The sequence below is a fragment of the Natrinema longum genome (genome assembly GCF_017352095.1).
GTDB lineage: Archaea > Halobacteriota > Halobacteria > Halobacteriales > Natrialbaceae > Natrinema > Natrinema longum.
In genome coordinates this window covers 3312371-3368940 of record NZ_CP071463.1, presented here as the reverse complement: position 1 = coordinate 3368940, position 56570 = coordinate 3312371, and the positions used below count along the sequence as shown (strand labels likewise).

Annotated in this window: 54 protein-coding genes and 1 pseudogene (2 of these 55 running past the window's edge); 20 read left to right on the top strand and 35 right to left on the bottom strand. The window is 65.1% G+C overall.

Annotated elements, in window-relative coordinates; all coding sequences use genetic code 11:
• The 6 genes in view from J0X27_RS16700 to cbiG are tightly spaced (at most 30 nt apart) and all read right to left on the bottom strand, a layout consistent with a single transcriptional unit that may run on beyond the window.
• A protein-coding gene (locus J0X27_RS16700; protein WP_207270273.1) for a CbiX/SirB N-terminal domain-containing protein crosses the window boundary here: on the bottom strand, nucleotides 1–587 show its beginning. The gene continues 646 nt to the left of window position 1, outside the view; the window shows 587 of its 1233 coding nt (coding positions 1–587); it begins with the start codon at nucleotides 585–587; its stop codon lies off the left edge, out of view.
• A 30-nt stretch (nucleotides 588–617) separates the two neighbouring features.
• The gene (locus J0X27_RS16695) at nucleotides 618–1331 is read right to left on the bottom strand and encodes a cobalamin biosynthesis protein (protein ID WP_207270272.1); all 714 of its coding nucleotides are present in this window, start codon (nucleotides 1329–1331) and stop codon (nucleotides 618–620) included.
• On the bottom strand, nucleotides 1328–1594 hold the full coding sequence (locus J0X27_RS16690; RefSeq protein ID WP_207270271.1) for a ferredoxin: 267 nt from the start codon (nucleotides 1592–1594) through the stop codon (nucleotides 1328–1330). Before J0X27_RS16690 ends, J0X27_RS16695 begins: the two co-directional genes overlap by 4 nt.
• 7 nt (nucleotides 1595–1601) lie before the next feature.
• Nucleotides 1602–2642, bottom strand: coding sequence for a precorrin-3B C(17)-methyltransferase (gene cobJ, locus J0X27_RS16685; RefSeq protein WP_207270270.1), 1041 nt, complete (start codon nucleotides 2640–2642; stop codon nucleotides 1602–1604).
• 18 nt (nucleotides 2643–2660) lie between these two features.
• Nucleotides 2661–3551, bottom strand: coding sequence for a precorrin-3B C(17)-methyltransferase (locus J0X27_RS16680; protein WP_207270269.1), 891 nt, complete (start codon nucleotides 3549–3551; stop codon nucleotides 2661–2663).
• Nucleotides 3548–4513 (bottom strand): cobalt-precorrin 5A hydrolase, encoded by a 966-nt coding sequence (cbiG, locus tag J0X27_RS16675; RefSeq protein WP_224214539.1) that lies wholly within the window; start codon nucleotides 4511–4513, stop codon nucleotides 3548–3550. The genes J0X27_RS16680 and cbiG overlap by 4 nt, the downstream gene beginning before the upstream one ends.
• Before the next feature lie 538 nt (nucleotides 4514–5051).
• Here cbiG and J0X27_RS16670 point away from each other — a divergent pair.
• Nucleotides 5052–6101 carry an outer membrane protein assembly factor BamB family protein gene (locus tag J0X27_RS16670; protein WP_207270267.1) on the top strand — a complete coding sequence of 350 codons (1050 nt, stop codon included), beginning with the start codon at nucleotides 5052–5054 and terminating at the stop codon, nucleotides 6099–6101.
• A gap of 230 nt (nucleotides 6102–6331) precedes the next feature.
• Here J0X27_RS16670 and J0X27_RS16665 read toward each other — a convergent pair whose 3' ends face one another.
• From J0X27_RS16665 to J0X27_RS16625, 9 genes are all read right to left on the bottom strand, one after another.
• Nucleotides 6332–9439, bottom strand: a complete 3108-nt coding sequence (locus tag J0X27_RS16665) for a DUF7286 family protein (RefSeq protein WP_207270266.1) — start codon at nucleotides 9437–9439, stop codon at nucleotides 6332–6334.
• Entirely contained in the window at nucleotides 9439–10497 is a 1059-nt protein-coding gene (locus tag J0X27_RS16660) for a DUF7284 family protein (RefSeq protein WP_207270265.1), read from the bottom strand. Before J0X27_RS16660 ends, J0X27_RS16665 begins: the two co-directional genes overlap by 1 nt.
• Entirely contained in the window at nucleotides 10491–10985 is a 495-nt protein-coding gene (locus tag J0X27_RS16655) for a DUF7285 family protein (protein ID WP_207270264.1), read from the bottom strand. Before J0X27_RS16655 ends, J0X27_RS16660 begins: the two co-directional genes overlap by 7 nt.
• On the bottom strand, nucleotides 10963–12033 hold the full coding sequence (locus J0X27_RS16650; RefSeq protein ID WP_207270263.1) for a DUF7283 family protein: 1071 nt from the start codon (nucleotides 12031–12033) through the stop codon (nucleotides 10963–10965). Before J0X27_RS16650 ends, J0X27_RS16655 begins: the two co-directional genes overlap by 23 nt.
• A gap of 97 nt (nucleotides 12034–12130) precedes the next feature.
• Nucleotides 12131–13867, bottom strand: coding sequence for a secretion system protein (locus J0X27_RS16645; protein ID WP_224214541.1), 1737 nt, complete (start codon nucleotides 13865–13867; stop codon nucleotides 12131–12133).
• 15 nt (nucleotides 13868–13882) lie between these two features.
• The gene (locus J0X27_RS16640) at nucleotides 13883–15799 is read right to left on the bottom strand and encodes a type II/IV secretion system ATPase subunit (protein WP_207270262.1); all 1917 of its coding nucleotides are present in this window, start codon (nucleotides 15797–15799) and stop codon (nucleotides 13883–13885) included.
• Between the two features lie 91 nt (nucleotides 15800–15890).
• The gene (locus tag J0X27_RS16635; protein ID WP_207270261.1) at nucleotides 15891–16367 is read right to left on the bottom strand and encodes a DUF7311 family protein; all 477 of its coding nucleotides are present in this window, start codon (nucleotides 16365–16367) and stop codon (nucleotides 15891–15893) included.
• Nucleotides 16364–17035 (bottom strand): DUF7310 family coiled-coil domain-containing protein, encoded by a 672-nt coding sequence (locus J0X27_RS16630; protein ID WP_207270260.1) that lies wholly within the window; start codon nucleotides 17033–17035, stop codon nucleotides 16364–16366. The genes J0X27_RS16635 and J0X27_RS16630 overlap by 4 nt, the downstream gene beginning before the upstream one ends.
• A gap of 91 nt (nucleotides 17036–17126) precedes the next feature.
• Nucleotides 17127–18182 (bottom strand): ATP-binding protein, encoded by a 1056-nt coding sequence (locus J0X27_RS16625; protein WP_207270259.1) that lies wholly within the window; start codon nucleotides 18180–18182, stop codon nucleotides 17127–17129.
• Between the two features lie 73 nt (nucleotides 18183–18255).
• On the opposite strand from J0X27_RS16625, the gene J0X27_RS16620 reads away from it, so the two are divergent.
• Nucleotides 18256–18756 carry a DUF7382 domain-containing protein gene (locus J0X27_RS16620; RefSeq protein ID WP_207270258.1) on the top strand — a complete coding sequence of 167 codons (501 nt, stop codon included), beginning with the start codon at nucleotides 18256–18258 and terminating at the stop codon, nucleotides 18754–18756.
• A 588-nt stretch (nucleotides 18757–19344) separates the two neighbouring features.
• On the opposite strand, the gene J0X27_RS16615 is transcribed toward J0X27_RS16620, so the two are convergent.
• The 9 genes from J0X27_RS16615 to J0X27_RS16575 form a co-directional block, all read right to left on the bottom strand.
• A complete protein-coding gene (locus tag J0X27_RS16615) occupies nucleotides 19345–20043 on the bottom strand; it encodes a MinD/ParA family ATP-binding protein (protein ID WP_207270257.1) in 699 nt (232 codons plus the stop codon).
• Complete coding sequence (locus J0X27_RS16610) at nucleotides 20040–20405, bottom strand: DUF7857 domain-containing protein (RefSeq protein ID WP_207270256.1); 366 nt, start codon at nucleotides 20403–20405, stop codon at nucleotides 20040–20042. Before J0X27_RS16610 ends, J0X27_RS16615 begins: the two co-directional genes overlap by 4 nt.
• A gap of 7 nt (nucleotides 20406–20412) precedes the next feature.
• A complete protein-coding gene (locus tag J0X27_RS16605) occupies nucleotides 20413–21585 on the bottom strand; it encodes a DUF8167 domain-containing protein (protein ID WP_207270255.1) in 1173 nt (390 codons plus the stop codon).
• Nucleotides 21582–22715 (bottom strand): DUF8167 domain-containing protein, encoded by a 1134-nt coding sequence (locus J0X27_RS16600; protein WP_207270254.1) that lies wholly within the window; start codon nucleotides 22713–22715, stop codon nucleotides 21582–21584. Before J0X27_RS16600 ends, J0X27_RS16605 begins: the two co-directional genes overlap by 4 nt.
• Nucleotides 22716–22727: 12 nt before the next feature.
• On the bottom strand, nucleotides 22728–24056 hold the full coding sequence (locus J0X27_RS16595; RefSeq protein WP_224214542.1) for a DUF7125 family protein: 1329 nt from the start codon (nucleotides 24054–24056) through the stop codon (nucleotides 22728–22730).
• Between the two features lie 79 nt (nucleotides 24057–24135).
• Nucleotides 24136–24996, bottom strand: coding sequence for a cobalt-precorrin-4/precorrin-4 C(11)-methyltransferase (locus tag J0X27_RS16590; protein WP_207270253.1), 861 nt, complete (start codon nucleotides 24994–24996; stop codon nucleotides 24136–24138).
• Nucleotides 24993–25913: a cobalt-factor II C(20)-methyltransferase gene (locus J0X27_RS16585; RefSeq protein ID WP_207270252.1), complete on the bottom strand. Its 921-nt coding sequence runs from the start codon at nucleotides 25911–25913 to the stop codon at nucleotides 24993–24995. Before J0X27_RS16585 ends, J0X27_RS16590 begins: the two co-directional genes overlap by 4 nt.
• A complete protein-coding gene (gene cbiT, locus J0X27_RS16580) occupies nucleotides 25910–26512 on the bottom strand; it encodes a precorrin-6Y C5,15-methyltransferase (decarboxylating) subunit CbiT (protein WP_207272103.1) in 603 nt (200 codons plus the stop codon). Before cbiT ends, J0X27_RS16585 begins: the two co-directional genes overlap by 4 nt.
• A 106-nt stretch (nucleotides 26513–26618) precedes the next feature.
• Nucleotides 26619–27401, bottom strand: a complete 783-nt coding sequence (locus tag J0X27_RS16575) for a 3-oxoacyl-ACP reductase family protein (protein ID WP_207270251.1) — start codon at nucleotides 27399–27401, stop codon at nucleotides 26619–26621.
• Between the two features lie 293 nt (nucleotides 27402–27694).
• Here J0X27_RS16575 and J0X27_RS16570 point away from each other — a divergent pair, with 293 nt between their 5' ends.
• Nucleotides 27695–28114, top strand: coding sequence for a thiol-disulfide oxidoreductase DCC family protein (locus J0X27_RS16570; RefSeq protein ID WP_207270250.1), 420 nt, complete (start codon nucleotides 27695–27697; stop codon nucleotides 28112–28114).
• A 39-nt stretch (nucleotides 28115–28153) separates the two neighbouring features.
• Here the strand turns inward: J0X27_RS16570 and J0X27_RS16565 are convergent, their stop codons facing one another.
• Nucleotides 28154–29461 carry a hypothetical protein gene (locus tag J0X27_RS16565; RefSeq protein WP_207270249.1) on the bottom strand — a complete coding sequence of 436 codons (1308 nt, stop codon included), beginning with the start codon at nucleotides 29459–29461 and terminating at the stop codon, nucleotides 28154–28156.
• An 89-nt stretch (nucleotides 29462–29550) separates the two neighbouring features.
• Nucleotides 29551–30405 carry a 3-hydroxyacyl-CoA dehydrogenase family protein gene (locus tag J0X27_RS16560; RefSeq protein WP_207270248.1) on the bottom strand — a complete coding sequence of 285 codons (855 nt, stop codon included), beginning with the start codon at nucleotides 30403–30405 and terminating at the stop codon, nucleotides 29551–29553.
• Nucleotides 30406–30534: 129 nt separating this feature from the next.
• Here J0X27_RS16560 and J0X27_RS16555 point away from each other — a divergent pair, with 129 nt between their 5' ends.
• Nucleotides 30535–30828, top strand: a complete 294-nt coding sequence (locus tag J0X27_RS16555; RefSeq protein WP_207270247.1) for a hypothetical protein — start codon at nucleotides 30535–30537, stop codon at nucleotides 30826–30828.
• 79 nt (nucleotides 30829–30907) lie between these two features.
• A complete protein-coding gene (locus J0X27_RS16550) occupies nucleotides 30908–31060 on the top strand; it encodes an AbrB/MazE/SpoVT family DNA-binding domain-containing protein (protein ID WP_207270246.1) in 153 nt (50 codons plus the stop codon).
• A gap of 75 nt (nucleotides 31061–31135) precedes the next feature.
• On the opposite strand, the gene J0X27_RS16545 is transcribed toward J0X27_RS16550, so the two are convergent.
• The gene (locus tag J0X27_RS16545) at nucleotides 31136–31735 is read right to left on the bottom strand and encodes a nucleotidyltransferase family protein (RefSeq protein ID WP_207270245.1); all 600 of its coding nucleotides are present in this window, start codon (nucleotides 31733–31735) and stop codon (nucleotides 31136–31138) included.
• Nucleotides 31732–32961, bottom strand: coding sequence for a molybdopterin molybdotransferase MoeA (locus tag J0X27_RS16540; protein ID WP_207270244.1), 1230 nt, complete (start codon nucleotides 32959–32961; stop codon nucleotides 31732–31734). Before J0X27_RS16540 ends, J0X27_RS16545 begins: the two co-directional genes overlap by 4 nt.
• Before the next feature lie 165 nt (nucleotides 32962–33126).
• On the opposite strand from J0X27_RS16540, the gene J0X27_RS16535 reads away from it, so the two are divergent.
• The 12 genes from J0X27_RS16535 to J0X27_RS16480 all read left to right on the top strand — a co-directional run bounded on the left by J0X27_RS16535 (nucleotide 33127) and on the right by J0X27_RS16480 (nucleotide 46571).
• Nucleotides 33127–33720, top strand: a complete 594-nt coding sequence (locus tag J0X27_RS16535) for an SRPBCC family protein (RefSeq protein ID WP_207270243.1) — start codon at nucleotides 33127–33129, stop codon at nucleotides 33718–33720.
• Complete coding sequence (locus tag J0X27_RS16530) at nucleotides 33717–34604, top strand: FAD binding domain-containing protein (RefSeq protein ID WP_207270242.1); 888 nt, start codon at nucleotides 33717–33719, stop codon at nucleotides 34602–34604. Before J0X27_RS16535 ends, J0X27_RS16530 begins: the two co-directional genes overlap by 4 nt.
• The gene (locus J0X27_RS16525) at nucleotides 34601–35260 is read left to right on the top strand and encodes a (2Fe-2S)-binding protein (RefSeq protein WP_207270241.1); all 660 of its coding nucleotides are present in this window, start codon (nucleotides 34601–34603) and stop codon (nucleotides 35258–35260) included. The genes J0X27_RS16530 and J0X27_RS16525 overlap by 4 nt, the downstream gene beginning before the upstream one ends.
• Nucleotides 35257–37740 carry an aerobic carbon-monoxide dehydrogenase large subunit gene (locus J0X27_RS16520; protein ID WP_207270240.1) on the top strand — a complete coding sequence of 828 codons (2484 nt, stop codon included), beginning with the start codon at nucleotides 35257–35259 and terminating at the stop codon, nucleotides 37738–37740. The genes J0X27_RS16525 and J0X27_RS16520 overlap by 4 nt, the downstream gene beginning before the upstream one ends.
• A gap of 183 nt (nucleotides 37741–37923) precedes the next feature.
• On the top strand, nucleotides 37924–39060 hold the full coding sequence (locus tag J0X27_RS16515) for an XdhC family protein (RefSeq protein ID WP_207270239.1): 1137 nt from the start codon (nucleotides 37924–37926) through the stop codon (nucleotides 39058–39060).
• Nucleotides 39057–40079 (top strand): AAA family ATPase, encoded by a 1023-nt coding sequence (locus J0X27_RS16510; RefSeq protein WP_207270238.1) that lies wholly within the window; start codon nucleotides 39057–39059, stop codon nucleotides 40077–40079. Before J0X27_RS16515 ends, J0X27_RS16510 begins: the two co-directional genes overlap by 4 nt.
• Nucleotides 40076–41530 carry a VWA domain-containing protein gene (locus tag J0X27_RS16505; protein ID WP_207270237.1) on the top strand — a complete coding sequence of 485 codons (1455 nt, stop codon included), beginning with the start codon at nucleotides 40076–40078 and terminating at the stop codon, nucleotides 41528–41530. Before J0X27_RS16510 ends, J0X27_RS16505 begins: the two co-directional genes overlap by 4 nt.
• Nucleotides 41527–42483, top strand: a complete 957-nt coding sequence (locus J0X27_RS16500) for a Rossmann-like domain-containing protein (RefSeq protein WP_207270236.1) — start codon at nucleotides 41527–41529, stop codon at nucleotides 42481–42483. The genes J0X27_RS16505 and J0X27_RS16500 overlap by 4 nt, the downstream gene beginning before the upstream one ends.
• An 18-nt stretch (nucleotides 42484–42501) precedes the next feature.
• Nucleotides 42502–43668: an XdhC family protein gene (locus J0X27_RS16495; protein WP_207270235.1), complete on the top strand. Its 1167-nt coding sequence runs from the start codon at nucleotides 42502–42504 to the stop codon at nucleotides 43666–43668.
• A gap of 312 nt (nucleotides 43669–43980) precedes the next feature.
• Nucleotides 43981–44730: a DUF7409 domain-containing protein gene (locus tag J0X27_RS16490; protein WP_207270234.1), complete on the top strand. Its 750-nt coding sequence runs from the start codon at nucleotides 43981–43983 to the stop codon at nucleotides 44728–44730.
• 175 nt (nucleotides 44731–44905) lie between these two features.
• Nucleotides 44906–45700 carry a class I fructose-bisphosphate aldolase gene (locus tag J0X27_RS16485; protein ID WP_207270233.1) on the top strand — a complete coding sequence of 265 codons (795 nt, stop codon included), beginning with the start codon at nucleotides 44906–44908 and terminating at the stop codon, nucleotides 45698–45700.
• 1 nt (nucleotide 45701) lies between these two features.
• Nucleotides 45702–46571 (top strand): class 1 fructose-bisphosphatase, encoded by an 870-nt coding sequence (locus tag J0X27_RS16480; protein ID WP_207270232.1) that lies wholly within the window; start codon nucleotides 45702–45704, stop codon nucleotides 46569–46571.
• 33 nt (nucleotides 46572–46604) lie between these two features.
• Here the strand turns inward: J0X27_RS16480 and J0X27_RS16475 are convergent, their stop codons facing one another.
• Together J0X27_RS16475 and J0X27_RS16470 are read right to left on the bottom strand one after the other, a co-directional pair.
• Nucleotides 46605–46844 carry a DUF8119 family protein gene (locus J0X27_RS16475; RefSeq protein WP_207270231.1) on the bottom strand — a complete coding sequence of 80 codons (240 nt, stop codon included), beginning with the start codon at nucleotides 46842–46844 and terminating at the stop codon, nucleotides 46605–46607.
• Nucleotides 46845–46901: 57 nt separating this feature from the next.
• Complete coding sequence (locus J0X27_RS16470; RefSeq protein ID WP_207270230.1) at nucleotides 46902–48074, bottom strand: hypothetical protein; 1173 nt, start codon at nucleotides 48072–48074, stop codon at nucleotides 46902–46904.
• 361 nt (nucleotides 48075–48435) lie between these two features.
• Here J0X27_RS16470 and J0X27_RS16465 point away from each other — a divergent pair, with 361 nt between their 5' ends.
• Complete coding sequence (locus J0X27_RS16465) at nucleotides 48436–50229, top strand: acyl-CoA carboxylase subunit beta (protein ID WP_207270229.1); 1794 nt, start codon at nucleotides 48436–48438, stop codon at nucleotides 50227–50229.
• Between the two features lie 369 nt (nucleotides 50230–50598).
• Nucleotides 50599–50949, top strand: a complete 351-nt coding sequence (locus tag J0X27_RS16460) for a DUF5658 family protein (RefSeq protein ID WP_097379621.1) — start codon at nucleotides 50599–50601, stop codon at nucleotides 50947–50949.
• 10 nt (nucleotides 50950–50959) lie between these two features.
• On the opposite strand, the gene J0X27_RS16455 is transcribed toward J0X27_RS16460, so the two are convergent.
• The 5 genes and pseudogenes from J0X27_RS16455 to J0X27_RS16435 form a co-directional block, all read right to left on the bottom strand.
• Nucleotides 50960–51541, bottom strand: a complete 582-nt coding sequence (locus tag J0X27_RS16455) for a PH domain-containing protein (RefSeq protein ID WP_207270228.1) — start codon at nucleotides 51539–51541, stop codon at nucleotides 50960–50962.
• Complete coding sequence (locus J0X27_RS16450; protein ID WP_207270227.1) at nucleotides 51519–52151, bottom strand: PH domain-containing protein; 633 nt, start codon at nucleotides 52149–52151, stop codon at nucleotides 51519–51521. The genes J0X27_RS16455 and J0X27_RS16450 overlap by 23 nt, the downstream gene beginning before the upstream one ends.
• Nucleotides 52148–52660: pseudogene (locus J0X27_RS16445) on the bottom strand (MaoC family dehydratase); the annotation flags it as partial. The pseudogene J0X27_RS16445 and the gene J0X27_RS16450, both read right to left, overlap by 4 nt.
• Before the next feature lie 103 nt (nucleotides 52661–52763).
• Nucleotides 52764–54164 carry an NAD-dependent succinate-semialdehyde dehydrogenase gene (locus tag J0X27_RS16440; protein ID WP_207270225.1) on the bottom strand — a complete coding sequence of 467 codons (1401 nt, stop codon included), beginning with the start codon at nucleotides 54162–54164 and terminating at the stop codon, nucleotides 52764–52766.
• A 134-nt stretch (nucleotides 54165–54298) separates the two neighbouring features.
• Nucleotides 54299–55234 (bottom strand): hypothetical protein, encoded by a 936-nt coding sequence (locus J0X27_RS16435; RefSeq protein WP_207270224.1) that lies wholly within the window; start codon nucleotides 55232–55234, stop codon nucleotides 54299–54301.
• A 435-nt stretch (nucleotides 55235–55669) separates the two neighbouring features.
• On the opposite strand from J0X27_RS16435, the gene J0X27_RS16430 reads away from it, so the two are divergent.
• Nucleotides 55670–56570, top strand: the 5' portion of a protein-coding gene (locus tag J0X27_RS16430; RefSeq protein WP_207270223.1) for a M48 family metalloprotease. It continues 200 nt past the right edge of the window; the window shows 901 of its 1101 coding nt (coding positions 1–901); it begins with the start codon at nucleotides 55670–55672; its stop codon lies beyond the right edge, outside the window.

Sequence of the window (56570 nt, the reverse complement as noted above, 5' to 3'; positions counted from 1 at the left end):
TGTAAGGTGTCTTCGAGCGTCGGCTCCGTGACGCCGATAAAGGAGGCCTCCACGCGGTCGAACTCGCGACCCTCGAACAGCAGGCGGGCCAGCTTGTGCACGTCGCCGTTGGCGTCCGGATCGCTCGAGCCGCGGCCACAGACCACGACCGCGACCTCGCTCTCCTCGCGGTCGACGCCCAGTTTGCCCTCGACGGCTGCGGCGCGATCGTCGAGCAGATCGAGGATCGCGGGGTGGACGCCGAGGTGTGCGCCGTTGTTGATCTCGAGGTCGTGTTCGGCGCGGGCCTGCTCGATCGCCAGGGGCACGTCGTTCTTGACGTGGCTCGCGGCGAACAGCGCACAGTGGACGACCGTCACCTGCGAGGTGACGGGTGCGAGCTGGGCGAAGGCCTCGTCGAGCGCCGGCTCCGCGAGCTCGAGGAACGCGGCGTCGACGGGGATTCCCAGCCGCGACTCGAGGTCGGCGGCCAGTTCGCGGACCTGTTCGTTGGACTTCTCGCGCCGGGAACCGTGGCCGATCAGGAGGACGGCCTCGTCGTCGAACCCGGCTGTGGATGCGTGTGTGGTCTGGTCGGGTGTACTCATCTGTATCGGATGTCTCGATCGTTCGGTTGGCTACTCGTCGTATGCCTCGGCCTGCTCGAGGCTCCGCTCGAGCTTGCGGCGGCGACTCGGCGCGAACAGGCCCGTCTCCTCGCAGTTCTCGTAGAGCCACGTGCCGAAGGCGGGCGCGGCGGCGTCGTCGACGCCGAACCAGTAGCCACCCGAGGACGTCTCCGAGAGCTCACCCATCGGAGCATCGACGGGGCACTCCGCGATCAGGTCCTGCGCGAGGTCGAGCAGGTCCGCGTCGTCGTGGACGAAGGAGATGCCGACCGTGCCACTCGAGGATTTGAAACAGATGGTGCCACAGCCCTCGAGCAGCCCCCGGAGCAGTTCCCGATCGTAGTTCGAGAACGCGCCGAAGCGGTAGTTGCCGCGGCCGTCGACGGGGAGCCCGAGCGCGCCGCTGCGACCGAGCAGACCGCCATCCTCGTTCTCGCCGCTTTCGCCTCCGTCAGTGCCGATCGAGAGCGTGTACTCGTCCTCGGTTCGCGTAATGGACGTGTCGTGGGCGTACTCGCGGCTGGTCGTGTCGTGCTCGAGGTCGCCGCCCGCGATCGCGGCGAGCACCTGTGCTGACGCCTCGTCGTTGGTGACGACCTCGATGCTATCATCTGAAACGTCCCCGCTACCGGCGACGTGGCCCCAGAAGTACGCCGTCGCGGCGTGGCCGGCGAGCGGATCCGACGGAACCTCGATCTCGGTCGCGGATTCCGCGTCGCTCATTCGCCCACCTCCTCGACGACGATCGCGTCCGTCGGGCACGCCGCAGCGGCCTGCTGGGCTTCGTCGATGCGGTCGTCGTCGAACGTCGCGACGACCCGGTCTTCGGTGTCGGTGACTTCGCCCTCGCAGTCGTAGACCGGATCCGCGCCGGGATCGATCGTCGCGAGGCCGTCCTCGCCCTCGACGAATCGCGGGTCGCGGGTCAGGCAGGCGAAGATGCCGTCGCAGGCGTCCTTCTCGATGGTGACTTCGTATCGTGACATGCTAGTCTCAGTAGTCGTACTTCGTCTCGTAGCCCCGAGGCGTGACCATCCGGTCGTCCCAGACGTAGGTGTCCTCGTTGCCGACGACGATCGTCGTCGTCATGTCGATGATCTCGCTCTCGCCGAGCTCCTCGAGTTCGCCGAGTTCGGTGATCATCACCTGTTCGTCCTCGCGGCCGGCACCGTGGACGATGCCGACGGGCGTGTCCTCGTCGCGATGTGCGAGGAGGATCTCGCAGGCCTTCTCGAAGTTCTCCCGGCGCTTGCGGCTCCACGGGTTGTAGATCGTGATCGTGAAGGACTCCTTGGCCGCAGAGTGGAGCCGTGACTCGATTTCCGGCATCGGGACGAGGTGGTCCGACAGCGAGATCGAGACGGTGTCGTTCACGAGGGGGGCACCCAGCCGAGCCGCACAGGACTGGGCCGCCGGGACGCCCGGCACGGCCTCGAAGTCGACCATCGACGCCGTCGCGCCCTTGGACTCGAGGATCTCGAGTGCGAGCCCGCCCAGCGCGTAGACGTTGGGGTCGCCGCTGCCGACGATAGCGACGTCGTTACCCGCCAGCGCGCGGTCGATGGCCTCCTCCGTTCGCGACACTTCGCCACACATCGGCGTGTCGTACAGCTCGTCGGCCGCTTCGGTGATCTCGTCCGGAATGAGGTCGATGTAGGTCGTGTAGCCGACGATGTGCTCGGCCTCGAGCAGCGCCGTCTTCGCGCGGTCGGTCATCCCTTCCGGGTGGCCGGGACCGAGGCCGACGGCGCTCAGTTTGCCGGGCTCGGCGTCGAAGTCGTCGACCGTCGAGCCGACCTCCTTCTCGTTCGAACCGCCGTCGTCGGAACTCGAGGCCCCGCAGCTACTCGAGGACGAGGAGGAACTCGACGAACTCGCACCGCACTTGGAACCGCTGGAGTCGTCGGTACTGCCCGAAGCACCGCAGCTACTCGAGCTATCGGTGCTCGCCCCGCTGGCACTGCTCTCCGTGCTCGAGGCTCCGCATTTGGAAGTCGATTCGTCGTCAGCGTCCGCGTTGGTCTCCGTACTCATGGTTGTCTGGTGTTGGATTCAGAAATCGTCGACGTCACGCCCGCCGCGCGGGGTGACGAGGTACGTTCGGTCGTCGTTGCGCCAGGTCTCGGTCTCGTGGTTGCCGATGATCAGCGAGGTGCCCATCCCGGAAACCTTGTCGTCGTGATCGGCGGCCTCGCCGAGGGTAGTGATGAACTGGCTCTCGCCGTTTCGGCCGGCGTCCGCGCGGCCGGCGTCGTTGACGATCGCCACGTAGGCGTCGTCGGTCCGCTCCTCGCGGACGATCTCGACCGCTTTCTCGTAATTCCGCCAGCAGTTGTAGAGGACGATCACGAAGTCCGAGACCGCGGCCGCCCGCAGCTTCTCCTCGATCTCGTCCCAGCCGCGCCACTTGTCCGACAGCGAGACCGTACAGAAGTCGTTGCACAGCGGCGCGCCGACGTTCGCCGATCCGCCCAGTGCTGCCGTCAAGCCGGGGACGATCTCGATCGGGATATCGGTCGCGTCGTCCTCCTCGGCCATCTTGAAGATGAGGTCGGACTTGCCGTAGACCGACGGATCGCCGCCGGAGACGTGGGCCACGTCCTTTCCCTCCCGGACGTGGTCGAACGCCGCGCGGGCGAGTTCGATCTGGCGGCCCATCGTCGAGCGGACGATCTCCTGCTCGAAGCCGTCCTCGCGGGTTGCAATGCCGTCCTCGTCGGTTTCCGCCTCCGGCAGCAGGGTGCCGTCGTCGCGCAGGAACTCCTGGTAGAGGCTCGAGGCGATGACGACCTCCGAGGATTCGATGACCTCCTTGGCTCGCTTGGTCATGTGTTCCGGCAGCCCGGGGCCGATGCCGACGACGTAGAGCGTGCCGTGATCGTCGGGGGTACCATCGGCCGTCGCGTCCGCGTTCGTCTCGGCGGACTCGGCGTCCGAACTCATCGACCGATCGCCACCGTGACCTCGTTTTCGTAACTGATCTTCTCGAGGAGCAGTTCCTGTTCGGAACCGCCCGCGATCGCGGAGGCCTCGGAGACGCCGGGCCAGCCGATCAGCTCCTTCGACTTCGAGGGCGTCGGCCCCTCGTGTTCGAGCAGGGTCTCCTTGTCGAAGGCGACCACGCCGAGGTCGAGTTCCTGAGCCGCCTCGAGCAGCCCTTCTTCGTCTTCCTTCCGGGTCGCAGTCCCGACGAACTCGACGTCGTCGACGTCGTAATCGGTTTGCTCGAGGGCCTCCTCCCAGGCTGCGAGGAAGGCCTCTTTGCTCGCACCGGAGACGCTGCCGGTACCGAGCACGACGCCGTCCGCTTTGTTGCGCTTGAGAACCGTCACGTCGTCGTCGACGAGGACCGCTTTGGGGCCGTCGAGCCGGGCGACGGGACCGAGGTTCTCGTCGAGGACGGCGAGGTTCGTCTTGACAGTCGAGTCGCCGTTGACGACGTGGGTGTCCATCGCCTTCGCGCGGGACTCGACGCCTTGCTTGCCGGCCGCCTCCGAGGCGGTGGTCATCGCCGGGACGGCACCCATCGTCGCCAGGTCCTGTGCGACCTGATTCGCGCCGTGGTGGCCACCCGTGATCGGAATGGCCCACGTCAACTCCTCGTCGACCACGCAGATCGCGGGGTCTTCCCACTTGTCGTCGAGCAGGTGGGCCGTCTTCCGCATCGCGATCCCCGACGCCATCAGGCCGATGAAACAGTCGTACTCGCCCCAGTACTCCTCGAAGACGTCGCCGTGATACTCGATGATGTCGATCGCCTCGTAGCGATCGCCGATCTCGGCTTTGATCTCCTCGGCAGTGTCCATCTTCCGCCCGAAGGAGATGATCGCGATCTCCTCGGCGACTTCGCCGTCCGAATCCGCCGTCGAACAGTGACCTCCGTCGTCGTCTGTCTCGGAACTCATTGCCTCCCTCCGTACCGATTCCATCTAGTTCGAACGCTCACGAGAGAGACCATATTCTCCCACCCTAATACAAGCTACGTTTCCCATACACAACATTGGTTTAATTTCTCCGGCGAAGTAACGCATAGATAACTCGTTCGCGGGACTCGATAGAATCGGCCCAGCGCTATTCGTGGCCGGGCATCCCCTGTGACTCGGTGCGATCGAACCGCGACCGGTTGGAAGTACTCGAGGAACGCGACCTCGAGCGTATCGCAACCAAGAGCGGGCAGATTCGTCCGGACGGAGGAAGCGGGTCGATTGAGCGGTAGTTTTCTATCTCTATGATAAGCAAAATTAATTAGTGGTAGGGAAAGCTATAACTAACCAAATGGCTGAATACAGACGAACACGGCGAAGATGGCTCGCCACGTGTGCGGGTACGTCACTTGGGATGGCAGCGCTGGCTGGGTGTAGCAGTAACACTGACGGCGATGCGCCGACTGCAGAGAACGATCCCGGTGTCGTCTCGGGTGACGGGAGTTACGGGTCATGGCCGATGGAACGGTACAATGCGAGAAACCGACTGTCAGTGCCACACAGCGGTCTCGATGGTGAACCGGAAGTACTCTGGACGGTGGAGTTCGACTCTCCCGGGGACATTCTACCACCGGTTGTCTACGAGGATACCGCATATGTCAGCGAAAGCCGTGGCGCGTATACTGCAATCGATCTTGAGGATAGCGGTATCGTCTGGGAGTACGAATCTGATGGGTGGGTAACACCTGCTGTCTCCGAAACGGCAGTCTTTGTCAGTGGAGATGGTATCGAGGCACTCAATCACAAGAATGCAGATGTTCTCTGGACGACTGACCATGATGATTCTGTCGAGACGTTACGGATCTACGACGACATTGTCTATGCGGGAATTGGAAATCATGTCGTCGCTATAGACAGTAAAGGTGACGAACAACTCGAGTTCGAAACTGCTGCAACAATACAATCACTTGCAATTGATGAGAAGTATATCTATGTTCGGGCCCAGCCAAATGAAGACAAAAATGATTTTATAATTGCTGGCTATGATCGAAAATCCGGTAAGAGACGCTGGGATCATGAAATATCTCATGCTGAGCAGTGGAGCGATGATCGGCTCACAAAAACGTTCCCAGTTATCGATAAGAATGTATATACTGTGACTAATGACGCGATTATTTCAATAGATTCCGATAATGGTAACCGACAAAAAGTCACTGAGTTGGATCAGTCATCTTGGACGAGACCCGCTATTTACGATAATACTGCCTATCTAGAACGGGGCGCGATGGCGTACGACCTTGAAACGGGAGAACCCCCGAACGAATGGGATCCCGAAGTGAGTTCTGATACACCGCTCGTCGTCGCTGATGGGACGGGCTATACGATCGATTCCGCTGGTGTCACGGACCCGCACAAGTTAATTGCAGTCGATCCTAAATCTGGTGAAATGATCTGGGAAAAACGGGCTTCAGAACAACTAGGTTTTCATATTCCGATTGTTTTAAACGAAATGATAGTTATTATGCAGGATTCTGTTCAGGATTCACACAAACTAGTCGGATATGGTTGATCTAAAAATAAATCAAAAATAATAAATCATATTTTGCATTTGCAGGATTCAACCATCTACGTAAATAATCCCCCATTAGTTGTATTTCGGTATGTGTTGTATGTTGATCTATTAGGTGTTATTTGGATTTAATATAGAAAGCGAAGAGTTTGGCCCTGTTATTTAATAATATCAAACTAATTTACTCTAGTATATATAATATATTATAAAAATTACATAAATGTGAAAAACTAGCAAGATTGGGTATTTGCTTCTGGCCCAACCTCCCTCCAAGTTTCCGTACAATAGGTTGTTCCTTGGGAATGAAAATCCCCATCAGCAACAGCAGGAATCGGCCCACCCTTTTTCACGATCGCACCCGGCATAACCACGATTACCTCCGTGCCGGTCTCGAAGTCGACCGCCTCGTTTCTGCCGACCTGAACGCTCGAGCCGTCGGAGAGTTCGACTTCGACGGGGCTCTCCTCGGCGACGTAGGTCAACCGGTTGCTGTCGGACGGATCGCCGATCGTCGAACTTACCTCGAGACGGGCGTACTCACCCGCGACGTCGACGCGCCAGAAGTTAATCGTGATGTACCACTTGTCCGGCATGTAAAAGAGGGCGGGGATGCCCGGCCAGGGGGCGCGGTTGTGCGTCTGGATCGCCATCGGGTGATGGTGGGCGTCACTGTCGGTGTCCATGATCGATTCGTTGCTCGCGCGAACGGCTGAGACGTGGTCGCGTTCGACTTCCGTCGCGGTCAAATACGTCGGCGATCCCGATATCTCGTACTGGGCGTCGTCGTGAACCGGCGACCCCTCGAGGTCGGCCGGATCGGGGTCGTAGTCCGCGTTCGCCAGTCCCTGCACGTAACCCAGGACCTCGTTCAAATCGTCGACCTGCCCCTCGGTGTTGTCGTCGATTTTGTCGTTGAACTCCTCCATCTGGCCGCTGTACTCGCCGTCGAACTGCTCGAGCCAGTAGTAGAGCCGATCGAAGTACGCTTTTCGAATCTGTTGTTTTGCCATCGATTCGGGCGTCTCGTAGGGTCCATCGTCGACGTACTCGTCCTCGTACTCCGCTTTGATGTGTTCCTTTACCTTCTCCGGCGGTGACTCGTCGTCGGCCAGCTCGTTGATCTTGATCCGAAGCGGATCTGCCTTCCAGTCGGCCGTGAAGTTCTCGTGGACGTCCTCGAGTTCCTCGTCGAGCGTTTCGGAGATCCTCTCCCGTTCGTCCGGAATGACGTCGCTGGAATCGAGCACTCTGTCGTGCTCTTCCCCGATGCTGTCTTTGGCCGTCTGCTCGAGTGCGTTCGGATCACTGTTTCCGAGGTCCGACTCGAGTTGGGTCGCAATCTCGGTTTCTGCAGTACTGTACTCACTCGCGCTCGTGACCTCGACGAGTGCGTTCTCGAAGCCGGTCCGGAAGGTGACGTTTTCGTGGGTCCCGTAGTCGGTTGCGATCGGATCCGGTTCGACCTGGAAGTCGTCGTAGGCTTCGTAGTATACGCCACCGGCCCGGAAGCCGTACGCGGCGTCGATCGTCACCGTTGCGTCGACGTCGACGCTGTCGCTTTCCGTCACCGTCGTCGTCACGGTTTCGTTGTTTTCCGTTTTCTCGTACCCGCGGGTGACTGCGACGTCGACCGTCGCATCAGCCGTGATACTGTGAATCTCTCGGTCGTACGTCTTGCCGTCGGGTTGCGGGGTGTGGGAGACGCTGTCGACGGTGATGTCGGTAACGCGCTCCTCGTCCTCGCTTCTGGATCGATGCCAGTCTCCGCTGGGCGGATCCGGTTCCGGTACCGAACCGGCCGTGGCCTCTCGATCGACTATGATGTCCAGTTCGTAGAGTTCGTCACGAATGTCGTGGACACTCCCGTCGTACTCCTCGGACTCCTCGATGGGAAGACTACTCGAGACGTCGTGATCTACATCACCTCCTGCGCTCCGTATGTCGGATTTCATGTCCGACGATTTCCCCTCGAGATACGAGGCGGGATCCCGGGGGCTCTCGAGTTTGTACTCGATATACGTGGCTTCGGCGACCGACTCGACCGGCAGTTCGATCTCCTGCTCGGCCACACCCATGCTGTCGGTACCGTCCTTGATCAGTTCCGAAAGCGGTGGCACCTCTGGAAGCTCACCAGTTGCCTCGTCGCCGAAGATCCAGTCGTTGAGAACCCCGCCTTCGTTACACAGCTCCTCTCTGAAGTTGACGTTTTGGTTCACCGGGATTGTCATATTGTCCGGCATCTCGCCGTCGGGACCGGTTTCATTCAGCTGCTCCATGTGATCATTGAGGTCCTCGGAGAACGTGGTATTGTTACTCGGAACGACATCGTTCATGTCGATCTCGGGATCGACGCCGCTGATCGTCGTCGTGAAATCAAGTGACATACACAGGTACTGCGGGCGCATCGCTCGATCGGCGTCAGGGTCGCGCGTCCCGAAGGTGTCCTCCTGGACCGAGTAGATCGCGTGGTTGGTGAGTACCTCGGTGTGGTCCGTCCCGATCGTCTCCGTAAAGTCGTGGTCTTCAGGCGTTACCGTCTTGTTCCCGAACCGGTTCCAACTCGCTTTCATGTATGCGATCGGATACTGTCGAGCAGCCATCTCCTGCCCGAGCCCGTCGAGGGTGGTCGGGTCCGGCATCCCGTCTTCCTCGGACTCGAAGAATCCCTTGTTGAGTTTCGATTCGTATTCGTTCATCTTCTCGTTCAGTTCGAACACCGGCGTTCCGACGCTGACGCTGATCGATCGTGTTTCAGCTGGGAGCTCTTCACCATCGACGTGGCCGCCGAATTCGACATCGTGAATCGTCGCGGTGACCGTCCCCTGTTCGACGTCGTCGTCGAAGGAGCCGATCTCGAGTTCGACCTTCTCGATGGCCTCGTCGGGGCTGAGTTCTCCGTCGTCCGGATCGGCAGCGACTGGCTCCAGAGCAACCGTCGAGCGAGAATCCGGACCGACGGACTGATCAGCCGCGGGTATTCGCTCGACAGCTCGCAGATAGATCAGTAGTTTCACGTACTCACGAAACGCCCCGGATTGGTCTGACGCGGACGAAATCCCGTCCACGTTGCTTCCAGTGGTCGTGTTGATCGGTGCCCCACCGGCCTGATGGGTCGCCTCGAGGACGGCGGCTCGAAATTCAGCCTGTGCTGCGGTTTCGGTCCGATCCATGACGAGTTCGGCGTCGCGGTCGATCCTCGGTTCGGATCGCCGTTCGAGCATCACGATGGTCGCGACGCTCACGACGAGCAACAGGACCGCGATTACCGCAAACGGAACGTGTCCACGCTCCGCGATCGTAACCGTTGCATCCCGTTTTCGTTGATCCGCTCCTGTCATCATTCCCACGTTTGGACGGTGATCTCGATCGTTCCGGTCGATACTTCCTCCTCGAACGTTTCCTCGAGTGCCGTTTCCTCGGCGGGGGTCAGCTCGTCGCCGAATTCGTCGTAGGTCGTTCGAATCTCTTCGCCAGCCGGACTGGTACGAAGATCGTCGGCAATAATCCTCGCGAGTCCCGTTTCGGCACCGCGATCGCCGTTCACGAGGTGGTCGTTTGCATCGATTGCATCCGGCTTCGTCCCCGTTATATCGTCCTCGATATCGACAGCCGCGGCATCGGCTATTCGCCGATAGTTGTACAGCGTCACTGCATGCTCCATCAACGACGACTCGAGCGTATATTGAGTCTGCTCGGGCGGGAAGTAGCCCTCGACCATCGCGGAAGCGATTTCCTCGCCGACGAGGTCGAAGCCATCGTCGATCTCACTGCGGTGGGGAGAAGCCTCCTCCCCCTGCTCGAACAGGGTTGCCAACCGCTCGGAGTCGACCGATCGAACGGTCGCCGAAACCTCCGTCGTCGAACTCGAGACGTCCTCGGTTCGGGGTGGTCGCTCACCGGCGGTCGCCGTGCCGTTGATCGAGGCACCGTCGTAGGGCTCCCAGGTGGCGACTGCATAGACCGTCCCCTCGCTTCCGACCAACCGTCCGCGAATCGCTCCGTCCACCGACCGTTCGACATCGTGTCCGTACGCGAATAATTCAGTTCCCTCGATCTGGAGATTCGTCATCGCTGCCTCGCCGAGGAGATCCGTTGCCGAACCGTACGTCGTGATCTCGTACAGTTCGTTCACGTCGTCCGGTTCGAGGTCGTCCGGAGTGTCGTAGTGGTCACTGTCAGTGGCTGCATACCCTGACTCGTTTTCTTCGCTTACGTCGTACGTGATCGTCACTGTCGATCCGGACAGGGTTTGCAACGCCTGGTCACCACGATCTCCGTCGATCGGGTCGTCGTCACTCTGCAGGTAGAGTCCGATCAGCAACACGGTCGCGCTGATGATCAGAAGCGCCAGCGATACGTCCATCACCGTCGAAATCCCCCGATCGCGATTTACCATACGCTCACCCGGAGCGTTCCGGAGCGGATGTCTGCCCGACTGACCACCGCAACCGGGATCGACCTGGTCGCGACGCTCGCACGATCGGGGACACCCTCTTCGTCGATGTATCGTTCGAGTTCGGCGATGTCGGACGCATCCGTCTCGTCCGGATATCCCGACGGGAACGTTGTCCCGGCGATCCGCTGTTCGCCGCCGTGGTCGATCACGGTCACGGTCACGGACACCGTCGACCCTGCCGGGAGCGAGCTGCCCGCGATGTGATCGTCGATGTCGTCGGCGCTATCGGCGGCGTTGAACACGCCGTCCTCCTCGATGTCGTCCCAGACGTAGTCGATCGTCCGATCCGCTGTCGCCTGCTCGCTCGATCCTGGGAGGATCGGGTGGGCCGCCACGGCGTAGAGGCCGAGGGCGATGGCGAATATCGAGACGGCACAGATCGCCGCGAGCGGTTCGGTCTGTGCCCTAGACGGTGACGAGCGTGACATACCGAACACCTCCACGATTCTCGTGCCAGTGTGGGTCGTCGAACTCCTCTGAAGTCAGGCTGGGACCGCAGATTTCGGTCCACTCGCCCGCTTCGTCGATCGTTCCGTGGCAATCCTCGAAGTCCGCCCCGACGACGGTGATCTCGAGATCGTACGTGCCGGTCCAGATCGTCACTTCGTCCTCGTCGCTATCGGTGACAGCATCGAGATCGCCGTCGACAAGCGTCACGGTCTCGGTATCGCCCTCTTCGAGTCCGGGAAACGGCGCAAAGTCGTAGTCGATCGCGTCGATGTCTGGGGTATCGTCACACCAGAACCCACCCCGGTTGCACGTGAACCCAGTTACCGTCGCTTTGAACCACCCCTCCGAATCGTCGACGTCGATCGTTTCCGTTAGCTCCGTCCCATCGACCTGAACGTTGGTGTCGCTATCGGCGGTGCCGTCGACCCTGACGCGGACGGTTCCGGGGATCTCGATGTCCTCCTCGTCGAGATCGTCGTCCTCGTCTGCGAGGTCCTGCGCGAGAGCATCGTTGTTCGTCGCTTTCGCCTCGATCCCGACTGTCGAGTCCTCTTCGACAGCCACCCTCCGAGTGACGATCTCCCCGTTGGCAGCTAGCTCCGTGCCCGTGTTTTCGACATCGGCAGCCTCGACCAGGGCGAAGAACTCGCCCGTCGCATCGGTGTGTGGATCCTCGAGTTCGGCCCCGAATTCGTCCTCGAACGATCGGCCGTGCGTGACGTTCTCGAGTCGGTCGTATCCGTTGACCGGGACGACGGTTCCGTACGCGAACCTCGCGTGGGAACTTCCGTACTCGTTTTCCATCGTGATGGTCTCGTGATCGATCGTCACCACCGCCGCGTCGTGCTCGTACGATGCGCTGGCGGCGTACTCGCTCCCTGTCACCCCCTCGATCGTGTTCGCTCCCCGCTGTGCGTCCGGCGGTGGCATCGACGGGATACCGAGCGCGATTCCCGCGAACGTGATGCTGGCGATGACCATGGCGACGTGGACGTACCACCCGTCGACCGGGGCTTCGAAATCCATACTCCCTCTGCTCGCCCCTTCTTATTTAAAATCGAGTTTGTACAAGAGTACAATAAAGCCGAAACTCGAGTCGAGCCGATCGCGGGTGAGGGCACGCTCAGACGGGATCGAGCAACACGACATCGATCATCGAAACGGTCACCACGAACAGTAGCATCGACGAGAGCAGCGCACGGCCGACGTGGTATCCGAACAGCGTTCGGTCCATCCCGTGGCGGAGTGCGTACGACAGCGGCGTCAGAATGACCACCAGCATGATCAGATAGATCGCGATGACGACTCCGAGTTGTTCGACCGGTATCGTGGTCGCGTCGCCGAGTCTGTCGCTGGTCGCGAAGTCCTCCGTCGTGAGCATCCCCGCCATGCCGACCGTGGCACCGCCGACCATTGGACCGAAGTACGCCGCGGTGTTGTCGAGCGTACTGGTGACCTTAATGAGTGACCGCTTCGTCTCGGCTTCGACGTTCTCGAGTTCCTCGAGGTGGTCGGCCATCGAAACGATGGCGCGACCGGCCGGCTTCCCTTCTTCGCCGGCGATCGCGAGCAACGCGGCCATGCTGCGTGCACGCTGACTCGGAACGTTTCGCAACGCACCGTAGGGTCCGAGGAACGCCTCTTCGACGCCCGTGTGAAGACGACGCTGAACGCCAGCGGCGTGTTCGAACACGTCGCCGGTTTCCGCGGGGACCCGATCGGCGGCGAGTTCGATCGCGGACTCGACGGACTCACCCTCGGCGACCTGTCGGCCAACGATGTACAGTGCGTCGGTCAGATGCGTTTCGACGTCACGAACGTGGGTCCGAATCTCGAGGGTCGGCCGGTAGACTGCCAGCAGGGCAACGCCGATACCGACTCCCCCCGCGACGACCGCGGAGAGGTACGCGGGTCCGAATAGTTCGATGGCGGTATAGACTACCCCGCCGGCGACGAGCCCCCAACCGGCTCGGAGCCAGAGGTGGTCGGGGAGGTCGGGATGATCGTGATCGATTTTCGGCGGCGGAAACGCAACGGGTCGGCGCACGAGTAACCACAACGACGCAGCGATCAGTACGGCCGGCAACACCACGTTGTACAGGAGCACGAACATCCAGATGTTGAGATCGACACCGGCCATCGGTGCCACGGGAACGATCGCGATCAGCGCCATCGGAAGCAGAATACCGAAAGCAAAGAGCATGGTAGTCGGTGCCCTGATCGACGCCGTGAACTCCGCCATCCGGTTTCGAGTCCCATCGAGAATGGCAGACAGGGAGCGATCGAGCGTGCGCGCGCGCTCCCCTTCCGGGGCGTCCTGTGCGGTCGCGAGCAGCGTCGACGAGCGTCGAAGCGCCGGGAAGTGTTCGGCCCACTCGTCGGCGAACGACAGCAACCCGGCGTACGGCGTCCCTTTCGACCGGTTGACGTGTACGCCGAGGCTCCGCGCCAGCGGTCCGTCACCGGTTTCAGCGGCGAACCTGACCGCGTTCTCGAGCGAGGGTTGGATCTGCATCCGCAACACCGCTCGCCCGATGAGATTCGGCGTCTCGCCCAGCGCCTCCGTCCGCCGGAACGCCGCCTGGAGGTGTGGCCAGGAGTGGATCGCGTGGGCCGACCCGAACGACGCCGTGAGTACGAAGACAGCGATGAACGGTATCGACACGTTTACGAGTAGGAGCGGGACTGGCACGAACGCAGCAGCGAATCCCGCACCGTATCCGGCCTTGACGACCGTCTCGGCGTCGTATGGGGCACCGACGAATCGAATCGAGTCGATGAGTTCCCTGCTCGCCTCGACGTCGTAAGGGTAGAGACCGGCGAGCACGCGAACGACCATCGCCGTCATCAGTATCGTCATTCTCTCACCTCGTTACTATCGGGTAGCGTACGCGGCGGCCACTTCCGACGGCGAAACTCGCCCGTCTTCTGCGAGTTCCCTCATCAGTTCTTCCCGCTCGACAATGGCTCGTCTGACATCGGCGTATTCCTCGGTCGGCCCACTCATCGCCTGGACGTAGCGACTCTTCCCTCGGTCGATTCGACCGGTCGATGCCGTCTCGGTTCCGTCGAGTTCGTAGAGGGATTCGAACCGAATGTCGTCGCCAGTGCCGAGCACCTCCTCAATACGAGCGATCCGTCGACTCCGTCCTTCGGGTGTCCGATAGGCCTGGACCGTGACTACCAGGTCCGTCGCACCGAACGAGGAGGGTTCGACATCGAGATCTGAGACGACACGCTCGTAGACGTCGTCAGCGCCGTCCCCGTGGATCGTTCCGAGGACGGCGTTCGCGTTTGCCCCGACTCGCATCGCTTCGTAAAGAACGCGGGCCTCTTCACCGCGGATCTCCCCGACTACCAGCGCACCGTCACCAAGCCGGAGCGCCGTCCGGAGCGCGTCGGCTGGTGAAATCTCCGGCCCGCGGCTGGTACCGGTCCGGAGCGCCTGAACGTCCCGGCCGACCGATTGCAACGGACTGACGGGCAGTTCGGGGGTATCTTCGATAATCACCGTGCGTGTATCCGGCGTTACCTCGTAGAGCAACGTCCCGAGCAGCGTCGTCTTCCCGGCCCCGCGGGTCCCGGCGATCAACGTCGCGGCGTTCCGTTCGATCGCCGTCGAGAGAAAGCCCGCGGCTGCCGCCGGCATCGTTCCGTTCGCCACTAATCCCGGCAGTGTAAACCTGTCGTCGGACTGTTCGCGGAAGGCGAAGGCGGTCCCGTCCGCGACGGGATCGGTGACGCCTGCGATCCGGAGTCCGCGACCGTTCGCCAGCGACGCCGTCGCGTCGACGGTCGGTTTCGCACGCGAGAAGGCTCGCCCGCTCGTTCGCCTGACCCGCGATGCCAGCGCTTTCGCACCCGTCTCGGTGAGGTGGACGTTCGTCTCCATGGCTTCCCCATCGAGTTCGACCCGAAGCGGGTTCGCGGTCACCGGCGACGTGACGTAGACGTCGGTCACCGCCGAATCGGCGAACAGGTCCTCAAGAATACCGTACCCTTCGGTGTGTTTCTCCAATACCGTCGTCAACGTCGGATCGACCGGTTCCTCCGAGACGAACTCGATCGCCCGCGAGGGTGCGCGGTCGCCGTCCACCCATCCTTCGGCGATCGCCTCGTAGCCATCGATCACCAACTCGCGTTCCTCCGGCGACAGCGAGAGGTCGACGACATCGAGCTCGTACAGCGGGAGTCGGTCCGCTCGCTCGTAAATTCGGGTCGTACTCCCGGTCTCGAGCTCCCTGATATCGACGAGTCGGGCCGTCTCGTCGATCGTCCGATCGATAAAGTAGTTCGCGATCCCGACCCCGACGCGGGGAGACAACACGTCCGTGTATCCGTCGACCCCCGCAACGACCTCCAGCAGCCCGGACTCGAGGGCCACATCACCGATCTCGTCGACCCGACTATCGAGCCCCGCGGCAGCACCGAGTGGATCCCGGGCGACATCGCGTGCGAGCACCTCGTCGCGTGATCCGAGTAACTCGATGAACCGTCCGGCCGCTCCCAGAAAGTCCGTCTCGTCCCGGTCGTACCGGTATTTCAATCCGTCCGAACTGACGACGATCGACTCCATCTCTCGTTCCGATAGCATCTCGACGACCGAGTGGCGGCAATCAGGTGACTCGACGAGATTGCCGCTGCACTCCGACGCGTCGACGTGGATCGTCCGGTCGTCGAACGCCATCTCGCAGTCGCATCGACCTCGAGCCGCCGCGTCCCCGAACAGTCTCTCGAACCCGATCCCCGGGAGGAACGTCCGCACCAGTCGGCCGGAGTCGTCCGTAGACATACCCCGTTTGGACTCGCCTTCTCATTTAAACCACAACTCTCCCGCGGGATCGCTCACGGCCTCACACGGGTTCGAAACTGACGCTCGATCGCTACTTCTCCCAGTCCGGCGGCGCTGCGACGACGACCGGATCGCCGTTCTCGTCGGGCAAAAGCGCTAGTCTGAGCGTCCGTTTCCCGCTCCCGCCGATCGCGGTCGTTCGGTTGTCGGTCGGATCATGGTAGACGATCGGTTCGTCGATGAATTCCTGCTTTCTCGTTCCGTCGTCCAGGACGTATCGCGCGATACTCATGTCTGCTTTGCGTACCGGTTCGATCTCGAAGTGTGTGACGCCCGTTGCCGTGAGCGAACCGGCCGGGACGGTTACCTCGACGACACGCCGTGGATCGGGATGGCCAGCCGGTGAGAGTTCTTCGTTCTCCGTCAGGTCGACCGCTGCCCCTTCGATGTCGGAAATCCCGGTCTGTAGCTGGCGGTCCGTATTGTCGTCTGCGCCGTCCTCGAGTGCGACTCCCGCAACGCTCAGGACTGCCACCGCCAGCAACACTGCTACTACGTACCGAATCATAGGAGCCGTGACCGCAGCGACCCCACCAATCCGCCGTCGTCCTCGTCCGTCGCGGGTCCGTTCGTGGCCGAGTCACTCTCACCGAGCGCCGAATCGACGGTCGACTGATTCGCGGATGAGGCCGGTCGGTCCGCACCATCGTCGACGATCGACCGCGACGTGCCAGTCCCGTCGACGATCCCTTCGACCGATCGTTCCGGCTCTCCTTCGGCGTCGTCGGGTTCCTCGAGTCCGCTCTCACCGAACGTGAAGACCGTCGGTTCGCCGTCCGCGTTGGTAGTCTCGGTGGCCGTTCCATCGGTTACATCCTCGTCTCTCTCGGGAGCTTCCGGTTCCGTATCGAGTAGCCCACCCTGGAGATCGTCGAGTTCGACCTCGAGTTTATCCATTCGGCGTTCGAATCGGTCGACCGTCGCAACCGCCGACGCGGCGTGGCGTTCGACGTCGTCGTTGATCGACTCCACGTTCCCAACGTACCCTTCGATCGACTGAACGGTCGCTTCGAGGTCGGCGATCCGTCGGTCCTGTTCCTCGAGACGCGTTTCGAGTTCGGCGACGGTTTCCGCCAGCGAGGTCAGTTCCGACAGTTCCGCGAACGTTACGTCGCCGTCGACGACGACGCGCTCGACGGCCGACAGGCGCTGCTCGAGTCGCTCGATGTCCGTCATGGCCGTCCTTCCCGCAGTATCATATTTAAATTCGGACGGTCGAAACTGCACCACTCGATCGGTACCGACACGCTATCCGACCACCGATCGATCACTCGTGATCGGCGAGTTCGCGTGCGCTCGGGCTCCCGCCGCCGTGTGGCGTATCACGGGCCCGGATCTGGGCAGCGTGGATCGTTTCGGTCGCGTCGTCGATCACGACCACTTCGCCGGGGTCGGTCGGGAGCCGCTCGTCGAACGAGTCGTTCATGTACGTCGGCTGGGCGGCGTTCAACGCCTCGAGATCCGCCCCTGCGGTCAGTCGGTGTGACACCAGGACATCGGACTGAGAGATCGCGATTTCCGAGACGGCGCTCGGACGCTGGGTCGCCAGTACGAGACTGACGCCCGGTGCTCGCCCACGCGTGAGCACCGTGTGCAGGGCGTCCTCCGCGATGCCGTCGAAGAAGGTGTGTGCCTCGTCGATCAACAGCCACGGGAGGCGATCGATGCGGTCGTCGACGCGTGCCCGGTAGAGCGCCTCGGCGATCCCCCGGCAGACGGCGTTCATCGGTGCGGAGTCGAGCCCGGAAACGTCTACCACCGTGATCTCGGTGCTGGCGAGGGTGCTGGCGTCGAGTCCGTCTGGGTCGAACACGCCCCACGTATCCGCGAGATCGATGTGGTTGACTGCGGACCGTCTGTCGGTGTCCGGCGCGTCGCTTTGCTCGACGTGGCGGCGCATGTCCGCGAGCGTCGGGTGCTGCTGGGCGGCTTCCCAGACGAGTGCGCCGGCACCGGTCTCGGCGGAGAGCCCGAGCAATGAACACCACGACCGCGGGCCGAGCACGTCGGCTGAAACTGCCGGCTCGTCGACCACTTCGACGGGGACCGCCTCGCCGTCGGCGGGTTCTGCGAGCGTCGAAAAGACCCCCATCGGGTCGATAACTACCGGTGTGACCCCCGCCGCGCGGGCGAGTTCCTCGGCGACGACGCCCATCGTGAACGACTTTCCGTAGCCGCGCTTTCCGACGATCAACGTCGCGTGGGGACCATCGAGGTCGAGGTAAAGCTTGGTTCCCTGACTACCGTCGAGTGCCCGATACCGACCCACGTGACCGGCCTGCTCCGTTGCAGCGTCAGCGCCGCGTCCGATGACGAAACCCATAGTCCGTCTCAGCCCCTATCATATTTGAAGTTTCGATCTTGGGTTTAAATGGAAAGGGGCGGCCAACCAGGGTATGGGTTCGAAACAACGACCGATACCCACGCTATCACTCTCGAGTCCCACGCGCTCGTTCGTCGACGACGACCGGGCGATAGAGGGGCTACCGATCAGACTCGTAATCGCACTCATCGTCGGCGTGATGTCGCTGGGAATCATGCTACAGATGCTCGGCGGGATCGGTGATTTCGGAACGAAGACCGAAGTCGACCTGGAGTTCCAAGACGAGAACTATATTTCGGAAGGAGACACGGACAGTTTCACGGTGAAAGTAGTCGACGAAAACGACGAGGGAGTTCCTGAAGCGACGGTGATCGCAACCGCTGGCAGTGCCCGGATGGATGCGGTCATCGGAGAGACCGGTGACGACGGCGAAGCGGATTTCGATTTCGAGGATGTCGAACTTCCGCCGGATGCCGACACCGGTAGTATCGAGTTCGAAATCGAACCCCCGACGGACTCGGATTGGGAAGACGGCGAACCAAACAATGAGTTGACCGTCGTTACTGACGGCTAAGGCCTGGTGGCCACGCCGGGAGGTGTGGTTTCGATTTCGACTACTGGTCGTCCCCGTTTGTTGTGTCCGTGCGCGTTTGTTGTTTTATTGTAAGCTATTGCCAGTACGGGTGAGCCATTTATCCTCGACGACGGGCGATCACGACGACGTCGGACTGCTCGTTCCCGAGTGCGTTCGACGACACCACGGATCTCCACGATTTCACGGGGACGACTGAAGAATCCCGTCCGTCACTGCGGACGTCGAGACGATGCGGACGATGACCGACCCCCTCGAGGCCTGCACCGTCCTCGAGGACGAAGTCGACACCACCGAGCCGAACGGTTGGAACGATCGGCGGCCGGTCGCTTCGAAACGGCTGCAACTCCGCGTCGAATGCGCAGTGATTTCCGTTCGACAGTACGATCGATGCGTCGCTCCGCTCGAGTTCCTCACGGAACTGCCGACGGCGTTCGTTTCCAGGCCCTCGGCCGAGACTCGTTGGAACGAGCGGACAGTTACTGACGTGCCCCGACCCACGATCGAGAGCGGTGGGACGGAGCCAAAACTGACGGAATCGGAGACGCAAAAGATCGGTCTCCTGACGACTCAGACGGAGTCGGAACGGTCGGCACAGCGCGTTTGCGCCTGGCCGACCCGCTCGGCGACCGAGTGGTACGCCTCGAGGGCCTGTGCGTCGGCATCGTGGTCGTGGACTGGAACCCACCGCGCCTGGGCATCGGCGACCGCGTCCTGTCGTTCGACGAGTGTGACGTCGACGCCGAGCGTCCGACCCAGTCGGCCGGCGAGCGAGCCGTGCCCCTCCCGATCGGCCATGTTGAGGACGACAGCGGCGACCGGGGTCTCGAGAGTGACAGCGAGGTCGTGGGTCCGGAGAGCGTCGACTAGCGCCGCTTTGTCGGGACTCGTGACGAGTACCGCGAGATCGGCGGCCCGAAGTTCGAACCCGACATCGCGGGCGAGCCCGCTAGGACAGTCGACGACGACGCGCCCCCAGCCTCGTTCGACGCGTTCCAGCACCCGTTCGAGGGCCGCAATCTCTGACGCGCGTGCCCCCGACAGCGTTCGACCGCAGGGCAAGACCGGGACCGAACCGCTCGTCTCGACCGCATCGACCGGGTTTGCCCGGCCAGCCAGGACGTCGTGGAGGTCGGGACCGGTCCCGGGCGGGAGATCCGCGCCGGTCAGGTCGGCGTCGACGACAACGGCATCGAGTTCGTGGGCGAGATTCAGCGATACCGTCGACTTCCCGACGCCACCCTTGCCCCCGGCGACAGCGACGATCATCGCTCGTGTTCGAGCACCTCGTTCGTCGGCTGCCAGCGGTCGAGTTCGCCGAGAACCGCCGCAGGCCTGGTTTTCTCGCCCTCGTGGCGCTCGCTCGAGACGACTTCGACGAGGGGATCGGTCGGCTCGGCGGGGCTCGCGAAACCGATGCCTCGGCACCGACCCGGACGGACCGTCGCCTCCCAGCGATCGTCGTCGTTCCAGTGTGGATCGACGAGTCCGTCGTGTCGCGGCGGCCAGACCGGGCCGTCGAGCAAGAGCTGTAGACGAACGGTCTGGGGAGTCGAACGCGTGTTCGTGACCGTCACCCGGACCATCGTGATGCCGTTCGTTCGTTCCGAATTCGTTTCGAGAGTAACCATGGAGTGACTATGTCCGTGTCTGCGTCTGATCGTCGAGGTCGCTGTGTGAGTTTGTACTGTCCGCAGGATCGACCATCGTCAGGTCCTCAGGCGGGGCGAGTATCCAGAGGTCGTCGCCCGCTCGCAGCGTCTCGCTGTCCTCGGGAAAGGGACGCAACTCGTCCGCGCGGTCGAGGACGAGCACTCGTCCGGGTAGCCAGCCGACGAACTCACCGGCGAACCGGCCGTCGGAGTCGATCGAGAGCGTCGTCACCGTCTCGTCGACCGTCCGGAGCGTCGACGCGAACTCGTAGCCGTCGGTTGGCTCGTCGGGACGGGTGACCAGTCGATAGCGCTCGTCGACGGCGAAGTCGTCGACGCGATCGACGTCGACGAGCACGGTCGCAACCGACCCGGTGGCCGTTCGAAGCGTCCCGGTCGCGATCAATCGGTCCCGATCCCCGGTCGACCGGATCTCGACCGGATCGCCGAGACTCGCAGCGGGTGAACACTCGGCGCGGATCGCGATTCCGGCGGTCTTCGGGGGAAGCATCGATCCGAGTCCGGCGGACCGTCGGCCAACGAGGACGCGGTCGATCGTCCCGTCGTCGGCCATCGTCACGTCGACAAATCCGACGTCGTAATCGCGTTCGACGCGGCGCTCGATCCGATCGCGTCGCTCCGGCGTCGACAGACCGTGGGGAAGCGTCATCGTCGCTTCCGAGAGTGCCTGACGAACGGACGGGTCGACCGAGCGATATCCCTCCGCCTCCGCGATCGCCTCGGGCAACTCGAGGGCGACGGCGAGTCCCGCCGATCTGATGGCGGCCGCTGGCTCACCGCTCGCGTCGATCCGCGAGAGATCGGCGACCTGGCAGGAGAGCCGGTCGCCGAGTCGACTCCCGCCCGCCGCAACGATCCCGGCGAGCAGGAACGTGGCAAGCAGATACCCGGCACTGAACTGGTGATCGAGGGGAATACCGTCGAAAAACACGTTCGCGCCCAATACCGTGTACGTCAGGTGCCCCGCGACCGTCGAGAGGCCGAGCAGAACCGCGGCACCGGCGGGTGGCGAGCGTGTCGTCGCCCAGCGGTACCCCGCAGCTGCGAGTAGCCCGACGATTCCTGCTAGCAGTGCCATCCCGACGACATCGATCGCGGCGGTGCGGACGAGGTCCCAGAGGGTACCCACGTCCATCATCGGTCGTTCACCTCCGGCGAGGTGCCGGCGACGAACGCTCTGTCGCCCTCGGTAGGGGACACGTCGGCGGCGAACCGCCACTGGTCGTCGCTACACACACCGAGGGTCTCGGCAGCCACACGGGAGTCGCCCCCTAACTCGACGGATGTCACGGCCCGACCAGCTTCTTCCAACAGTGTTGCCGCCTCGAGCGCGTGGTTATCGCCGCTCGGCAGAACGACGATGCGGTGTCGGGGGGCATCGAGCAATCGTGTTGCTGCGGTCGTCTCGACCGCGACCGTGACTCGTCCCACACCGCCGTCGAAGCCGATGGTGGCGGCTCGGTGGGCAACCGGTAGCGAGCCGATGGCCGTGCCACGATCGTCGGCGGAACCACCGCCGTCGTCGATCGAAAGGACGTCACCGCGGACGCTCTCGTCGCCAGCGGCGATCGCGACCCGGTCACCCGGTTCGATCCCCGTCGGAAGCAGCCCGGACACCGTCACCGCCCTGGTTCCCGCCGACAACGTCGTCGCGACGCCCTTTGCGGGCGGGGCGGCGGCGACGGTCGCCCGACCACGTCCGTCGATGGAAACGTCGACGAGCGAGAGTCCGTACTCGGTCCGAAGGCGGCGCTCGAGGCGGCGTTCCAGTTCGGAGAGTTGCAGATCCGCCGGGAGCCGCCAGGCACCGTCCTCGATGGTCGTCCGCAACTCGGGAGACAGCGGTGGGTACCCCTCGAACTCGCGGATCGCTCCCGTCGGACGGATCGTCACCTGACCCATGGCGTCGACGGCGTCGACCGCGTCCACGGACAGGGTCGGCCCCCTGACGACCGGGAGCGACCGGCTCTGGGGAAGTTCCGCTGCAACGCGGTTCCCCTGGTTCGTCGTGACAACACCCAACAGACCAGCGACGACCGCTGCCATCGCGATCCGGGGAGCGTGTGAGAATCCGGGAGCGAAGACGCCCGCGTCGATGCCGGTCGCGACCGCGACCGGGGCCGGGACGATTCCGACCAGAAGAGGGAGAGGTCGATCCAGGGCGATGCCGACGCCGACCGCAGCCAGACCGACCAGGATCGCGGGCACGAACCCGACCAACAGGCCGTACGAGATGCCGATCAGTGCTTCGTATGGAAGAGGTGCCATATTCCACACCCGTCACTCCGCTCCCGGCGCGGACTCGATCGGTGCGACGCCCCCGTCACCGGCGAACTCGAGCGCGAACGTCTCGCTCAATCCGGCTTTCGGGCGGTATTTCGGTACCGAGAGGAGGTGTTCGATGTCGGCGTCGGCCGCCGGGGTGACCGTCTCGAGTTCGAACACCGCGTCGGCGGCACGGAGCGTCGCCGATCGATTCGGCGGTTCGTCCTCGAGACAGTAGAGGATCGCGAGGCCGTCCGTCTCCACCATGCGGTCTTTGAGTTCGTCGAGGAACGACACGTACGCCGACCGGTCCCGACGTTCGAGTTCGTCGATCGGGTCGACGATCAGATTGGCCGCGTCCGGAAGTTTGTCGATCAGGGAGGCCGCCTCCTCGAGGGCGTCGTCGCCGGTGACGCGTCTGGTCGTCGGCGTGCCGGAGCCAGTCGCGGCGGATTCGATCGCTCGACGGACGTTCTCCCGCGACCGCTGCGTCGAGAGATAGAGCGTGCCGCGGACGCCGGTCGCCCGATAGAGGATGTGCTCGGCCTGACTCGCCGGTTCGGCGACGAGTGCGACGACGGACCCCGGTGAGAGGCCGCCCCCGAGTCGGTAGTCGAGTTCCTCGATGCCGATGGGGAGGCGATCACCGGCGTACTCCGGAGGGGCCCGGTCGCTCGCGGTCTGTGTGGCGAGCGTTTCGACGATTTCGTCGAACGCCGTCGTGACATCGTCGTTCAACAGTGGCGAGGGGCGGTCGGGGACGCATCCAAGAAGCGGGACCCCGTCCCAGCGGGTCGCCGGCTCCGGGATCTCCGAGCACTTGTTCAGGATCGCGCCGTAGACGGGAACCCCGAGCCGGCGCGCCATCTCGATCGTCGTTTCGGCGGCGTCCAGCGTGCGGTCGGTGTTCGACGCGAGGACGATGACGCCCGCGGACTGGGCCAGCGGGTCGACGACATCCGGACCGGCACCGGACGGACAGTCGATCAGGACCTGCTGTCCGTCCGCCTCAAGGCGTTCGTCTAGGGAGTCGAACTCGAACGCCTGCGAGGACTTCGGCGCGGGAACGATGCCGACGGTCGGTTCACGCGGATGGGGCTGTGCGATCTCGGTGATATCGGCACCACGATCGAGGTCCGCGATCGTCGGCCCGCGATCGCGCTCCGTCATGACGTGGAGGTTCGGGAGCTGTCTGTCGGCATCGATGGCGAGCGCTGGCGTCTCCGCTCGCGCGAACGCCTCGGCGAGGCCGAGCGTCACTGTCGACTTGCCACAACCACCTTTCGATCCGGCGATGGCGATCATGCCACCGTTGGCCTCGCCTTCCCTTTTGAATATGGACACAGTGAGCCGACCAATTCCGTGCCGGTTCGCTGCAGGTGAGGCTCCCCCTCGCCGACGGACGCCAAGTAGCCAACGAGCCCTACGATCCGCGATTCGCCCAGTCGCCGTAGAGGAACGAGCGCTCGTAGCCCGCCCCCGTCACCGCATCGCCGATGACGACCAGCGCCGAGGCGCGATACCCCGCCTCCTCGACCTTGTCCGCGATGGTCCCGATCGAACCGACGATCACGTCCTCGTCGGGCCAGGAGGCGTGGTAGATCACCGCGACCGGCGTCTCGGGGTCGTGGTCGTCCTCGAGCAGGCGATCCATCGTGTCCCGAACCGCGTGGGTCCCGAGGTAGATGCAGGTCGTCACGTCGCCCATCTCGACGAACTCGGAGATGTGATCCTCCTCCGGTGTCAGGGTCTTGCCCTGGGGCCGGGTGAAGGCGACGTGGTTCGAGACCTCGTTGAGCGTCAGTTGGGTCCGCAGCGTCGCGCTGGCCGCGAAGGCCGACGTGACGCCCGGCACGAAGTGGGTCGGTACGCCCTCGTGTTCCAGGGCATCCATCTGCTCGAGGGCCGCGCCGTAGATGGCTGGATCGCCGCTGTGCAGCCGAACGACGTTGTCGCCGTCCTCGTAGGCGTCCCGCATCAGCGGAATCAGCTCCTCGAGGTCCTTCCCGACGGAATTTACCAGTTCGGCGTGGGCACAGTACTCGTCTAACAGTTCGCTGTTGACCAGCGAGCCCGCGTGGACGACGAGGTCGGCCTCCTCGAGCAGTTCCTTCCCGGCGACGGTCAGCAGTCGCGGGTTGCCGGGCCCGGCACCGACGAAGGGGATCCCCTCCTGTTCGTCGCCGGCGCTGTGCTCGAAGATCCGGTCGTCCAGTTCCTCGCGGCGGCGCTCGCCTTGGGAGTCGATCGCGTCCTGCGGGTCGTTTCGTGCGTCGTCAGTCATCGGTGTCCTCCACAGTCGCCGCCCTCACAGCCCTCGGCGCGCTCAATGTTGACCAGCCTGCCTCCGTCGGAGGGTACCTCCGACGAGGATCGCGAACCTTCCTCGGAACGCTTCGCGTTCCGATGTGGATCGCGCTCGCTTCGCTCGCGCTCACCTTCGATTCGCTCACCGCCGTCGGTTACCGGCTCACCGCTCGTCGTCGAGTCGTCTTCACTCGAGTCGTCGGAGCCGTCGGTCTCGAAGGCTGCCGTCGCCTGCTCGACCTCGAGGTCCTCCTTCTCGGCGTAGGCGAGCGTGTAGTAGTCTCGCTCGTCGATCGCTTCGGGGTCGTCGGTGACGATGGTATCGCCCTGTTCCATGAAGAGCCGCCGGCCGTAGGTCACCTCGTAGCCGGCATCGACGAGTCCCTCGTGGGTGGCCGGCGCGTCGGTGACCTTGAACAGGATCATCCGGTCCGGGCCCGTCGGACTGTGTCCGGACGCGGCCTCTCGTAAGGAGAGGCCCGCGCCGGCCTCGATCTCGACCCCCATCGCGGTCGCGAAGGCAGTCACCGCGCTCACGCCGGGAACGATCTCGAGGGCGACGTCGGGGTGGAAGGCGTCGATCGTCCGGCGCAGGTGGCCAAACGTCGAGTAGACGTTGGGATCGCCCAGCGTGACGAACGCGACGTCGCCGTCGCGGGCGTTCGGGGCGATCTCCGCGGCGGCCTCCTTCCACGCCGCACGGAGCTTCTCCTCGTCTTTCGTCATCGGGAAGTCAAGGTCCCCGATCTTCGACTCGTCGACGTGGTTCAGCGCCACGGTCCGCGAGAGTCGGCCCGGCGAGTAGACCACGTCGACGCTCTCGAGGACCTCCTTCCCGCGAACGGTCACGAGGTCGGCCTCGCCGGGACCGAGCCCGACGCCGTAGAGGGTCATTGGTGACACCCCCCGCTCCCGTCGGCGGCGACTCTCTCGCCATCGTCCTCGGCCGTCGCGCTCCCGACCAGCATGTACACCGGGTTGTCCGAGTCGAAACTCGTCGCGCCGGCGAGTTCGTAGCCGTGGCTCACCTGGAACTGGACGACCTCCTCAAGCAGGTCCCGTTCGCGGAAGGCTTCCGTCGCCTTGCCCGCGACCTCGAGGCGCGAGACGTTCATCACGACGCGGTCGATTTCGGTTTCGACGGCGTGGTCGAGGACGGCCTCGAAGTTCCGGCTCCCGCCCAGGAAGAGCGCGTCGGCGTCGTCGGGCAGCCCCTCGGGCGCTTCCGCGTTGCGCAGTTCGACCTCGGCCCGGATCGAGTCCTCGTTCGCGGCCAGGTTCTGCTCGGTCGTCTCGAGTCGCTCGGGTTTCCGTTCGAGGGCGGTCACCCGCCCGGCTCGCTGTGCGGCTTCGATCGTGATGGCCCCCGTACAGGAGCCGACCTCCGCGAAGTGATCCTCGGGCTCGAGTGCGAGTTTCGAACCGACGACGGCGCGGACCTCCGACTTGGTCGGTCCGGCCTTCGCATCGTGTGGAAGCGCGATGGGTGGCATCATCCGGTGGAACAGATTCCGGCCGTAAAACAATTTTGTTTGGGGTAGAACAACTGTGCTTGCTCGAGGCACCCTACCGAATCGGATCGCCTGGCTCGGCGACTCGTCACCACTCGATGCCGCCGTTTATTCCGACGACCTGACCGGTCATGTACTCGGCCTGGTCGCCGACGAGGAACCGGACCATCCCGACGATATCTTCGGGTCGGGCGAACCGATCCAGCGGAATGTCCTCGCGGATCTTCTCTCGAACCCGATCGGGAACCGTCTCGAGCATGTCCGTCTCGGTAAAGCCCGGCGCGACGCAGTTCGCCGTCGAGCCGTGACTCGCCAGTTCCAGGGCGAGCGTCCGAGTGAACGCGAACAGGCCGCCCTTCGAGGTCGCGTAGTTGGCCTGTCCGTAGTTACCCTGCTGGCCGACCACACTCGAGATGTTGATCAGTCGCCCGTGATCGGAGGTTTTGACGTCGTCGTAGAACGCCTTCGTGCAGTTGAACGTTCCGTGGAGGTTGACGTCGATGACCGCTTGCCAGTCCTCGTAGGTCATTTCCTCGAACGTTCGATCGACGGTGATCCCTGCGTTGTTGACGAGGACGTCGATCGCGCCGAACTCCTCGCGGATGTCCGCGGCCATCCGTTCGACCTGCGCCGGGTCGGAGACGTCGGCCTGGACGGTGATCGCCGTCTCGCCGTTTTCTTCGATCCGCTCGGTCACGTCGCGTGCCTTCGCGTCGGACGAGCGGTAGTTCACTGCGACGTTCGCACCACAGCGGGCGAGTTCGAACGCGATTTCGCGACCGATTCCACGCGAGGAACCGGTGACGAGACAGGTACGGTCGGTCAGGGGTCGACGCTCCAGTGGTTCGAGTCGGGGAACCGTTTCAGCCATACCTGCACCCACACCACCGTTTGCATTAACTATTTAATCCGTTTTCAGAACAGTTGAATGGCAGTTCGAGCGTCTCTCTCGTCCACTGTCGTACGTCTGATGCGGTCCCCCGTCCCGAGTGACCGGCGACCCCACGACCTGTCCGTGGGGTCGCCGGCACTGACTGACAACGGTCCGTACGAGTGCGTGGTGTGGAAGTCCTCGGGTCCCGCTGCCGTCGCAGTGTCGGTCCGGACCGCTGCTGCGACGACCGGAATCGTGAATTGGCAGGAGTCCCAACGGATGGATACCCCATGAGTACGGACATCCCGGACGACCCGATCATCCTCTTCGACGGCGTCTGTAACCTCTGTAACGGGTTCGTCCAGTTCATCCTGCCGCGGGATACGGACGGGCAATTTCGGTTCGCCTCGCTCCAGTCCGATGTCGGCAAACGGTTGCTCGCCGAACACGACCTCCCGACGGACGAACTCGAGTCGATCGTGCTGATCGAGGGCGACGACTGCTACGTGAAGTCCGCGGCTGTCATCCGAATCGCGAGGCTCCTCGGAGGGGTCTACGCGCTGCTCGGGCCGTTTCGGTTCCTGCCGCGGTCGATTCGGGATCGGGCGTACGACTTCGTCGCGGCGCGCCGGTATCGCTGGTTCGGCAAGAAAGACCAGTGTGCGATGCCGCCGGCCGACGTCGACGTCGGTGCGCGATTCCTCGAGTGAGGACGCGGTGGCTCCGTCGCTCGTCGGCGTCGTGCAGGCTCAGTCGTCGGCGAGCGCGAGTTGCCGGCCCAAAAGCGCGAGTGGGTAGCCGAACACGGCGACGCTTGCGACCCACGGCAACAACAGGAGCCCGTACATCGTCGGCCCGTATCCGAACACCGAGACCGGAGCGATGGCCCCGATCGCGGCGATCGGCGTGAGCGCAGTGACCGCCACGAGTGCGATCGGGGTCCGGCCACGTTCGAACGCGTGTCCGATCGGCAGCCAGAGTGCGGTCGCCAGTCCGAAACAAAGCGGGACCGCATACACTGGCGGTCCGGCAAGTGCGAGCGCGACTCCTCCAGCGGTGAGCGTCGCGAGCACCGACAGGCCCGCCAGCCCGCGCGTCTCGAAGCGCCTGCCGAACCGGCGTGCCACGCTTCCCAGCAGGGCGTATCCGACCCCGAGCGACGCCAGCGCGACTGCACCCGGCGCGGGGCCGGGGCCGGCCGCGGTCGACCCGACGACGAGGAAGCCCACTGCTCCGACGCTACCCACTGCCACGATCAGTCGCTCGAGGGTCGTGTCGTCGACGGCAGCGACCCCCAGATCGATCCGTCCGATCGCCACTCCGGCGAGTGCGAGCAACACCCCCGGAATGGCACCGCCGCTCGCCCCGTGTGCGAGCGCCGTCGGCCCGGTCTCGAGAGCGAGCGTCGCGTAGCCCCTCGCGGCGTCGAGAACGCCGCCGTTGCCGTAGGTGACGTACGTCTGCTCGCCGAAGTCGTCGCCCGGGTCGCGGTCGGTTCCGCCGGTCCACGTCACGGCGTTGCCATCGACGTCGGCGGCGGGGACGTGGTTCGTGACCCTCGTCCCCGCGGGAGTGTGTAGCGTAACTCGCTGCGCGACGATCTCGTAGCGAGTGAGCGCGGTTCCGACCGCGAAGTAGTCGACGATCCAGGTGTCTCCGACTCCGGATCGGGCGATGTCGTCGACCGTATAATTCACTACGACGGAGTCGTCCTCGAGCGACGGCTCGACCTCGCGGATGTCGTCGTCGGCGGCGTGGTATCGTGCCCAGGCGTCGTCGACCGCGGCCTCGAGTGCGGTCGCGTTGGTGCGGTAGCGCTCGGCGGCGGCGTCGGTGACCGGCACGCGGGCGTGCCAGCGCGAATCGCCGGTTTCGTCGACGTAGATGTCGAGCGTTCCCTGCTCCGTCGCGCCCGCGATCTCGGCATCGTTGGCGGTGCCGGGACCACAAACTCCACAGAGCTGTGTCGGCGGTGGTGCGCCGGCGACGGCGGCGATACCGGTCGCTCCGACGAGGCTACAACAGAGGAGGGCGATAGCGAGGCGTGCGAGGCGCATCGTCTCCCGCAACGAGTGTCAGCGTAAAATACCTTATCGGAAACTGAATCGAATCGCAACCGATCGCAGTCGTCACGCGACGCGGACGATCACTCGTATTCGTAGAACCCGGTCCCGGTCTTCTTGCCGAGGTCGCCGGCCTCGACCTTCCGTTTGAGGAGGTACGCGGGCTTGTAACGGTCGCCCAGCTCCTCGTGAAGGGTTTCGGAGGCGTGGAGACAGACGTCGAGACCGATGTGATCCGCCAGCGTCAGCGGCCCCATCGGGACGTTGGTCCCAAGTTCCATGCCGGTATCGATGTCCGCCTTCGTAGCGACGCCCTCGTCGTAGGCCCGAATGCCTTCGTTGATCCAGGGCATCAGGATGCGGTTGGTGACGAAGCCGGGCTTATCGTCGGCCTCCCAGGTCGTCTTCCCCAGGTCGTCGGCGAGTTCGTGTGCCAACTCCGTCGCCTCCGCGGTCGTCTTCTCGCCGACGACGACCTCGACGCCCTCCATAATCGGGACCGGGTTCATGAAGTGCAGTCCGATCACGCGCTCGGGGGCCTCGAGGTCCGACGCGATCGAGGTGATCGAGATCGTGCTCGTGTTCGTCGCGAGCAGGACGTCGTCGTCACAGACCCGCTCGAGGTCGGCGAAGATCTCCTGTTTGACGCTCAGTTCCTCGAGGGCGGCCTCGACGACGAGGTCGCAGTCGGCGAGGTCATCGAGCAGTGTCGTTCCCTCGATTCGGTCGCGGATCGTCGACGGGGATTCCGCGAGATCGTCTCGCGCGTCCAGCCGTGAGAGGCTATCGTCGATGGTGTCGAACCCGTTCTCGACGAACGTCGACTCGATGTCGCGCATCACGACCTCGTAGCCGGCCGTCGCCGCGACCTGTGCGATCCCGCTGCCCATCGTCCCCGCGCCGACGACGCCGACACTGTCGATCTGCTGACGAACCATACGCCCTAGATGCCCGGAGATCGGCGTAAGCCTGGCGGTGGTCGCCGTCGGCCGCGAACGATGGCTTCACAAAAGGACTTGGACGTTCCCGTCAGAAACTATAACAGCGTCCCCTGCGACGTACCCGTCATGTGTCGGGAGACGAAGCGCGAACCTGCGTGGGTGTCGGCGATCCGGCTGGCATTCCTCCGGGGGCAGGTCGACGTCGACGGCGTGATGGAAGAAGCGAACCTGATTCCCGGCCGCGAGGGGACGGTTCGGGACGTCCTCTCGACGATGGCGGACCGGAACCTCCTCGAGCCGGTGGATAGCTCCGAGGACACGTACGTTCCGGGACCGGTTCTCGTCGAATCCGACCGATACGACCTCGACTTCACCAAGGCGTCCGACGGCGGTGCACACCGATGGCGCTCGAGCGGGTGACCCCGCTCCGGCCGTCGATGACCGCGTTCCCACCACATAGCGTAAACTATGTATTGACTAGGGCTGTATCCCACGTAAAATGGGTATACTCACCGATACGAAGGTCTCCGAAAAGAACCTGACGACAGTGCCGAAACCGGTTCGAAACTTCCTCGATGTCGGCGAGGGCGATCGGATCGAGTGGCACGTCGAGGACGGACAGATCGTCGTCAGGAAACTCGAGTCGGAGTAGTACGGCCGGACAGCGCCGGGATCGAACGTCCGCTTCGACGAGCGGGGACCCCACGGGACGCGTCCGGGGGGTCGGTCACAGATCGTCGGGGCTGTCGATGTCGCGGCGCACGCCCGGATCGTCGACGGGGACCAGCGCGCTCGCGTCGCTCTCGCGCAGGATCTCGCGACCGCCGATATCGCCGTCGACGTCGGCGAGCGCGTCGAAGAACCGCTCGTCGAACAACACCGGGTTTCCCCGCTCCCCGTCGAACGCCGCCGCGAGCGCGTCACCGGCGTCCGCGGCGTACGCCGAGACCAGCGAATCGACTGTCGACGGAGCGACGAACGGCATGTCCCCGAGCGCGATGACGGCCGCGTCGTACTCGCGGTCGCGCCCGCGAATCGCCCGGATACCGGTTCGGAGCGAGGACGCCTGGCCGGTGTCGTAGGCCTCGTTGACGGCGGTTTCGACGGGAAGACCCTCGATCGCGTCACCGACCCGGTCAGCCTCGTGACCGAGGACGACGACGACCGGCTCGACGCCGCTGCGAACGAGCGTTCGTGCGGCCTGACGGACGATCGGCTCCCCCTCGAGCGTCGCCAGCAGTTTGTTTTCGTTCCCGAAGCGGCTGCTCGTCCCGGCGGCGAGCAAGAGCCCCGCCACGGCCGGCGAATCGGATGGATCCACCGTCATCGTTCCAGCGCTGTCGCCGGAACGACGTCGACCGGTTCCTCGGCGGCGACGCCGTTCGTCGTCAGCACGAACCCGTCGGCTCGGCTCGCGCGCGTACTCGAAGAGAGAACGCTCGGATCGAACGTCTCCTCGTAGATCGGGAGCGGTGAGTCGACGTGGCCGAGTCCCGTCGCGGTCCCGTCCTCGAGCGTGACGGGAATCGCGTAGGTGAAGCCGGCCGTGGCGATCCCCACGTCGTGGGCCATCCGAGCGGACACCGTCGGGAGGGAGGCGTCGCCGGTAAAGAACGGGCGGGCGACGAGTGCCGTCACGAGATAGGCACCGACCGGTTTCCCCGGCACGGCGATCGCCACCGCGTCGTGGTCGGGCAGCCGTGCGACGCCGATCGGTTTCCCCGGTCGGAGCCGCACGCGGTGGAACAGGACGTCGCCGAGCGCGTCGAGCGTCCGGATGACGTAGTCCTTGTCGCCGACGCTCGTCCCGCCGGTCGTGACGACGACGTCGTGCTCGCGGGCCAGTTCGTCGATGCGGGATTCGACCCGGTCGTTTTCGTCGGGGACCGACCCCTCGTAGGTCGCCTCGTGTCCCCACGAGCGGACGAGTCCGGCCAGCATCGGCGAGTCGAGGTCCCGGTGGCGTCCCTCGTGGATCTCCGTGCCGGTCGCCAGCAGGCCGACGGAGGTGCGCTCGCGGACGGCGACGCCGTCGATCCCGAGGTCGCCGAGCAGCAACGCGTCCTTCGCGCCGAGTCGCTCGCCCGCATCGAACAACTTCTCCCCCTCGCTGACGTTGCTGCCGCGTTGGTAGACGTAGGTTCCGGGTTCGATCGCCCTCCCCGTCAGTCGGCCGTTGTCGACGGTCGCTTCCTCGCGCTTGAGCACCGCGTTCGTCGACGGTGGCAGCGGTGCACCGGTCGCGATCCGGATCGCCGTGCCCGACTCGAGGCCGGGTGGCTCGTCCTCCGGGTAGACCGGGTCGTCGACGACCGCCAGCGGATACTCGTCGGTCGCGTCGAACGCGAAGCCATCCATCGTCGCGTGACTGTGTGCGGGGACGTCGACCGGCGCGTGGATCGGTTCCGCGAGCGTCCGGCCGGCCAGTTCGTCCAGGGAGACGCGTTCCGTCTCGAGGGCCGGCAGCAACTCCGTGCGGAGCGTCCGAACGTGGTCGACGGCCGCGTCGAGGTCGATCAGATCGTCGCCGTCGTGGGGATCGTCGGTCGTCATCGGTCTCTGTGAACGGTCGAACCTGTTTGTCGGCAAACACTCATGTTTATTTGTGTGGTACGGGATATCATATACTGTGGTAAATAGTATGCACATAGTGCAGGGTTATAAAAGATGACGACGAGCGTCACACGACCATCGCGGTTCGGACGGAGGAGGATATAAATGGAGTTCGATGGGGAGTTCGAACTCGAGGACGTCCCGCCGGAGAAGGCGTGGGTCGTCCTCTCGGACCCGATCGCGGTACGGAATTCGCTGAAGGGGTGTCAGTACATCACGCCGATGGACGACGACTTCAGCTACGACGACTACGAGGCTGACGAGGACGCGGAGACGCTGCCCGATGCCGATCCGGAGGCCGTCGCCGCGCGGGCGTTCGTCGAGGGCCAGGAGTACGCCGCGCTGATGCAGGTCGGCGTCGGAAGCGTCAAGCCCCGCTTCGAGACGTCGGTGACGATTCAGGAACGCGACGAGGAGGAGTTCATCATGACCGCGACCGGTACCGGGACCGCCAGCGGGAGTAGCTTCAGCATGGATTCGGGAATGCACATCCACCCCCTCGAGGACGGGGAGGGGTCCCGCATCGAGTGGTGGACCGAGGCCGACATTTCGGGTCGGATCGCCCAACTCGGCTCGCGAGTCATCAACCCCGTCGCCAACAAGATCGTGAACAACTTCTTCAGCGACATCGAGAAACAGATGAGCGACGTCGACGAGACGGATTCGGGCATCACGGACCGGATCCGTGGCATGTTATGAAAGCGGCACAGTTCGAGACCCACGAGCCCGATACCGTCGAGGAAGCCGTGAGCCTGCTCGAGAGCCTGGACGACCGGGCGATCCTGGCGGGCGGACAGAGCATGGTGCCGATGCTCCGGTTCCGGCTCGCCGTGCCGGAAACGGTCATCGACATCAACTGCATCGACGGGCTCGACTACCTCGAGGAGGAGGACGGCTGGCTCCGGATCGGTGCGCTCACACGTCACGCCGACGTCGAGGAGTCGGCGCTGATCGACGAGCGGTACGGCAGCTTCGCCGATACGGCACCGCTGGTCGCGGATCCACAGATTCGAAACCGCGGCACGGTCGCCGGCGCGATCGCACAGGCGGATCCGAAAGGCGACTGGGGTAGCGTGGTGCTCGCACACGAGGGCGAGGTCGTCGCGCAGGGTCCGGACGGCGAGCGAGTCATCCCCGCCGAGGACTTCTTCCTGCTGCCCTACGATACGACCCTCGACGAGAACGAGCTCATCACCGAGATCCGGGTCCCGACGCCGGCCCCACGCGAGGGCAGTGCCTACCACAAGCTCAAACGGAAGGTCGGCGACTACGCGATGGCCGGCTCGGCCGCACGGCTCGTCCTCGACGAGGACGGCCGAATCGAGAACGCCGCCATCGGGCTCACGGCCGTCGACATCACGAACGTCCGGGCGACCGACGCCGAGGACCACCTCGAGGGCGAGCGGCCCGGCAGCGAGGTGTTCAAACGCGCCGGGGAGCTGGCGGCCGAGCAGTCCAACCCCGAATCGGACGAACACGGCGACGCGGGCTACAAGGAACGCATGGTAAACGTCCTCACCCAGCGCGCGCTCGGCGACGCCGCCGAACGCGCGGGACTGGTCAAACGGAGGGTATCACAGTGACAGACACGCGCGAAATCACGCTGACGGTCAACGGCACCGAACACACGATCGACGTCGAGCCGCGACAGCTGCTCGTCCACGCGATCAGGGAGGAACTGGACCTGACCGGTACTCACATCGGCTGTGACACCGGGAACTGCGGGGCCTGTACCGTCCTCAAGGACGGCGAGCCGATCAAGTCCTGTCTCATGTTCGCGACGCAGGCCGACGGGAGCGAACTCATGACCGTCGAGGGAATGGAGGACCTCCCGGAAGCCGGCGAGGACCTGCACCCGCTCCAGGAGGGGTTCCGCGAGGAACACGGCCTGCAGTGTGGCTACTGCACGCCCGGGATGCTCATGTCCGGCAAGGCACTGCTCGACGAGAACCCGGACCCGAGCGAAGAGGAGATCCGCGAGGCGATCAGCGGCAACCTCTGTCGGTGTACGGGCTACCAGAACATCGTCCGCTCGATCGAGTACGCCGCCGAGGAACTCGAGGCGGGAGAGATCGCGGCCGCGGACGGCGGGGTCGTCACGGACGCCGACGGCTCGACGATCACGCCCGCCGAGATGACCGACGCGGACGGCGAGTTCGACTGTGGCGTCGAGAACTGCTGTGGCGGACCGATGACCGATCGCGATCACGACTCGATCGCCGGGGGTGAGAGCGAATGAGCAGCGACTCCGAACGGTTCGCGGAGGCCGAAGACGGCGGCCCACAGCCCGAGAAACACTGCGGCCACGGCCGCGGCGGGATGGGCGAGGAGGTCAAACGAAAGGAAGACCAGCGCTTCATCACCGGCCGGGGCAACTACGTCGACGACATCAAGAAGCCGGGGATGCTCCACTGCGAGATCGTCCGCAGTCCCCACGCCCACGCCCGGATCGAGGACATCGACAAGTCGCGAGCGCTTTCCGTCGACGGCGTCGTCGCCGTCCTCACCGCCGAGGACCTGCTCGAGCACGACCTCGCGACGATGCCGACGCTGATGGACGACACGCAGGACGTCCTGGTCAACGACAAGGTGAAGTTCCAGTCCCAGGAGGTCGCCGCCGTCATCGCGACCGACCGGTACACGGCCAAAGACGGGGCCGAGAAGGTCGTCGTCGACTACGACGTCCTCGACCCGGTCATCGGCGCGGAGAACGCACTCGAGGAGGACGCGCCGGTGATCAGGGACGACATCGAGGGCAAGGAGGACAACCACTGTCTCGACTGGGAGACCGGCGACGAGGAAGCGACGGCCGAGGCCTTCGAAGAGGCCGACGTCACGGTCAAAGAGGACATGCTCTATCAGCGGCTCCACCCCGCACCGATCGAGACCTGCGGTGCGGTCGGGGACTACGATCCCGGCAAGGACAAACTGACGGTCCACATGACCTCGCAGGCACCACACATCCACCGGACGCTGTTCGCGCAGGTCTCGGGGATCCCCGAACACAAGATCCGGATCGTCAGCCCGGACGTCGGGGGCGGCTTCGGCAACAAGGTGCCGATCTACCCCGGTTACGTCGTCGCCGCGGCGGCGTCGTACGTCCTCGAGGAGCCGGTCAAGTGGGTCGAGGAGCGCTCGGAGAACATCCAGTCGACCGGGTTCGCCCGGGACTACGACATGACCGGCGAGCTCGCCGCCACCGAGGACGGCGAGATCCAGGCGGTCCGAACCGACGTGCTGGCCGACCACGGTGCGTTCAACGCCGTCGCCCAGCCCTCGAAGTTCCCCGCCGGCTTCTTCAACATCTTCACCGGGTCCTACGACATCGACACCGCCTACGGCACGCTGACGGCGGCCTACACCAACACCGCGCCGGGCGGGGTGGCCTATCGCTGCTCGTTCCGCGTGACGGAGGCGGTCTACCTCATCGAGCGGATGGTGAAAGTCCTCGCGGACGAACTCGATATGGACCCCGCCGAGATCCGGCGGAAGAACTTCATCCAGCCCGAGCAGTTCCCCTACGAGAGCGCGACCGGGTGGAACTACGACTCCGGCGACTACGAGAAGGCCCTGGACAAGGCCCTCGAGATGGCCGACTACGAGAGCTACCGCGAGGAACAACAGCGCCGGATCGAGGAGGATGCCGACAAACTGCTGGGTATCGGGGTCTCCTCCTTTACCGAAGTGGTCGGGGCCGGCCCCGGCAAGTCCTGTGACATCGCGGGCGTCGAGATGTTCGACTCCGCGGAGATCCGGGTCCACCCGACCGGGAACGCCACCGTCCGGGTGGGCGTCCAGACGCAGGGACAGGGCCACGAGACGACGTTCGCACAGATCGTCGCCGAGGAACTCGGGATGGACGTCGACGACATCACCGTCGAGCACGGCGACACCGACACCGATCCCTACGGCCTCGGGACCTACGGCTCCCGGAGTACGCCGGTCGCCGGCGCGGCGGCCGCCGTCGCCTCCCGGAAGGTCCGCGAGAAGGCGAAAGCCATCGCGGCCAACGAACTCGAGGCCGCCGAGGAGGACATCGACTGGGACCGCGAGAGCGGGGAGTTCCACGTCGCCGGCGCGCCCGATCGCTCGATCACGATCACCGAGATCGCCGCCGGCGCGTACATGAACCACCCCTCGAGCGAGGAACCCGGCCTCGAGGCGGTCAACTACTACGATCCACCCGAAATGACGTATCCGTTCGGCTCGTACATCGTGATCGTCGAGGTCGACCGCGAGACCGGCGAGGTCGAGTTCGAGAAGTTCGTGGCCGTCGACGACTGTGGCAACCGCATCAACCCGATGATCATCGAGGGCCAGATCCACGGCGGACTCGCCCAGGGGATCGGGACGGCGATGCTCGAACACGTCACGTTCGACGACAACGGCAACGTCACCGGCGGCGACTTCATGAACTACCTGCTGCCGACGTCCATGGAGATCCCCGAGTTCGAGACGGGACACACCGTCACGCCGTCGCCCCACCACCCGATCGGGGCGAAAGGGGTCGGGGAGTCGCCGACGGTCGGCTCGCCGCCGGCGATCGTCAACGCCGTCGTCGACGCGATGTCCCACGGCGGGATCAGCCACGTCGAGATGCCGATGACGCCCGACACGGTCTGGGAGAAACTCGACGAAGCGGGACTCGCGATGGACCCCGCCGACAACATCGCACTCGAGTTCGATGGACAGCGAAGCGACGGGACGGCGGACGACTGAGCGTCGTCCGACCGCGACCCGGCGTGTCGAACGACGCCCGTGCCGATCGACCGGGACGCTGCGTGTCCGACGACGACCGCGCGGATCGACCGCGAACGGGGACGTCTCGCGTCCCCCTCGATCGGAACCGGGTGCATCTCACGCCCGCTGCAGGGGAGCGCACGCGGATATGATTCCACCGAAATGACCGCAGACACACCAGTAGACGGCGACGAGACCGAGACGTCCGATCGATCAGCCACAGCGACCGACGGGGAGCTCGCCGAGCGAGAGCGGGCCCTGCAGGCCCGCGAGGAGCCGTACGCTCGAGCGACCGTCGTTCGCCGCGAACCGCCGGTTTCCGCCACCGTCGGCGATCACGCGCTCGTCACTGCCGACGGCGACATTCACGGCTGGATCGGCGGCGTCTCCTGTGCACAGTCCCGCGTCGTCAGCGAGGCCCAGGCCGCGATCGCCGACGGCGACCCACAGTTGATCGGTCTCGCACCCGATCCCGACGCGATCGATCGACCCGGACTCGCGGCGTTCCCGATGTTGTGCCACAGCGAGGGGACTCTCGAGGTGTTCATCGAGCCGGTACTCCCGACGAGGGAACTCCTCGTGGTCGGCGGGTCGCCGATCGCCCACTCGCTGGTCAGGCTGGCGACCGAACTCGCCGTCGACGTGACGATCGTCGACCCCGACGGCGCGGACGCCGACCTCCCGGATGGGACGACCGTCGTCGCTACGCTCGAGCCGGACGAAATCGCCGATGCGGTCGGTACGGGGCCGTTCGTCGTCGTGGCCTCGATGGGCGAGTACGACGCCCGGGGCGTCGCCGCCGGGATGCTGGCGGACGCGCCGTACGTCGGGCTCGTCGCGAGCGAGGCTCGCGCCGACGAGGTCGTCGAGCGGGCCGCAGGACTGCTCGAGCACGATCCGGCAGTCGTCCGTGAGGGGGTCACGAACCCGGCAGGCGTCGACATCTCGGCCGGGACCGCGGCCGAGCTGGCGACGAGCCTACTCGCCGAACTGGTCGAGGTGCGCGCCGCTACCGGACGGGCTACGGCAGGAGCCGATTCGACGGCCGAATCGAGGGCTGGAACGGAGACGACGGATACCACCGACCCCGATCCGGAGACGGAGTCGGCGGCCGAACCCGACGACGAATCGGTCGTCGACCCCGTGTGTGGCATGACCGTCGATCCGGACGGGGCTCCGAGCGTCGCCCACGACGGGACGACCTACTACTTCTGTTGTCCCGGCTGTGCGGACTCGTTTCGGAACGACCCGGACGACTATCTCGCGTCGACTGATAATGGGGTACTAGAATCCACATGACGAGAGAGAATCCGGTCCTCCCGGTCGAGGCGATATCCGAGTCGGGAATCAGGGAGCGATTCGAGCGGCAAAACTACGTCGCGGACGACCGCGTGATCACGACCGTCCAGCTCGCGCTTCAACTGGGCCGGCCGCTACTGGTGGAAGGGCCGCCCGGCAGCGGCAAGACCGAACTCGGCAAGGTACTCGCGGAGGGGTTCGACACGGAGCTGATTCGACTCCAGTGTTACGAGGGGCTCACCGCCGAGAACGCACTGTACGAGTGGAACTACACGAAACAGCTGCTCGCGGTCCAATCGAACGAAGGAACCGTCGCCGGTGGAGCCGGCGCGGGCTCCGGATCCGTGGCATCTACGGGCGGGGTGTCCCCGTCGGAACCCGACGCCGAAACCGACGGTCCCCGGTCCGTGTTCGACGACGAGTTCCTGCTCGAGCGACCGCTCTTGCGGGCGCTCACCGCCGGCGAGGACCGATCGCCGGTGTTGTTGATCGACGAGATCGACCGGGCGGACGAGGCGTTCGAGGCGTTCCTGCTCGAACTCCTCTCGGACTATCAGGTGTCGATTCCGGAACTGGGGACGATCAGTGCGGACAACCCGCCGATCGTCGTCCTCACGTCGAATCGGACCCGCGGGCTCAGCGACGCACTCAAGCGGCGGTGTCTGTACCTGCACGTCGAACCGCCGTCGTTCGAGACGGAGTACAGGATCGTCTCCCGCAAAGTTCCCGAACTCGACGCTGCGATCGCGGCCGAGGTGTGCGCGGTCGTCGAACGCCTCCGGGAGGAGTCGTTCCTCAAGCAACCGGGCGTCGCCGAGACGCTCGACTGGGCGCGAGCGATCGCGGCGCTTCGATCCGAGGGCGACGCGGACGCGCTCTCGACGGCCGAGATCGAACGGACGATCGGCTGTCTCCTCAAGGAAGTCCAGGACGTCACCCGCGTCGACACCGCCTTGCTGGAACAGCTCGAAGCGGCCGCGGCCGCTGCCGACGAGCGAGTCGATTCGACCGACACATGACCTCCGACCGGCCACCCTTCGGACCCGCCGACGAGCCCGACCGAGCCGACGCCGAGGATTTCGACCGCGCCGACGCCGAGGGTGCCGAGCGGGGCGGACTCGAGCGGACGACCGGAACCGGCGTGCCGGACTTCGAGGCGGCCCGTAACCACGTGTTGACGGAACTCGTCCGCTTCGTCGGGCGACTCCGGCGTGAGGGCGCGACGGTTCCGGCCGACGGCACCCTCGAGGCGGGGCGAGCGCTCGCCGTGGTCGGACTCGGGGACCGAAAACCCGCCGGAGACGCGCTTCGAGCGACGCTGCTCACCGAGCCGGACGACCGCGAGATCTTCGACGAGGCGTTTCCCACCTTCTGGCACCGGTTGCGGACCGGACTCGATCGAATCGCGACCCACGAGGGCGGCGAGTCGCCGGACGGCGACGCAGGGTCGAAGCCGGAGGTCTCCCTCGAGACGGAGCAACCGGAGACCGAACTCCCCGCCGACGCGGAACTGCCATCGCCCGACTCGGAGGAGGGGCCGGCGGACGTCGACGTCCGGATCTCGACGGGCCGCCGGCACGCGACCGGTGAGCGGGCGAGCGACACGGGCGGCGACGACGCACGGCGGTACAGCCCGGTCGGTGGGCGCGAACCCGTGGCGGTCGAAGGGATCTCGTTGACCGACGACGAGGTCACGGCGATCGATCGGTTCGTCGATGCGCTGGCGACGATCCCCGGTCGACGGACACGGTTGGCCGCGAGCGGTGATCGCATCGACGCGCGGCGAGCGCTCCGATCGAGTCTCGGGACCGGCGGGACGGCGATCGAACTGCCGACACGCGAACCCGTTCCGAGCGAACTCCACTGCTGTCTGTTGATCGACGTCAGCGGCTCCGTTCTCGATACGATCGACCGCGATACGCTGTTGGCCGTCGCGGACCGACTGCAGGACACCGCACGATCGGGGTCGGTGTTCCTGTTCGACACGGACCTCGTCGACGCGACCGAGCAGTTCGAGCGGGCGGCCGGCGATCCGGCCGCGGCCCTGCACGACGCCGAAATCGAGTGGGGTGGGGGGACCCGGATCGGTAACGCGTTCGAAACCCTTCGGCGGAACCACCCCAACGCGGTGGACCGCCGGACCGTCGTCGTCGTGGTCAGCGACGGCCTCGACGTCGGCGACCGGGAAACCCTGGAAACGGGCATCACCTGGCTCTCACGCCGGGCCGACGCGATCCTCTGGCTCAATCCGCTGGCGGTCTCGTCGGTGTACGAACCCCGATCACGGGGGATGGCGACGTGTCTCCCCCACGTCGACGGCCTGTTCGGCTTCGCGGAACCGGCCGATCTCGACGAAGCGGCTCGCCAACTCGAGCGCCACGGGATCGACGGACCGATCGGCTACGAACACGATCGCCGCCGCATCGGGAGCGAAAACGACGCGCCGACCGACGACGGAGAGGACCGATGATCGAGCCGATCCTTCCCGCGATCGTCGACCGCCTCCGGGCGATCGGCACCCTCGAGGCAGCGACGGTCGAGGACGTAACGATCGGCGACGCGGCGGTCATGGTCGAACTCGGGGGCGTGCGGGCGCGACCCGGAGCCAACGCACGGGCCGCTACCGGTTCGGAGGGGACTCGCGGAAGCCAGTCGACCGCTGGTCTCGCTCACCGTCCCTCGGGGCCCACGCGACCGGCAGACGACCTCGACGTCGACACGCTCGTCGGCTGGGCGACGCGGACGAGCCGCGAGTCGCCGATCGACGCGAAGGGGCGATCTGGCGAAGCCGGAGATGGGGCGGCGTCCGCCGACGGACTGCTCGAGAACGCACTCGGCGTCGCGGCGATCAACGCCCTCTCGGCCCCGTCGATCGACTGGCAAACGGGCGATCCGATGGCGTTGCTGGACCCGAGCGTCGACACGATCGCGACGGTCGGCCTCTTCCGGCCCGCGTTCCGGAAGTTCGACGACGTCGACGTTCGCGTCATCGAACGGGCCGACGTCGGCTCGGTGACCGCACCCGAGGGCGTCCGCGTCGCGACGTTTCGGCCGGACGCGGCGAGTGAAGCGATGGCTGGCGCGGACGTCGTCTTCGTCACCGGCTCGACGTTCGTCTACGGCGGTCTCGAGCGCTATCTCGCGGCTGCACCGGCGGCGGCGACCGTCGTCCTGATCGGTGCGACCGCGTCCGTCCTCCCCGACCCTGTCTTCGACGCCGGCGTGGACGTCGTCGCCGGAGCGTCGGTGGCCGATCGGGTTCGCGTCCGCGAGGCCGTCGCACGAGGTGCCTGCGGGACGGACCTGCACGACGCCGGCGTTCGGAAAGTATACGTGGCTGCCGACCGATCGACTGATCCGAGTCAAGGACTAACACACACGCGAAGTGGGGGATCCAACCGAGATGAGACGACAGACGACTGACCGACAGCGGACCGACCAATGACACGAAGCAACTGGAGCCTACCGGAGACCGAGGTGGTACAGCGCATTCACGAACGACTCGACACGGCGGGAACGGACGTCTTAGCGACGATCGTCGACGTCGAGGGGAACGCCTACCGGCGGCCGGGCGCGAAAATGCTCCTCGACGACGCCGGCGAGGGCGTCGGCAGCATTACGGCCGGCTGCCTCGAGGACGACCTGCTCGCGGCGGCCGAGTCGGTTCGCGAACGCGGCCGTCCGGAGCTGGTGACCTACGACCTGATGGAGGACGACGAGGACGTCTGGGGGCTCGGCGTCGGCTGCAACGGGATCATCGACGTCCTGCTGGAGCCGTTGACCGAGACCTATCGTCCCGCCGTCGAGGCCTTCGCCGACGGACGGAACGTCGCCGTTCTCACCGTTCTCGAGGGAGCGGACGGCTCCCTCGGCCGTGGCGACCGCGCGTACTACCATCCCGGGGATGGGCGGCTCGTGACCCCGGACGGCGAGCCGGCGACGGACTGGCCCGCCGCGCTGTCGGAGCCCGCGGCGGATCTCACCGAGCGCGGCCGAGCCGACGTCGTCGAACTCGAGTCGGACGGGGAACTCGAGGTGTTCATCGACGGGCTCGCAGCACCCTCGGAGCTTGTCGTGTTCGGAACCGGCCACGACGTGGGACCGGTCACCGAACTGGCCGCGAAAAACGACTTCCGCGTGACCGTCGTCGGGTTCCGCGGTGGCGTCGACCTCGCGGACCGATTTCCGGACGCCGACGAAACGATAACGACCTCGCCGGCAGCCGTCGACGACGAACTCGACCTCGACGACCGCACCTACGCGGTCGTCATGACCCACAACTTCGTCGACGATCGGTTGACGGTCGAGCAGTTACTGGAGTCGTCGGTTCCCTACATCGGTCTGATGGGGCCCCGCAAGCGGTTCGAGGAGATGCTCGAGGCGTTCGAGGACGAGGGACGGTCGTTCGAGGAAGGGGAGTTGTCGCCGCTGTACACGCCGATCGGGCTCGACCTCGGCGGCGGCTCCCCTTACCAGATCGCACACAGTATCGTCGCGGAGATACTGGCAGTGTCCAACGATCGGACGCCCCGACACCTGAAACGCCGCGAGGGGCACATTCACGACAGAGTGACTGTCGATTCGACGGAGGGTGCCCCCTCGCAGTAGCCCGCATTTCATACGGTTTGCTGTCCCGATTGACCGGTGGGGCCGCAAGGTGGTCCCGGTCCCACCGGCACTGACGGACAGGAGACCGTATCACTCGCCGGTCGCGGGCGGTCGGCAGGGACGGGACAGTACCGCCTGTCCGATGCGGTCGTTCCCCTGGCGGCACTGTCGGGCAGCGTTCTGTGCCGATCGGGTACCTGGACTTCGCTGTTCCTCACGTGGTGACGCCCGTCCACGAGCGGGGACGAGCGCCGCTGATCCGCGGCCGGAGAAACTTTCAAGGTCGACGCCCGAGAGTTCGAGACAGAGTTGATGAACCGCGTGAGTGAAAGAAACGGCGCGAACAACACGGGTTCGGGGGCTGCAGGTGAGACGGAGACCGGTGAGAGCGCGGTCGTCGACATCGGTATCTCCGTCGATGTCAGCGACGACAGGGATCCGGCTGCGGATATCAGTGGGGCCGAACGCGACCTCGAGGAGGGGGAACTGCTCGAGGCGGTCGAGGTGGAGCGGACGACCGACACGGCGGCCAGGACAGGGGGCGATACGGGTATCGGTACCGACGAGCGCGAGGCCCTCGAGGCTGCCGATATCGATCCCGACGCGGTCGCGGGCAAGGAATACGCCTATCGCACGCTGCTGGATGCGGGTCTCGACGAAGCGGTCGCGGCCAGCCTCCGCAGGCGGTACTCGCTGCCGTGGTCGTTCGAGGGGGAGGGCGACCTCGACCGGCGCTCGAGCGAGGTCCGGGGGCTGGGCGACGCCGAACGCGAGTGGATCGCCGTCAGCGCCGACGAGGAGTGGCAAGCCTTCGAGTACGATCACTCGGGGCTCGTCTCGGTGGGGCGGGACCGCCCCTCGGAACGTCCCTATCCCAGACCGACCCCGGTCACGGCGGTCACTGGGGTCGGCCCCGACGACGCCGACGCGCTGGCCGAGGCCGGGGTGCGATCGGCGGAGCGACTCGCAACCATCGACGCGATGACGGTCGCGACGGTCCTCGATCTGAACGTGTTGCACGTCCGGACGTGGCGACACAACGCGCGCGAGCTACTCGAGTGAAACCGCGACGACGACCGAACCGGTGCCAAGCGGGGACGGTTCGATCCGCAACGGCTGTTCCTGAAAGTATTCGACGACCGTTCCCGCGGAAACAGCCACGTTTACTACAGTTGTACGTAATCTCAGTAACTCGGATCATCAGAGATTTATAGCGGCCTGTTGGACCGTCTAACAGATGATTCCGATCGACGACTCTCCGATCGTTCGCGACGGCAAGTCACTGATTCTGGCGATGGACCACGGGCTCGAGCACGGCCCTGTCGACTTCGAAGCAGTGCCGGAGAAACTCGATCCAGCGACGGTCTTCGAGACGGCGACCCACGACGCCGTCACGTCGATGGCCGTCCAGAAGGGGATCGCGGAGGGGTACTATCCGAGCTACGAGGACGACGTCAACCTCCTCCTGAAGCTCAACGGCACGTCGAACATGTGGATGGGAGAGCCCGACTCCGCGATCAACTGCTCGGTCGACTACGCGGCCGAGTTGGGTGCCGACGCGGTCGGCTTCACCGTCTACAGCGGCTCGAACCACGAGGTCGAGATGTACGAGGAGTTCCGTCGGATACAGGAGAAAGCCCGCGAGTACGACCTCCCGGTCGTCATGTGGTCTTACCCCCGCGGCCAGGGGCTCAAGAACGACACCAAGCCGAGCACGATCTCCTATGCCACCCGCATCGCCCTCGAGGTCGGTGCCGACATCGCGAAGGTCAAGTACCCCGGCAGCTCCGACGCCATGGAGCACGCGTGCAAGGCGGCGGGCGACATGAACGTCGTCATGAGCGGCGGCTCGAAGACCTCCGACTACGACTTCCTCTCGACCGTCGAAGCCGCCGTCACCGCCGGCGCGAGCGGGCTCGCGGTCGGCCGCAACATCTGGCAGCGCGAGGACCCGACCCGGATCCTCGACGCCTTAGAGGAGGTCATCTACGAGGAGGCGACCGCCGACGCGGCACTCGAGGCCACCGAATAGGATGACGGTGTCCGATCCAGTCGTCGAGGACGTCGTGGCGACGATCAGCCGCTCGGCGACCGAGATTCGACAGGGGCTGATCGGTCGCCGCGGGACGGTCGAGGAGGAAAACCCCAGCGGCGATACCCAGGTCGAGGCCGACGTCTGGGCCGACGAGTTACTCGGCGATCGAATCGCCGGGATCGACGGCGTCGGCCAGTACGCCAGCGAGGAACGAGCCGACATCGTCGACTGCGGCGACGATCCCGCGGCGTCGGGAGCGTACGCCGTCGCAGTGGACCCACTCGACGGCTCGTCGAACCTCAAATCCAACAACACGATGGGGACGATCTTCGGGATCTACGACGCCGCGCTCCCCGCCCGCGGTGACACCCTCGTCGCCGCCGGCTACGTCCTCTATGGCCCGATCACGACGATGGTGATCGCCACCGACGACACCGTCTCGGAGTACGAACTCACCGGCGGCGAGCGAACGATCGTCGAGCGCGACGTCACGCTGCCCGCGGAACCGGTCGTCTACGGCTTCGGCGGTCGCGTCCCCGACTGGCCCGCCGACTTCCGCGAGTACGCCCGCGAGATCGAGCGGGAACTCAAACTCCGATACGGCGGCGCACTGATCGGCGACGTCAACCAGGTACTCACCTACGGCGGCACCTTCGGCTACCCCGCACTCGAGTCCCGGCCCGAGGGCAAACTCCGACTCCAGTTCGAGGGGAACCCGATCGGCTACGTCGTCGAGCAGGCCGGCGGTCGCTCCTCGAACGGCACGCAGTCGTTGCTGACCGTCGAACCCGACGAACTGCACGACCGAACACCGTTACACGTCGGCAACGACGACCTGATCGACCGACTCGAGTCGACGGTCGCGTAGCGGCGTCTCGAGGTCACTACTTGCCGCTCGGTTTCAGGGCTCGTCGTCGCCGCCCACCCAGGCTGCCGTCACGGTGACGTAGAGTGCGACGCCCCCCACGAGCATGGCGTAAAACGCCCAGCGGGGCCAGGCGGTCTCGAGGAAGAGGAGCGTCAACAAGAGGACCCACAGCGAGACGGCGAGCAGGTCGCCGAGGAGTCGGAGGACACCGCTTACGACGGTCCGGACGCGACGCCGGTCGGATCGCGAGGTTCGGGCGGTATCGTTGCTCATATTCGAATCGATGCTCGCCATCGGACGGTCAGCCGAACGCGAGTCGGTGGGCGGTAGTCAGAAGTGATAGCCATGGTTCTCCGTCAGTCGATAGGCACCGACGCCCCAGACATAGCTCTGTCCGGGCCACCAGGTGCGGGCGTTGTTGAAGCCCGCAACGAGCACCTCGCCGTCGTCGCCTTCGGGGTCGGCGTGGTAGCTCACCGAACCGCTGTCGCCGTCGGTCAGATCCATCTCGCCGCCCCAGCGAATCTGCCCGCGCCGACAGAACTCGTCGGTAAAGCAGGTAACCGCATCGACCCCCTGGATCTTCCCCGTCGTGTGCCCGCTCAGGGCGCCGACCTTCTCGAGTTCCTCGTCGCGAGCGGCGAGGTCGGCGAGGCCGAACCTGGTGAACTGGCCTCGAATGCGAGGCCGCGACGGCGCGTCGATCCTGCTTGCGGGTTCGATCCAGCCGTTTGGTTCGACGGCGGCGACGTCCTCGACGGGATGGTAGTGGACGACCCGTCCCAGTTCGATGGGGTCGCCTTCCTCGCGGGGCAACAGCAGGGCATCCTCCGTGGTGTCGCGATTCTCGGCGAAGGCGTGCTCGGCCGTCACGAAGAGCCGTCGCTGGCCGTCGGGATGGTACAGCGCCGGTCCGAGCGTCGCGATACTCGAGGGCGTTTCACAGGCGACGCCGCTCGGGACGGTCCCGTCCGAGGCCGCGTCCGCGAACCGTGGCTCGCTGAATTCGGGATCGTCCTGGATCGCTTCGATATCGATGATGGTCTCGGTGTCGATACTGATCCCGTCGGCGAGTTCACCGAGCAGTTCACGCACGGAGTGGCTGTCACTCGAGAGACCGACGGAGACCGTGGCGGTTCCGCTCGCGTAGTCGCCCGGAACGACAGCGCTACCGAGATAGCCGGTGAAGGCGAGGCTGGCGAGGCGCTCGTTCAGTTCGAAGGCTTTCTCGACGGCGGCGTACCACTTCGCAGGGACGTATCTGATCCGTTCCTGGAGCGACCACGGATCGTCGGGGACCTCCCTGACGAGTGCGGTGACGATGGGGACTTCGCCGTCGTCGGCTGCCAGGAAGTCGTCGACGCCGAGCCACTGTGCCATCCCGACGGCGAAGCCGCCGCTGACGATGGTTCGCAGGAACTCCCGCCGGTCCATTCCCGACTCGAGTCGATCGCGAAGCGATGCGAGTTGGGAGCCGAGACGTTCGGTGTTTGCTGCCGACATACGGCAATACTGGTCTTCAGTTGCTATACGCCCCGTTCCGCCGCACTCTCCGTATACGGACACGGGATCGATAACCGTCACAACGAACGGCAAACGAGATCATATCGGTTCTGCCTGCAGTTGCCGTTCGGGGGTCTCCGTGCTGCCGATCACGGCACGCGTTCCGTCGGCTCGTGTTCGTGACTGCGAGTACGCGGCCGCCGCTCGCGTCGACCGCTGGCTGTTTGGATGACCGACTCGACACGAACCCCGTTCCCCTCCCGATTCGGTCTCCGACGCCCGGAACCCAACAGGAGTCCGATCGGCTCTGCGACCGGGGATCGGGGAAAACGGTATTTGGTCCCCCGACACAGCACATAGCATGCGAGTTCGTATCGCGGCCGGTGCCGACGACGACGAGGCTGCGGCGATCGCGGCCGCGCTGGCAGGGCACGTCGGCGAGACGGTCGAGTTGTTCCTCGGCGACGAGACGGAGCCGGCAGTGGTCCACGAAATCGAGCCTCCAGCCGACGGCGAATCGGCAGCCGATCCCGAGACGGAACCCACCGCGGCCGAGCGCGATCTCGGCCCCACCGAGCGCGAAGCGCGTCTGTGGGACGAGATCGAGGACATCCTCGAGGGTGGCCCCGAGAAGTACAAAACGCAACTCTCCGAAGAAGGAAAGCTGTTCGTCCGCGATCGACTCGAGTTGTGGTTCGCCGGCAACGACAGCGAGGTACACTTCGAGGACGGTCGGTTCGCGGCGTTCGACGACTGGCACCCAAGCGGTGCAAACACCGACGAAGACGGCGGTGACGGCGACCGCCTCCCGGCGGACGGCCTCATCACGGCCGCAGCCACGTTCGAGGGCCGGGACCTCCACGTGATGGCCAACGACTACACGGTCAAGCGCGGCAGCATGGCCGCGAAAGGCGTCGAGAAGTTCCTCCGAATGCAACAGCGCGCGCTCAAGACCGGTAATCCGGTCCTGTACCTGATGGACTCCTCGGGCGGGCGGATCGACCAGCAGACGGGCTTTTTCGCCAACCGCGAGGGGATCGGGAAGTACTACTACAACCACTCGATGCTCTCCGGACGGGTTCCCCAGATCTGTGTCCTCTATGGGCCGAGCATCGCCGGGGCGGCCTACACACCTGTCTTCGCGGACTTCACGATCATGGTCGAGGGGATGTCCGCGATGGCGATCGCCTCCCCGCGGATGGTGCAGATGGTCACCGGCGAGGACATCGATCTCCAGGAACTCGGCGGGCCGGCAGTCCACATGCAGGAGTCGGGGTCGGCGGACCTGATCGCCGACGACGAGGAACACGCCCGGGAACTCGTAGCACGACTGATCACGTATCTGCCGGACAACGCCGACGAGAAACCGCCACGGCGGGAGCCGACCGAACCGGCCAACTCTCCCGACGGAATCGACGCCATCGTCCCCCAGCAACCGAACAAGGGGTACGACATGACCGACGTCATCGATCGAATCGTCGATGCGGGGTCGTACTTCGAGTTACGGCCCGATTACGGCCAGGAGATACTCACCGCGTACGCCCGGATCGACGGTCGTCCGATCGGCATCGTCGCCAACCAGCCAGCCCACCGCGCCGGTGCGATCTTTCCCGACGCGGCCGAGAAGGCCGCGGAGTTCATCTGGAAATCGGACGCGTTCAACATCCCCTTACTCTATCTCTGCGACACGCCCGGTTTCATGGCCGGTTCCCAGGTCGAGAAAGACGGCATCTTGGAGCAGGGCAAGAAGATGATCTACGCGACCTCCTCGGCCACGGTTCCCAAACAGACCGTCGTCGTCCGCAAAGCCTACGGCGCGGGGATCTACGCGATGGGCGGGCCCGCCTACGATCCCGAGAGCGTCGTCGGCCTCCCCTCGGGCGAGATCGCGATCATGGGTCCGGAAGCCGCGATCAACGCTGTCTACGCGCGCAAGCTCTCCGAGATCGACGACCCAGAGGAGCGCGAACGAACGGAGGCACAGCTCCGGGCGGAGTACCGCGAGGACATCGACGTTCATCGAATGGCGAGCGAGGTCGTCATCGACGAGATCGTCCCGCCGAGCACGCTGCGCGCGGAACTGGCCGCCCGGTTCGACTTCTACGAAGACATCGAGAAGTCCCTGCCGGACAAGAAACACGGGACGATACTCTGAACGCGCCCGGCATCTCCCCCGTTTGGCGTCCCAGTGGGCCTTTCCGTCGACCCGACTTCGTCCCAGCGGCCCCCTCCGCGACCTGCTTCTCGACCGTCTCGAGACCCTGCTACGAGACCGGGTCCGTCGAGCAGGTATGCACACCCACGAGACCGGTCCCATCGCTATCGTAGCAACTGAAACGAGTTACACACTGATCGAAACGCTGTCGTGCGATCAGGTGTGCAATGACTTTCAGTTGCTACTATAGTTATGATCGCTTACCGACGACGGAACTCCCCTACGCCTGGCATAACAATAGCCCGCGTGGTGGAATCGGCGCGTGCTCCCGATGGCACGACGAGCCGGTTCGACCCCGGCGGGGGGCCTATGAGTTCCGAGGGCGCGTCCCTGCACCACCGTCTCCCCGGTGATCTGACACCCGTCGACCTCGAGCGACTGCTCTGGGGAGCCGTCGTCCTCGCTTTGGCCGCCGACGTCGCGACGACGTTCGTCGGCCTCCATCTGGGACTGTCCGAGTCGAACCCGGCCGCTCGCGGGGCGATCGAGGGGTACGGGGTTGGCGGCATGCTCGCGCTGAAGGCGTTCGCAGTCGGTGTTGGACTCGTCTGTCGGCTCCTCCTCGAGCAGGTTTACCGGCCGATCGTCCCGGCCGGGCTCGCAGTACCGTGGCTGGCCGCCGCGCTCCTGAACGTCTATACGATCGCGACCGTCCTGTAAACGACCGGCGTTATGGTTTCCCCTCGAGGCTTCGCCGCCACGCTCGAACCTCGGCGAGGACGCCCTCCCACTGGTCGCGCCGCCCCGGAATCTCGGCGTCCGTCAGACCCTCGCGTTCGGCCTCTAGCCGGTCGTGAATCGCGTTGGGGTCTTCAACGTTCCAGAAGGCGAGTTCCAGGCCACCCGCGGTTTCGATCGTGACCGTCCCGTAGCCGACGAACCGGCCGATCGCATCCTGCTCGACGGTGGTGTTCTGGATTCGCTCGAGCGAGACGGTTCGAACGGTTCGCCCGAGGACGCCGTGGCGGGTCGCGGCTCTCGCGTTCGTGACGACGAACGCCGTTCGCGAGACGCGAGCGTACTGCCACAGCGCGGGCGCGACGAGGATCGGAATCCCGACGACGGCGGGGAGCGGCACGACGTCGGTGGCGACTGCAGCCAGGAGGCCGATCGTCCCCACGACCGCGACGACGGCCCACGGGAGGACGGTCTGGATCCGCGGGCGCGCCTGCCAGCGAACCTGCTCGCCCGCCTCTATCGGGAGCCAGGGTGGGCCGTCCGTGGCGGCGTCAGAGCGATCGATCTTCGTCATACTCGTAGGATTGGTCGTCTGGTCGTCCGTTCGCAGTACTCGTCTCGGCGTTGGATCGGCCCGTGGCTCCCCCCTCGACGGCCGTCCGAATCGCGCGGAGTTCGGTGAGGATCTCCTCGAGAATCTCGTCTTTCGTGCGGTCGTCGGCGGACTCGCCGCGCTCGCGTTTGATCCGTTCGCCGATCCGCTGTTGGATGGCTCTGGGATCGGGAACCGAGTCGAACGACATCTCGACGCCGGAGCCGCCGGCGGTGCTGATCTCGACGGAGCCGTAGCCGAAGTGAGTTCCCAGCGCGCTCTGACTGTAGGAGATGTCCTGTACCTTCCCGTGTTCGATCCGCTTGACGTCCCGCGAGAACACGCCGGTTTTCTTGTAGAGCGCTCGCGTCGTCACGACGTAGTGGGTGTTCGTCACGCGGAGGTACTCGCCGACGATGATGAGGAGCCCGATCAGGACGAGCGTGAGCGGGATCCCGATCACGAACGCCGGAACGAGCGTTCGCCGATCCGGGCCGCCGGCCCAGAGGATCTCCTCGTTGTCGTCCAGCGAGAGCCACTCGAGGTCGAGATCGGCGTCTACCGCTGCGGTCTCGGTGTTCGTCGTGGTCATGCCTCGGCTCCGTCCCCGTCAGCGTGGTCGCGTTTCAGCGAGAGTGCGGTCCGGTCGAACTCACAGACCAGTGGCTCCTCGGGATGGTTCACTTTGAACGCCTCGACGTGCATAGTGACGATCCCGCGCTCGCCGTCGCTGGTCTCGCGCTTGTCGGTGACCGTCGACTGGACGCGAATCGTGTCCCCGTGGAAGACCGGATTCGGGTGTTCGACGTTGTCGTAGGAGAGGTTCGCGACGATGGTCCCGTCGGTGGTTTCGGGAATCGAGACGCCGACCGCTAGCGACATCGTGTAGAGCCCGTTGACCAGTCGCTCCCCGAACTCCGTGTCGGCTGCGAACTCGGCATCGAGGTGGAGCGGCTGCTGGTTCATCGTCATGTCGCAAAAGCGCTGGTTGTCGCTCTCGGAGATCGTCCGTCGCCGTTCGTGCTCGATGGTCTCGCCGACCGTGAACTCCTCGTAGTACAGTCCGGTCATAGGTTCGGAATCGCGCAGTACGCACAAAAACGTGTCGACATCTCGAGAGGTATGGCGAAGTCGACCGCTGGTCGACTTCGGCCGGGGCTCGAGTCGCCGAACGCCTCGACGCGGCCGCGAATATCGGCGACCCCTACTCGACCATGTCGGTCTCCTCGCCGGCGTCCTGCTGGACCCAGATCGTCTTCGTGTTCACGAACTCCCGGATTCCGTGTCGCGAGAGTTCCCGGCCGTACCCCGAGTCCTTCACGCCGCCGAAGGGCACCCGCGGATCGGACTTGACGAGTTCGTTGACGAACGCGAGCCCGGACTCGAACTGGCGGGCGACCCGCTCGCCGCGCTCGAGGTCTTCGGTCCAGACGCTCGCGCCGAGCCCGAAGCGCGTGTCGTTGGCCTTCTCGATCGCGGCGTCCTCGTCGGGCACTCGGAACACTGTCGCCACGGGGCCGAACAATTCCTCCTGATCCGCGGGCGCGTTTTCGGGAACGTCCGTAAGCACCGTCGGCGGGTAGAACGCGCCGTCGCGGTCCATCGGCTCGCCGCCCAGTTCGAGTTCGCCGCCCTGTTCGACCGTCTCCTCGACTTGCTCGTGGAGGTCCTCCATGAGGTCCTCGCGAGCCTGCGGGCCGATGTCGGTCTCGTCGTCCATCGGATCGCCGACGGTCTGGGCTGCCATCTCGTCGACGAACCGGTCGACGAACTCGTCGTAGACGTCCTCGACCACGACGAACCGCTTGGCCGCGATACAGGACTGGCCGTTGTTGATGAGCCGTGCCTGCACCGCCGTCTCGACCGTCTCGTCCATCGGCGCGTCCTCGAGGACGACGAACGGATCGCTCCCGCCGAGCTCGAGGACCGACTTCTTGAGCTGGCTCCCGGCGGTCTCGGCGACGGATCGGCCCGCACCGTCGCTGCCGGTGATGGTGACGGCCCGAACCCGGTCGTCCTCGATCACCGCGCCGATCTCGCTGGAACCGATCAGGAGGGAGGTAAACGCGCCCTCGGGGAACCCCGCCTGCTCGAAGACGTCCTCGATGGCCCGCGCACAGCCGGGGACGTTCGAGGCGTGTTTCAGCAGGCCGACGTTGCCCGCGGCGAGATTGGGTGCGGCGAAGCGAAAGACCTGCCAGAAGGGGAAGTTCCAGGGCATGATCGCGAGTACCGGGCCGATCGGCTGGTAGGCGACGACCGTCCGTGCGCGCTCCGTACTCGCCATGACCTCGTCCTGCAAGTGTTCGGCCGCGGTTTCGGCGTAGTAGTCACAGACCCACGCGCATTTCTCGACCTCGTCGCGGGCCTGCCCGATCGGTTTCCCCATCTCCTCGGCCATCAGTTCGGCGTACTCGTCGGCGTTCTCCCGGAGGACCTCGGCCGCCCGCGCGAGCAGCCGCTGGCGCGCCTCGATCGGCGTCTCGGACCACTCCGCGAAGGTCTCGGTCGCCCGCACGATGTGTTCGTCTCGCTCCTCGTCGGAGGTCTCCTCGAAACTGTCGACGACGTCTCCCGTCGCCGGATTGGTACTCTCGATAGACACGGCGCGACCGACCACGACGAACTGCTTAGTACATGGGGCCGGGGACTGCCAGGTCCGCGACGGGAGTGGCCCGATCCCCGCCGGGCAGTTGTCGTCCGGACGCGAATCGACGCTGCCACTGTCCGGATCAGGGCCTAGTCCTCCCCATCGAACTGCTCGAACCGTTCGATGGTGATGGCGATCGCGTCCCGATCCGGGACGTCACGAACCGCGTATGCCGTCGGATAGCTGCCGGCTCTGGCATACGTCTCGGGTTGTGCGATCGGTCGTCGATCGGTATCGGCATGTCCTCGAAGGAACGCTCGCGTGATCATCGGCTCGACGAACGTCAGTTCCGCAGTGCCGTCGCCGTCCGGATCGGACGCCCCCCAGATGAGCGTATTCGTGAACGTCCCACCGGTCATCTCGGGGACCGTGGGGTCGACCATGTGCTCGCCCATGTCGGTGATGACCCGTTCGTCGACGATCGGCCCTCGAGCGTACCCCTCGGGAACGTACCTGTCGGGGAGGTCGTAGGTCGGTGCCGCCGGCCCGGTGATCGCGTCGACGCTGTCGGTCGACAGCATGTGGAAGTGGATGTCGAAGTGGGGCTCCGTCCAGACGCCCGCCGGCGGGTGACCGCCGGGGTTCCAGTTCAGCCCGAGGAACGTAACCGGCGTCGCGTCCGTCGGCGGGAACGGGATGAAAAACTCCTGGGACCACTTGTGGTGGATGATCACCGACTCACCGGTTGGCCCGTATTTGTCCGCGTACTCGTCGCCGGAACTCGCGAGGTCGTCGGCCGACGGGAGCCCCTCGAGTGCGTCCCGCTCCATCAGCAGGCCGTGATATTTCGGGATCCCTGCCGGCGTCACCGTCGTGAACGCCGTCACGTCGCCGTTTCCAAGCGCGACGGGATCACTCCACTCGGTTACGCCGGCCGGTGGGAAATCGGTGCTCGTGTCCGCACTCGCCAGCCCACTCGACCCGATGGCTGCGCCGGTCGCAGCCACGGTCGCGATGAATCGGCGTCTCCCGACGCGGTGCCGGTCGGCGTCACACGGTCGCTTCCTGCTTGTTTCTCGTGACATTGGTGAACGGAATCCGTCGGAACGACCACGTCCGCTTCAAACTCCGACGATGGACATGTTTGCAGAGATAATAATAGTATCGTATAATTCTGGAACCCGATTACGTCCGGCCGTCCGGCCGAATCCGACAGGATATCTCCCCGCGAACGGGGAGTGACGGAGGGACTGGTTCCCCAACACGATGAGACGAACGTCAGCCGTTTGCCACATAAACCCCGGCACTCGATTCGTCCGGTACGGTGTCGGTTTCGATGTCGTATGGGAACCATACGACTGCTTTCGTTGGCGATGACCTCCCGCTTCGATCCGGACGGGGGACGGACGCGCTTCCACCGGTGTCGCGGGAGCGATCACCGGTCGGAACCCGTCGCAGATGACTCCCCACCCTGACTGTTCGAGGAAAATTTTTGGTTGTAGGGATGTGAATTCGATCCAGTGCCCTCCACGAAGCTTCGCGCTCGTATCTGTGCCGTTCTCGGCGTGTTCGTCGGCATTACCGCCGTGTTCGTCCTCGCGTTACTGTGGGCGTACGGCGTCTTGCTGCCGGGGGTCGTCGGCGGAACGATCGTCTTTCTGCAGCACGGTGCCGTCGAGTTCGACCTCTTCCAATTGCCGGTCTCGTGGGGGACGGCGCTGGTGGTGATCGCCGGCTTCCTCGCCGCACAGACGTACTACGGCTACCAGCGCGTACTCTCCGGGACGAGCGGTACCGACGGCGAGGGGGACCACGCCGTCGCGCGGACGGTCCGCCGACTGGCGATGAGTGCCGACATCCCGGAACCCGACGTTCGCGTCGTCGCCGACGAGACGGCGAGTTGCTACACCGTCGGTCGGTTCACCGACGCGACGATCGTCGTCACGACGGGGCTCGTCGCGTCGCTCGACGCCGACGAACTCGAGGCGGTCCTCGCCCACGAGATCGCCCACGTGGCCAACCGCGACGTGACGCTGATGACGATCACGACGCTGTTCCTCGAGATCGCCGATCGAGCGTACCACGCGGCGCTGCTCGCCCGGCGCGCCCTGGCAGACCCCGACGCGCTCTCGGACGGCGGACGGCTCGCGCTCTACTGGTTCCTGCCGCTGGTCGCGCTCACGTACGTCTTCGTCGCCCCGATCCTGTGGGTGTTCCCGACGATCGCCGACTGGGCGACGCGAACGCTGTCGCAGTCCCGGGAGTTCGCCGCGGACGCTGGAGCCGCCCGGATCACCGGGAAGCCGATGGCGCTCGCGAGCGCGCTGGTGAGCCTCGCCGGGACGACGGAAACGCCGGCGACGGACCTCCGGGCGACACGGACCCGCGCACTGTGTATCGTGCCGACCGATCCCGTGACGG

Coding starts and splice junctions, on each gene's coding strand:
- J0X27_RS16515 (WP_207270239.1), top strand. CDS start 37,924: ATGACCGCAGACACACCAGTAGACGGCGACGAGACCGAGACGTCCGAT.
- J0X27_RS16620 (WP_207270258.1), top strand. CDS start 18,256: ATGGGTTCGAAACAACGACCGATACCCACGCTATCACTCTCGAGTCCC.
- J0X27_RS16605 (WP_207270255.1), bottom strand. CDS start 21,585: ATGATGGACGTGGGTACCCTCTGGGACCTCGTCCGCACCGCCGCGATC.
- J0X27_RS16495 (WP_207270235.1), top strand. CDS start 42,502: ATGACACGAAGCAACTGGAGCCTACCGGAGACCGAGGTGGTACAGCGC.
- cbiG (WP_224214539.1), bottom strand. CDS start 4,513: ATGAGTTCCGAGACAGACGACGACGGAGGTCACTGTTCGACGGCGGAT.
- J0X27_RS16575 (WP_207270251.1), bottom strand. CDS start 27,401: ATGGCTGAAACGGTTCCCCGACTCGAACCACTGGAGCGTCGACCCCTG.
- J0X27_RS16565 (WP_207270249.1), bottom strand. CDS start 29,461: ATGCGCCTCGCACGCCTCGCTATCGCCCTCCTCTGTTGTAGCCTCGTC.
- J0X27_RS16625 (WP_207270259.1), bottom strand. CDS start 18,182: ATGGGTTTCGTCATCGGACGCGGCGCTGACGCTGCAACGGAGCAGGCC.
- J0X27_RS16490 (WP_207270234.1), top strand. CDS start 43,981: ATGAACCGCGTGAGTGAAAGAAACGGCGCGAACAACACGGGTTCGGGG.
- J0X27_RS16585 (WP_207270252.1), bottom strand. CDS start 25,913: ATGACCCTCTACGGCGTCGGGCTCGGTCCCGGCGAGGCCGACCTCGTG.
- cobJ (WP_207270270.1), bottom strand. CDS start 2,642: ATGAGTACGGAGACCAACGCGGACGCTGACGACGAATCGACTTCCAAA.
- J0X27_RS16650 (WP_207270263.1), bottom strand. CDS start 12,033: ATGGATTTCGAAGCCCCGGTCGACGGGTGGTACGTCCACGTCGCCATG.
- J0X27_RS16485 (WP_207270233.1), top strand. CDS start 44,906: ATGATTCCGATCGACGACTCTCCGATCGTTCGCGACGGCAAGTCACTG.
- J0X27_RS16640 (WP_207270262.1), bottom strand. CDS start 15,799: ATGTCTACGGACGACTCCGGCCGACTGGTGCGGACGTTCCTCCCGGGG.
- J0X27_RS16545 (WP_207270245.1), bottom strand. CDS start 31,735: ATGACGGTGGATCCATCCGATTCGCCGGCCGTGGCGGGGCTCTTGCTC.
- J0X27_RS16510 (WP_207270238.1), top strand. CDS start 39,057: ATGACGAGAGAGAATCCGGTCCTCCCGGTCGAGGCGATATCCGAGTCG.
- J0X27_RS16505 (WP_207270237.1), top strand. CDS start 40,076: ATGACCTCCGACCGGCCACCCTTCGGACCCGCCGACGAGCCCGACCGA.
- J0X27_RS16475 (WP_207270231.1), bottom strand. CDS start 46,844: ATGAGCAACGATACCGCCCGAACCTCGCGATCCGACCGGCGTCGCGTC.
- J0X27_RS16635 (WP_207270261.1), bottom strand. CDS start 16,367: ATGATTCGGTACGTAGTAGCAGTGTTGCTGGCGGTGGCAGTCCTGAGC.
- J0X27_RS16555 (WP_207270247.1), top strand. CDS start 30,535: ATGTGTCGGGAGACGAAGCGCGAACCTGCGTGGGTGTCGGCGATCCGG.
- cbiT (WP_207272103.1), bottom strand. CDS start 26,512: ATGCCACCCATCGCGCTTCCACACGATGCGAAGGCCGGACCGACCAAG.
- J0X27_RS16520 (WP_207270240.1), top strand. CDS start 35,257: ATGAGCAGCGACTCCGAACGGTTCGCGGAGGCCGAAGACGGCGGCCCA.
- J0X27_RS16560 (WP_207270248.1), bottom strand. CDS start 30,405: ATGGTTCGTCAGCAGATCGACAGTGTCGGCGTCGTCGGCGCGGGGACG.
- J0X27_RS16680 (WP_207270269.1), bottom strand. CDS start 3,551: ATGAGTTCGGACGCCGAGTCCGCCGAGACGAACGCGGACGCGACGGCC.
- J0X27_RS16530 (WP_207270242.1), top strand. CDS start 33,717: ATGAAAGCGGCACAGTTCGAGACCCACGAGCCCGATACCGTCGAGGAA.
- J0X27_RS16610 (WP_207270256.1), bottom strand. CDS start 20,405: ATGGTTACTCTCGAAACGAATTCGGAACGAACGAACGGCATCACGATG.
- J0X27_RS16550 (WP_207270246.1), top strand. CDS start 30,908: ATGGGTATACTCACCGATACGAAGGTCTCCGAAAAGAACCTGACGACA.
- J0X27_RS16670 (WP_207270267.1), top strand. CDS start 5,052: ATGGAACGGTACAATGCGAGAAACCGACTGTCAGTGCCACACAGCGGT.
- J0X27_RS16455 (WP_207270228.1), bottom strand. CDS start 51,541: ATGACGAAGATCGATCGCTCTGACGCCGCCACGGACGGCCCACCCTGG.
- J0X27_RS16570 (WP_207270250.1), top strand. CDS start 27,695: ATGAGTACGGACATCCCGGACGACCCGATCATCCTCTTCGACGGCGTC.
- J0X27_RS16600 (WP_207270254.1), bottom strand. CDS start 22,715: ATGGCACCTCTTCCATACGAAGCACTGATCGGCATCTCGTACGGCCTG.
- J0X27_RS16470 (WP_207270230.1), bottom strand. CDS start 48,074: ATGTCGGCAGCAAACACCGAACGTCTCGGCTCCCAACTCGCATCGCTT.
- J0X27_RS16450 (WP_207270227.1), bottom strand. CDS start 52,151: ATGACCACGACGAACACCGAGACCGCAGCGGTAGACGCCGATCTCGAC.
- J0X27_RS16695 (WP_207270272.1), bottom strand. CDS start 1,331: ATGAGCGACGCGGAATCCGCGACCGAGATCGAGGTTCCGTCGGATCCG.
- J0X27_RS16465 (WP_207270229.1), top strand. CDS start 48,436: ATGCGAGTTCGTATCGCGGCCGGTGCCGACGACGACGAGGCTGCGGCG.
- J0X27_RS16690 (WP_207270271.1), bottom strand. CDS start 1,594: ATGTCACGATACGAAGTCACCATCGAGAAGGACGCCTGCGACGGCATC.
- J0X27_RS16655 (WP_207270264.1), bottom strand. CDS start 10,985: ATGTCACGCTCGTCACCGTCTAGGGCACAGACCGAACCGCTCGCGGCG.
- J0X27_RS16435 (WP_207270224.1), bottom strand. CDS start 55,234: ATGTCACGAGAAACAAGCAGGAAGCGACCGTGTGACGCCGACCGGCAC.
- J0X27_RS16590 (WP_207270253.1), bottom strand. CDS start 24,996: ATGACTGACGACGCACGAAACGACCCGCAGGACGCGATCGACTCCCAA.
- J0X27_RS16645 (WP_224214541.1), bottom strand. CDS start 13,867: ATGACGATACTGATGACGGCGATGGTCGTTCGCGTGCTCGCCGGTCTC.
- J0X27_RS16665 (WP_207270266.1), bottom strand. CDS start 9,439: ATGACAGGAGCGGATCAACGAAAACGGGATGCAACGGTTACGATCGCG.
- J0X27_RS16660 (WP_207270265.1), bottom strand. CDS start 10,497: ATGGTAAATCGCGATCGGGGGATTTCGACGGTGATGGACGTATCGCTG.
- J0X27_RS16615 (WP_207270257.1), bottom strand. CDS start 20,043: ATGATCGTCGCTGTCGCCGGGGGCAAGGGTGGCGTCGGGAAGTCGACG.
- J0X27_RS16535 (WP_207270243.1), top strand. CDS start 33,127: ATGGAGTTCGATGGGGAGTTCGAACTCGAGGACGTCCCGCCGGAGAAG.
- J0X27_RS16630 (WP_207270260.1), bottom strand. CDS start 17,035: ATGACGGACATCGAGCGACTCGAGCAGCGCCTGTCGGCCGTCGAGCGC.
- J0X27_RS16480 (WP_207270232.1), top strand. CDS start 45,702: ATGACGGTGTCCGATCCAGTCGTCGAGGACGTCGTGGCGACGATCAGC.
- J0X27_RS16540 (WP_207270244.1), bottom strand. CDS start 32,961: ATGACGACCGACGATCCCCACGACGGCGACGATCTGATCGACCTCGAC.
- J0X27_RS16460 (WP_097379621.1), top strand. CDS start 50,599: ATGAGTTCCGAGGGCGCGTCCCTGCACCACCGTCTCCCCGGTGATCTG.
- J0X27_RS16500 (WP_207270236.1), top strand. CDS start 41,527: ATGATCGAGCCGATCCTTCCCGCGATCGTCGACCGCCTCCGGGCGATC.